The organism is Alteromonas lipotrueae, assembly GCF_019249255.1.
Lineage (GTDB): Bacteria > Pseudomonadota > Gammaproteobacteria > Enterobacterales > Alteromonadaceae > Alteromonas > Alteromonas lipotrueae.
Genome location: NZ_JAESDJ010000002.1, coordinates 230,686 through 288,356, shown reverse-complemented (window position 1 = coordinate 288,356; position 57,671 = coordinate 230,686). Strand labels below are relative to the sequence as shown.

Here is a 57,671-nt window from a genome sequence, read left to right as displayed (position 1 = left end):
TGCTGTGGTCACTATTCCGCCGAGTGCTAACAAGTGCGTTTGAAGGGCAACATTTACCCCAACAGCCTGTGCATCGGTGGCAAGTTCTACGAACAAAGGTACGGTTGCCGCCGCTGAAAGCACGGTAGTTTGCGTATTACTGGGGTAATGGTAATCGTAAAAACAGGCTTTGTCTTCATTCCACAAATAGGTATTTATTGCCTGCTTTCGGTTAACAGCGGCCTCACGGTATTTGCTGGCTTTGGTGCTAACCCGCGCCAATGTACTTTCAACAAAATACAGCAGTGCGTTCAAATCAATGGGGACTATTTCAGTTGTACGAATGCTACACAAGGCGCTTTCATCAGCAAGCCAACGGGAACTGAAATCCCACCCTGATTCACAAGCCGCCCTTATATGGCGGTAAAATTCTACTGACTTTGCGCCTACGAGTTCTGCCGTTTCAATATCTTCTCTGTACGATTCTGGTCGTGGTGAGGCTTCGCTGTCGTAATACCGGTTAAGTAATGCACCGTTTGGCATGCGAACGAGATGATCGCAGGCGTGGCTAACCGCTTGTGCGCTACTTAAGTTATTGGCGCCGTTCATCCAAAATGCATATTCTTTTTCAATACCGGCAATAGCGCGTTGGCGCTGGGTATTGGTTAATTTTTTTTCTACTAATGCGAACATTAACGCCAGCACGGGCGGCTGGCTTCGGGTGTAATAATAGGCTCGATTTCCGTTTGGAATACAGCCTACTTCATCCAGTATATCTAAGAAATTTTCCAACATGTTGACTGCCATGTTGGCCTTACCAGAATCGATTAAGCCTAAGGCGGTAAAGTAGCTATCCCAGTAATATATTTCTCTGAATCTGCCGCCTGGTACTATGTACGGGCGCGATAGACTAATAAGGCTATCTATATTTTCTGCATCTGGTGTACGGGTAAGTACATCCCACATATGTTGCACATAGTCTGGTACAGCACTGAATGTTAAATCTGTGCTGCTTGCCACCATGTCCGGTATGTTAAAATATGTTTCAACGAACGACGATAAACTAAAGCCTTCGTTATTTTTCTGCTGCTCGTATTGGCTTATTACGTTCTGCCAATCACTTAGTATAATGGCATCGGCAAAGGTCTTACTGTCTTCAAACAAGGCCGCGTTTTGCACATCTTTAAACAAATTGCTTTGAAAAAATGGTAAGCAGGTGCGCCAGCCACTTGTAGTTAATGCCATGTTACGCGGTATCCTTTAACACTATTGAAGAGGTTGCTCGTTTAAAAAAGAACAGAGTGACAAGTAGTGCACCTATGGGAATAAGCGATAAGTAAAAGGCTTGTTGCCCGCCCATTGCTTCAAATACATAGCCGGTAATAATAGAACCTGTAGTTCCGCCAAGCGCGGAGAACACCACTATTAGGCCTGTCATAGGGGCGTGTTGCACCTTGGGCAACGCACTTAACATCACAGAATTAATAACAGGGTAAATAGGTGCCATCATTAACCCAATAAGCGGGATTAAGTACGCCGCTATTGGCGCGTCTACCCAGCTAGCAACGAGGTTCTCGTCTACCTTTTCGGCTAAAGGCAAACTCAATAACATGACGGCGGCCATACCTACTAGGCAGGCATTCATGAAGGGATACCAACTCACTCTTGCTAGCACTACCCCAGCCAATAAGCGGCCAACGGCAAGCGCTACGGCGAAAATACTGGTAATTTGAATACTCACTTGGGTAGGTAAACCCAGTACTTCTCGGTTAAAAGTCGGCAACCAAGACCCTATCCCCTGCTCAATTAGAACGTAGAGGAACACCGAAAGAATAAAGATGAGCACTAAGGGTTTATAGGCTAGCTTAAGCATGTCGATAAACGCACTGCCTACCCCAGTTTCCCTGTTTACTTCTGGTTTTTGAATCGGCGCGGCTAGCACCAATAAAATCGTTACGGCAACTAGAGCGGCAATAAGGTAATACACGTTCAGCCATGAAAGAGACGCTTCGTTGGTGGGATCAATAAAGGCTGCAAATACCCAATAACCAGACAGTACACCCAACATGAAAATACCTTCAACGGTATTCATCAACGAGCTATGTGCTTTGGTGCTGGAAGAGAGTTGCCCAATAATGGCGTATACCGACACTTTCACTAACGCAAAGGCTGTGCCTATACCTGCGAACAAGAGTTTTATAACCCAGAAGCTGCCAATACTAGGCGTAATAGCACATAGCGTGGCCACCAGAATTAGGCCAAATAGCATAGAAATTTTATAGCCGATACGAGGAATAAAGCTAGCGACAAGAAAGGATACTAGCGCGATGGATAAGTCTTTAAACCCTTCTAGGGTGCTGGCTTCTGGTTTCGACACGTCGAAACTGTTTATCGATTGTAAAATAACCGTGCCCACACTGTTTAGCAGTATGGCAAACACATAATAGCTAACGGCTATTGCAGCGATAATCAACAATCTGGACATGTGTAAACACTCTGTTAACTAAATTAAGCCGGAGTGTAGACGGATAAAAACAAAAATGCAAACGTTTGCATTAACCTTTTATTTTCTCTTCCCTAATCATTTTTACGTACATTAATCGTGTTTACTGGAACGGCGAACCACCAGTTGGGTATCTACCACGTAACTAGCTGTTTCTTGGCCTTCAAACTGACGAAGCAATTGATCTACCATGGCTGACGCGGCTTGCTGGGTGTTTTGGCGAATGGTTGTTAAAGCCGGATGCATAAGTTCAGCTAGCGAAATATCGTCGTAACCAACAATACCTACATCGCTTGGAATACCCACGTAGCGCTCTTTCAACGCTTTAAGTGCACCAAGCGCCACCATGTCGCTTGAACACACAATGCCGTCGAAATCTAAGCCATTCGCTTTCACCCTCTGATTTATATACTCGTATGCCGCTTTTGAGGTTATATCGATAGTGCAGGTACAGTCGCTACTTACTGAAATATTGGCATTCTGATGCGCTTGTAAATAGCCCTTATAACGCTCTTGCATCTCGGCATGCTCTGCATCACCTAAGAACAATACGCGTTTAGCGCCTTTTTGCAGCAAGTGAGTAGTAGCATCGAACCCACCTTGGTAATTGTCTCCGCCAACAATAGGATAGTTAGCTTCGCTTTTTGGATCGCCCCATACTACAAGGGGTACACCAGCTTCTGCGGCGCGGTCAATTTTCTTAGTCGACTTTCCCTGCCCAATTACAATCATTCCATCGGCGCGCTGGCTGTGAATAAAGTAGTTAGCCCAATCGTCAGATGCCATGAAGGAATTCGATAGCAGCAACTCGTAGCCTTTAGCGTTAAGCGCTTGGTTTAACTCCCCCACCAACTTCAGCAAGAAAGGATCGGTGGTGCTTTGCTCGGTATGATCAATTAAGTTTAAAATTACCGCGATAACATGCGTTTTTTGCGTACGTAGCCTGCTAGCAGCCGCATTAACACTGTAATTGTGCTCCTTTGCCAAAGTCTGCACTTTACGTCGCGTTTCCTGCTTTATCAGCGGATTGTCTTTTAACGCTCTTGAAGCTGTAGAGGTAGAAACCCCTGCTAACTTTGCTAGCTTTGCTAACGTTAATTTTGTTTCTGAACTCAAATTATTTAGCTCTCTCTTTTTTTCAAACTATACCGAGAAATACCTGAAAAGCCTATGCTCAACGCAAGGCATCCTAAGTTCCTGTATCTCAAGTTAATTGTTTAGCCATACCAAACATCATCATCAAACTTGCATGCCAACAAATGTTAACACGCTTAAACAAATTTTTTGCAATCGATTGTACTTTACTCTTGCAATCGTTTGCAAAGAGATCTATTTTGTTGCTCATTCCCGAAGCGAGTGACATTTTTTTAACCTGTTTCACGCATTCGGTTAACAACGCCCAAAAATTATTTTCAGGAGCACACACCATGAAAACGTTGTTCACAAAAGGAATGCTAGCCACTGCAATTTCTTTAGCGTTAACCCAAACGGCCTTTGCACAAGAAGAAACAAAACAGGCTACCGCAGAAAATACTGAAGTTATTGTAGTGAGTGGAACGCCAGGCGGCGCAGGAATAAGAAAAATAGATGCAAGCTTTGCTGTCACCAATATTGATGCCAGCGACATTGAAAAATTTGCCCCTAAATCTACTGCTGACTTATTTAAGGCCATTCCAGGGGTTTGGGTAGAAAGCTCTGGCGGCGAGTCGGGTGCAAACGTATTTGTTCGAGGATTTCCAGGTGGCGGTGATGCACCTTTCCTTACCATTGCGTTAGAAGGTTCACCTATCTACCCCGCTTCAACATTGTCGTTCCTAGAAAACTCTCAGATGTTTAGAATAGACGACACTATTGAAATGGTAGAAGGCTTACGGGGTGGTCCTAACCCGGTAGTGAGTAACGGGCAGCCCGGTTTAACCACCAACTTTCGCTTAAAACGCGGCGGTGAAGATTCTGAAGCCAGCGTAAAATATACGGTATCTGATTATGGTTTGAATCGCGTTGATCTTGTACTTAGCGGTGCACTAGCCGACGACCTTTACTACATGGTAGGCGGTTACGTAAAAAGCTCTGATGGTATTCGCGATGCTGGGTTTAGCTCTGAAGAGGGCAACCAATTCACTGTTAACCTAACCAAAATTTTTGATAAAGGTGAGTTAAACCTTTATACCCGTCAAACTGACGATCATGGTACATGGTATTTACCTACGCCGTTGAATGTAGAAGGCATTGATGCAAACTACACCCAAATAGGCCCGTTGAATCGTCAAGCCACTATAAACTATGGCCCAGATAATACCGCTGAGTCTTTCGACTTTGGCGACGGTCGCGGCTGGGATGGTCATGTGAGCGGGGGTAGCTTAAAGCTTGAGCTAGGTGGCGGCTGGCATTTGGTTGACCGTTTTAACCTGACTAAAGGCGAAGCTAACACCTTTGGTTTAGTGCCAGATGGCTCTGCTGTTACTGTTGCCGATGTAGCTGATAACGGCGAAAGCGCGACGGGTGCAGTAACCGGAAACACCTACGATGCCGATACCCCTATTCAACAAATTGGCCGTTGGGTTGTACTGAAAGACGTTGAGTCATTCACTAACGACTTGGCCGTATCTAAATCGTGGGACAACTTCGATACCTCTTTTGGTATTTATAGCGCGACCACTAAAGCAGAAGACTGGTGGAGCATTGGAAACCAAGCCTACTATGTATTAGTGCCTGGTGGCGAAATGCTAGACGGCATAGCTTGCAATAGCAGCGAAGAAGGCTGTGGTTGGGGCTACGATATAAACTCGGTAGGCGATGCCAGCACATTCGCACTGTATGCCACAAGCACATGGTATGCCACTGAAGATTTAAGCATCGATTTAGGGCTACGTCGTGAAAACCATGAAGTAAGCTACTCAGTAGATGAGGGTCTAGATGGCGTAATAACCAAAGCATTAGAGTATGACGAAAACAAGACATCTTGGACATTAGGCGCTAACTACGCACTTAATGATTTTAGCGGTGTGTTCGTACGTATGAACCGTGGCTACAAAATGCCTTATTTTGATGACTTTCGTGATAACTGGGGCGCTTATACTGGCGGTAATGACTTAATTAAAGAAGTTACTCAGGGCGAGCTTGGCTATAAATTCATGAATGACGACATTCAATTTTTTGCCACTGCGTTTGCCAACGAAGTGCAAGGCGATACTTTTGTACGTCGTCCAGGTGCACCGGCTGAAATTTTAACGAATGAAGCTTACGGTATTGAGTTTGACGGAAAGTACAGCCACGATTCTGGTTTTTCACTTAGTTTAAATGCAACGTTTCAAGAAACCGAAATTACAGCAAGTGCTACCAATGAAGGTAATGAAGCGCAGCGTCAGCCTGGCTGGCAAGTACGTATGACCCCAAGCTATGGTTTCGATGTGGGTGACATGTATGCCACAGTTTACGGTACTTTTTCAGCCGTAGACGATCGCTTTGGTGACAACGAAAACACGGTAGTCTTAGAAGGGTATGAAAAAGTTGATGTGGGCATGACACTTGAGCCTACCGATGCCCTCCGTGTTCAATTGTCTATCGACAACCTAACAGACGAACAAGGTATAACCGAAGGCGATCCTAGAAACCCTGATTCACCTAACGGGCGCTATATCATGCCAAGAAGTATGAAACTGAGTGTGTCTTACCTGTTCTTTTAATTAACAGGATATAAGCTACTTAACCAAAGCCGATGATATTTATCATCGGCTTTTTTATTGTCCCCTCTTTGAAGCGCAATATTTCGCCACCATAATATAACTATTGTACTGGTTCTTTTACTGGGCTTTTTGCCATAGCTTTTATCGTAAATTTTACCTTAGCCTTTTACCTCAAGATAGAGACATTATATGAAACGGGTTTTCTTGTTCCTTGTTACCAACTTAGCCGTGGTGTTAGTGCTAGGTATTGTGCTGAATATTGTGTTTGCTACTTTTGGTATTGAAAACCGCAGTATGACTGGGCTATTAGTTTTCTCTGCGGTTTTTGGTTTTGGCGGTGCGCTTATTTCATTAGCCATGTCGAAATGGATTGCCAAACGAAGTACGGGAGCCCAAGTGATTGATAACCCCACCACCCCCACTGAACACTGGTTAATTAATATGGTATCTGCCCAAGCTAAAAAAGCGGGTATTGGCATGCCAGAGGTGGCTATTTACGACTCACCTGAAATAAACGCCTTTGCGACCGGCATGAATAAGAACAATGCCTTAGTTGCTGTAAGCAGTGGCTTATTAAATGGTATGAGCGAAGATGAAGCGGAAGCGGTGCTTGCTCATGAAATATCTCACATTGCCAATGGCGACATGGTTACCCTTACATTAATTCAAGGGGTTGTGAATACCTTCGTTATCTTTTTAGCGCGCGTAATTGCAGGCGCTATTTCTAATGCTGCTCGTGGCAGTAATAACGGAAGCAGTGCATTAGGCGGCTTTGCTTACTATGGCATTGTGTTTGTACTAGAAATGCTGTTTGGTATTTTGGCTAGCATTATTGTGATGTGGTTTTCCCGTCAACGTGAGTACCGGGCCGATGCAGGTTCAGCCAAATTAGTGGGCAGACAAAAAATGATAGCGGCGTTAACGCGCTTAAAATCAAACAGTGAAAGTCAGTTAGATGGCACCATGATGGCCTTTGGCATTTCGGGTAAGTCAGCATTTTCAGAATTATTTATGAGCCACCCGCCCTTAGATAAGCGTATAGATGTGCTTAGACGTCGCGCGAAAGCGCAATAATAAAGGGAGTTACTAGCATGACAGCACCTAAAGCGATTTTTTTCGACATTAACGAAACCTTGCTTGATATGGCAGAAATGAAGCATGGTTTAGCGCCATTACTCGGTGGCAATGAAGACTTAGTCGATTTGTGGTTTGCCAACCTTTTACATCACTCCCTTGTCGATATAGCTTCTAACCAGTTTCATGATTTTATCAACATTGGAGCAGCTGCTTTGGTGATGGTGGCGCATAGTAAAGGTTTTACGGTTTCTGAAGATGAAGCCCTTAACGCCATAAAAAGCCACATTACCAAGCTTCCTGCGCATGATGATGTAAAGCCAACACTTTCAAAGCTGCAATCGTTAAATGTACCCTTAGTGGCGCTATCCAACTCCTCTATTGAAGGGCTAAAAGCGCAGCTGGAATTTGCAGGTATTAGTGAATGCTTTTCGCATGTACTCAGCACGGAACAAATAAAAACGTATAAGCCTTACCCCGAAGTATACCGCTGGGCATGTAAAGAAGTTGGCGTTGAGCCCAAAGGAGCCATGATGGTAGCCGCACATGGGTGGGATGTCAGTGGTGCGAAGGCTATTGGTATGCAAACCACGTTTGTGAGCAGACCTGGCAAGATAATGTATCCGTTAGGACTTACACCCGACTTGATTGTGGAAAGTTTAACTGAGCTTGAGCAAGCAATGAAAAAGGGTGCATAGAACACCCTTGATATATAAAGTGTAGCAGGCTTTAGTTATCAGTTTTAGCAACTAATTGTCTGCCTTTAAACCCTTTTGATGAACAGTTTGAACGCTTAGTTTCTAGCGCGCCCAACTGTCGCTTTAACCAAGACTTTTGAATACCCGATTTAGCTGCATCCATTTCACCACTCACTCGTGAAATTTCTTTACCCACATTCACGCATGCTTTAGCGGTTGGTTGAAACCCGCCATTTGCCAAGGCTGCAGAAGAAAATGCTGCGGATGATAATACCATTGCGATAGATGCGATTAGCGCTTGCTGTTTCATACATGTCCCCAACGGCCTGATATCGTTCAAGCTCATTTGTTTTCGGTAGAGAAGGCTATGTGATGCCTTGATTTGTTTTGAAACTATAGCAATTATGATCTTATTTTTAGGTGTTAGGAATTATACCTAATGATAATAAATTCAGGTATACCGTAACGACCCATGCCTTTTATTTCCCCATCATGTATTCGTATTTCTCATGATTTTTTAGGGGCGTTGCTAATGTTTCTTATATTGTTATCGGCCTATTGTAAGCATTCACGATAACCATTCCGTAGTTGAGGTTACAGTAACAGCTTTCTGTAACAGCAATGTAATCGTGACAACAGATCCGCTTCATTAAAACATCAATTAAATCAGCTAACAAGCTAAGTGCAAACTTAGCGGCAACATAGATTAAACAAAAACCAATTAAAGCCGAGTACCCACGCCAATCGACTCTAATGTATCGAGTATAGCATCTGCTAGCGAAGCTAGCGGCGTAACATGGCTAGCCGCATTTAATTCTATCGCCACTTTGGGCATGCCAAATACAACACAGCTTTTTTCATCTTGGCAAAACGTAGTGGCTCCTTGCTGTCTCATTTGCCGTAATCCGTTTGCACCATCCCGTCCCATACCGGTTAGCAACACACCAACAGCATTTGCCCCTGCATTAACCGCTAATGAATTAAAAAGCACGTCTACTGAAGGCTTGTGCCCCGACTCTCTTGGGCCATCAGACAAGGCAATTCGATAATCTGCGCCGCTGCGCTCAACAACGAGGTGCTTATCACCCGGCGCTAAATAGGCATGTCCAGGTAATAAACGCTCTCCGCCTTTTGCTTCACTAACCTCCACTTCACATAAGCTATTTAATCTGCGGGCGTAGGTTGTCGTAAAACCCGGCGGCATGTGCTGGGTAATAACAGTGGCAGGCGCGTTTCTAGGGAAATGCATGAGTACATCTTTAATCGCTTCAGTGCCGCCAGTAGAAGCCCCAATTCCTATTACCTTTTCACTGCCAGTGTAACGCATGGCCGCATGTTGTGACGCCCGCGACTGTGTAGGCGCACTCAGTGTGGAATGCGCCGCCATTCTAATTTTTTCCGTTATTACTGCCCGATACTCTTCCATACCTTGCACCACACCTAACTTAGGTTTTGGAACAAAATCTACCGCCCCCAACTCTAACGAGCGAAGCGTAGCATCCGCCCCCTTTTCCGTTAACGTAGACACCATAACTACCGGTGTGGGGCATGCTTTCATCATGACCTCTAAAAAACGTAAGCCATCCACTTTAGGCATTTCAATATCTAGAGTGATCACATTAGGCTTAAACTCTTGTACCATTTTCTTTGCTACAAACGCATCGGGTGCCGCCCCAACCAAAAGCATGTCAGCTTCATTGTTAATAATTTCAGATAACAACTGCCTGATAAGTGCAGAGTCATCTACCACGAGAACTTTGATGGGCATTGTCAGGCTCCGTTAGCGAGAAATCATCGGGATTGGCTTGCTGAGATAGCAGCACTCGGTGGTTAGATTCACGCTCATACAAGCTGGTATTATTAAAGTTTCTAATTCGCTTCATATAAACATTACCTTCATCGGGTAAAAAGTATATTTTGCGGGCGTAGTCTGACATTAAGTCGCTATTTAATAGAGGTATGTTTTCCCTAGTTAAATAGTTAACAACAAACTCAGCGTTAATTCTTCCAATATCTTGTTGCACAAACCCAGCGAGCACTTTGCCACCGCCAAAGGCCTTGGCCACTAGCTTTTCTTTTCGTGCCCCTAGTGTAATGAGCTTATCAATAAGCATATCCATTGCATGCACACCGTATTTAGATGCAAGATTGCTGTCTAGCTCACTGGCTAAATTCAATTCAGGCAACATGAAATGATTCATGCCACCAATTTTCTTTTCTGGGTCGTAAATACACGCGGCAACACAGGAACCTAAAATTGTAACCAACACCTTATTTGAAGCGGTAGCAACGTATTGCCCGGGTAATAATTTAACGGCTTCTTTTCGAAATCGGTTATCGAAGTAACTGATAGGTTGTTCATCTTGGCTCATACTGCTAACCCCTTTTAATTTACTGGCCGATAAATAGTTTTACCCATAGGCCGCACCAACTCGGGGTACATAGTGAAATTTTCAGAATGACCGGCTACATACATTCCCTCAGGTGTCATTAACGTAACCATTCGGGATAGAATTTTGCGCTGAGTGTCTCGATCGAAGTAGATCATGACGTTTCGACAAAAAATAATATCTATTGGGCTTTCAATCTCCCATGTGGGCGACATCAGGTTTAGGGTTTCAAACTGCACCATACGCCTCAGTTCATCGGCCACACGCACTTTTCCTAGCTGCGTGCCCTTTCCCTTATAGAAAAACTGTTGTCGATAGTCAGCAGGTAATTGTTCAATGCCGCTAGCGCTGTAAACCCCTGACGCCGCCTTTTGCAACACTCTGCTATCAATATCAGTGGCAACAATAGACACTGGAGGGGTAAAGGTGCCAAAGACCGAGGCCACTGTCATTGCGATGGAATAAGGCTCTTCCCCCGTACTACTGGCCGAACACCAAATGCGTTTTGTGTTGGGATGCTGCTTTAAGTACGTTGAAAGCGCTTCAAAATGATGAGGCTCTCTGAAGAAGGAGGTTAAATTAGTCGTCAGCGCATTAACAAAATGCTCTTGTTCTTGGTGGTTGTGGGCCACCATTTCCAAGTAGTCATTGAAACGGGTTAATTTTAATATGCGCAAGCGCCGCGCTAAGCGGCTATACACCATGGCATCTTTAGAGTCGGCTAGCCGAATACCGGCACGCTCAAACAGTAAGCGCCTAACTCTATCGAAGTCTCGCCGACTGTAGGCAAATTCCCTTTGCGCCACTACTTCGTGTAACTCCGTCATACACTAAAAGGCCTCCCATTCTGCTTCATCCGGCGACATTGGGTTTAACGATACTCTTGGCTTAGAAGGCCCAGGCCCTGATATCGCTCTTGGAGAAGATGTAGGAAACGATGCCATGCTATTCGATGACGTAGAGGCAGAACTAAAGCTCTGTTGCCCCACTTTAAATACAGCTACCCGCTGTGCTAATTGCCCAGACTGCTGCCTCATACTGTCTGCGGCGGCTGCCGCTTCTTCTACAAGTGCTGCATTTTGTTGTGTCATTTCATCCATTTGCACAACAGCGTTGTTTACCTCTTGAATACCGGTGGCTTGCTCGGAGCTTGCCGCGGCAATTTCTGACATAATATCGTTCACCCGCTTAATTGCCGTCACAATATCCGCCATGGTTTCACCAGACTTATTCACCAACACATTGCCGTTAGTAATCTTCTCTACCGAGGTTGAAATAAGCCCTTTAATATCTTTAGCCGCTTCAGCCGAGCGTTGGGCTAATGTGCGTACTTCCGATGCTACTACTGCAAACCCACGGCCTTGCTCGCCAGCTCGCGCCGCTTCTACTGCGGCGTTTAGAGCTAATATGTTGGTTTGAAATGCAATGCCGTCAATAACACCAATAATGTCAGATATGCGCTGGGCCGAATCGTTGATTTCCCCCATGGTGTGAACCACTTTTTCAATTACCTTTCCGCCTTCTGATGCCACATCAGAAGCCTGACTGGCCAAGCCTTTCGCTTGGTCAGCATTTTCCGCATTCAGTTTTACCGTACCTGTGAGCTCTTCCATGGCCGATGCCGTTTCTTCTAGGCTAGACGCTTGCTGCTCGGTTCGACTTGATAGGTCGGCATTTCCTGTCGCAATTTCATTAGAAGCAGTATCAATAGTTTCCACCGCATCGTGAATTTTGATGATGGTGTCGCGTAGTTCATCCACGAATTGATTGATTGACTCGCCAAGTACTTTAAAGTCGCCATCTAGCGGCTCTTCAATGTTATGCAATAAATCGCCTTCGGTAAGCTTAGACATCACGGTTTTAATGCTGTCTACCGCAACCGTGCGCCCCGTAATATCGGTGGCGTACTTCACTACCCTAAACGGTTTGCCGTTTTGGTCTAATATGGGGTTATAAGAGGCCTGAATATAAACCGCATTGCCTAATTTGCTAATACGCTTGTATTCGCCACTGGCGTAAACCCCCTTGCGTAGTTGTTCCCAAAACGCCGCGTATTCTGGGCTATTTTTGTAAGCAGCCTCTACGAATATGCTGTGATGCTTTCCTTTCACTTCATCTAGGATGTAACCAAGTGCCGATAAGAAATTACTGTTGGCATCTAAAATCACGCCGTCTAAATCAAATTCGATAACCGCTTGAGATTTACTAATAGCGGTTAGTTGCCCTTCGAAGTAAGCGTTCTTAGCTTTTTCTGCGGTAATATCAGTGGCGAATTTCACAACCTTAAAAGGTTGCCCGTTGCTGTCTAAAATAGGGTTATAAGAAGCTTGGATCCAAATTTCACTGCCCCCTTTGCCTAACCTTTTAAATTCACCTGTTCGATAATTACCTGCTTGCAAATCTTTCCAGAATGCAGCGTATTCAGGGCTAAGTTTTACCTCTTTTTCCACGAACGTACTGTGATGCTTTCCTTTGATTTCCTCTAAGGAATACCCCATCACACTAAGAAAGTTATTATTCGCGGTTAGAATATTGCCTTGTAAGTCGAATTCAATAACGGCTTGAGACTTACTAATCGCGTTAATTTGCCCTTCATAATCGGCGTTTTGCTTTTTCTCAGCGGTAATATCAATAGCAAATTTTACAATAGCGATAACCTCGCCATTGTGATCAAAAATAGGGTTATAAGAAGCTTGGATCCAAACGTCTTCGCCCTTGTTATTTACTCGGCAAAACTCACCGCTGTGTGCTTCACCGCTTCGCAATACTGACCAAAAATCTTTATATTCTTGGCTACTGGCGTATTCACGAGTGACAAACAGGCTGTGATGCTTACCTTTAATTTCGCTTTCTGAATACCCCATGGCAGATAGAAAGTTTTCATTTGCTTTAACAATATTGCCGTCGGGAGAAAAAAGAATAACCGCTTGGCTTCGGTTAATGGCATTAACCATACCCTCGCGCTGATCTTCCTGTTCGTTATCGCTCCATTGCACAACATACTGCGCTGGATCTGAGCTTGACGCGTTAAGCGCGGTAATATTAAGAGTAAATGCGGTCTGGGCCAATTGTGCATATAGGCTTGCTTCACGGCACTGCAAAATGTCATTCAGAAGTTGGGTATTTCCCTTTACGGTCGTCGACAAATTCTGCCCCTTCAAAGCAGCATGGCCACCGTGAGAGGATACCGTAAAATCATCAGGGTATTGTTGCGCCAACGCTAAAAAAGCGGGGTTGTGATATACAATATTACCCGCGCCATCAATTACCATAATGCTTGCGGTGCTTGCATCGAGAATTTGCGTTTTTAGCTGCGCCTCGTGCTGTGCAGCTTTAAGCTCATCATTGTTGAGAAAGTTAAACACGCCCATAACCAGTTCATCCTAAATTTGCGAAATTTTTTACCGTTACCGTCTTAGTTGTTACGCGTCTTCGTTAACGCTTTGGGGAGCAACTAAGCCCATTTCTTCGCTGGTGATAAGGCTTTCAATATTCACCAGAATAACCATCTGACCATCTACATCTGCTAACCCATGCAAGTACCGGCTGTCAAAAGCCACACCAAATTCAGGCGGAGCTAGAATTTGGTCTTCCATTAACCGAATAACATCCGATACGCCATCTACCACAATGCCCACAATGCGATCTTGTATATTGAGCATAATCACGATGGTAAATTCGGTATAAGTGGCTTCGCCAACGTTGAATTTAAGGCGTAAATCTACAATAGGTACAATGTCCCCTCGCAAATTGATTACCCCTTTGATAAACGCTGGCGCATTTGCAATTTTAGTGACTTGCTCATAGCCACGAATTTCTTTCACGGTTTTGATATCTAAAGCGTAGTGCTCATCGGCAAGCACAAAGCTTAGATATTCCTTGTCATCGCCCCCGATAACAGCCTGATGTAATGCGGTATCACTCATGCGAGCATGTCCTCTATTTGACTTGAGGTATAAGTAGTTGCGATAGAGTCGGCATCAATAATGAGTGCAACTTTTCCGTCGCCCATGATGGTAGCGCCTGCAATTCCGGCTACTTTTCGGTAGTGATCTTCTAAACTTTTTATTACCACTTGTTGCTGACCAACTAAGGCATCTACAAGTACTCCGAAGCGCTTCTTACTGCTTTCAAGTAATACAACAATGGCTTCGGTGGGTTTACGGTTGGCGTTTTCTACATCCATATAGTCGTGAAGAGGGACGAGGGGCCAGTATTGGTCGCGTATATAAAGTACCGTATCGTTGCCCAAGGTTTTAAGTTGACTGGCTGTGGGTTGAAAAGACTCCACAATGTTGAGCAACGGTATTACAAAAATCTGACTTCCCACCGACACGCACATGCCATCAACAATAGCGAGGGTGAGCGGTAAATGTATGAAAAAGCCCGAGCCCTCTCCTAATGAAGACTCTATTTCAATACGCCCACCAATGGCTTCAATATTCCGCCGTACCACATCCATACCCACACCACGGCCAGACACATCGGTTACCGCTTCGGCAGTTGAAAAACCGGCTTGAAAGATAAGCTGCCATACTTCGCTGTCTGGTATGTCATCGTTAACGGCTAATCCATTTGTGCGTGCTTTATCTAAAATACGCGCACGGTTCAGCCCGCCGCCATCATCGATAATACTGATAATAATACTGCCGCCTTTTTGCTCAGCGCCTAATATCACGGTGCCCATTTCTGACTTACCGGCGGCACGTCGCTTTTCGGGCAACTCAATACCATGATCGATACTGTTTCTAACCAGATGCGTTAACGGGTCGACAAGCTTTTCAATCAGGCTTTTATCAATTTCTGTGTGAGCGCCCTGTAAGACTAAATCTACTTTTTTGTCTAGCTTGCCAGCCAAATCACGAACTAGCCTAGGAAAGCGATTGAATGTAGCTGTCAGCGGTAACATTCTGACCGACATTACCGACTCTTGAATTTCACGAGTGTTGCGCTGTAACTCGTCTATCGCTACTTGCAAACGCTCGCCTACCTGCCCATCCACTTCCTGCCCAATCAGGGACAACATAGACTGGGTAATAACAAGTTCACCAACGAGGTTGACCATGGCATCTATTTTACCGGTATCTACTCGAATAGAGGCACTGTCTCGTCCACCGGTTTTTCTAGCGGGTCTGGCTGGCGACTTTGAAATACTGGGCGGTGGCGAGGTGGATTTATTTGCAGCAGTATCTGGTGCGACAGAGCTCTGTATGGCATTAGTTGGAACCGGCGAGCTCTGCACAGGTGACGCAGCCGACTGTGTGCTCACGAACTCATTCGCTTTTACGTTTGGTGGGGGGATATCTGCAGTGTCGAAAAAACCAAAGCTATCGTCACTGGCTAGTGACTTAATTACGGGTACTTCTGGTTCATCGAAAAAGCCGAAGCCGTCGTCTTCCACGCTAGCCGTTGTTTCGCTGGGCGTATCATCAAAGAACCCAAAACCATCATCAGTTTGTGTCGACAATTCGCTGTCGGTGTTCGCGCTCTGCTGGCTGGTACCTATGTGCGTGTCTGGCTCATCATCAAAAAAGCCAAAGGCGTCGCCGTTGTCGCTATGTGTACTATCGTTGCCATTGTCGAAGCCGTTACCGCTATCGACATTCTGATGGTTGGAAGTCTCAATATTGGTATCGGGTGCTGTTGTTTCTTGGGTTTCTGTTAGCGCCTTTTCTAGTTTGGTAATACTAACTGCAATAGCCTGTTCTGGCACATCTACTTGATTGCGATAGGCCGCTAACGTCGCTTTCAATACATCTAGGGTTTCAAGCAATAGGTTAACGATATTGGTGGTAACAGATAGCTCTTGATTGCGGGCCTTATCTAACAAGTTTTCCATTACATGAGTAAGGTTCATTAAGGCGTTGAAGCCAAAAATGCCACTTCCCCCTTTAATAGAATGGGCTGCGCGGAAAATACTGTTGAGTTCTTCCGAGTCAGGCGAGTCTACATCAAGGCTAATTAGCAGTTGTTCCATGTCGTCGAGATGCTCATCGCTCTCGTCAAAGAACACGCCATGAAATTGCTCAATATCGATGCTCATTCTGAATCCTTCCAGACAGGTAAAATGTGAAAAGGATTAGCCCAAAACGCGCTTTGTCACATCTAATAACTTATTAGGATCGAAAGGTTTCACCATCCAACCCGTGGCACCCGCTGCTTTCCCCTTCGCTTTCATCTCTGGGCCCGCTTCAGTGGTCAGCATAACAATAGGCGTGCGATTGAAACCGTTTAAGCTACGCAAGTTTTTGATGAGTGTTAAACCGTCCATGCGGGGCATGTTTTGGTCGGTCAATACAAATCCAAATTGCTGAGATTTACATTTATCCAGTGCTTCTTGACCATCTTGTGCGGTGGTAACTGTATATCCAGCCCCTTTTAAGGTCATCTCGACCATTTGACGAATTGATATAGAATCGTCGACTACTAAAATATGCTTGCTCATACTTTCTATTCCCTAACAGCTTAAAAGTAATAACTTTTTGATGTAAAAATCCTTTGTACCCTAGAATAACTCTACCTCTCCCGACTGCATGGATGTTGCAGAAACTGGGTTGTGGTCGGTTTTTCCTCGTTGGGCAAGCGCTTGTTGGTAAGCCTTCAATTCAGACGCAAACGCTTCCAAATTATCAGGCTCTAGTTGTTGGAGTCGCTCGATAATAAATTTTACAATATCTTTCGTGTAATCAATGTGCTGGCCATTTATATCGCCAAACTGCATGCCTCTTATCGCGTTATTGATTGCATCATCTAGTTGTTGCCCAATACCCTCTAGTTGCTTGGTAGTAACCTGGTCTGATTCTGCTTTGCGAATAATATCTTTTAGTTCTTTACTGATATGATCTTTAGCTTCAACCACGTGGGAAATGTCTTGAGAAGCAACGAATTCGGCGGTTTCGGTGAGCTTATCAACCAAGCCTTTAATATTTTCTACCTGCTTCTTAATAACATCACTAAACTGGGTCGAGCGGGTAGACAGAGCCCTCACTTCATCGGCCACCACGGCAAAGCCTCTTCCCGCTTCACCGGCTCGCGCCGCTTCAATAGCTGCATTTAAAGCTAACAAATTGGTTTGGGCTGAAATATCGTCTATTCCACTAAGGGCATCGATAACCGTAGGCATCGCTTGTTGAATGGTTTGTACTTGGCCCATTAAATGCTGCGTTGAAGACGACATTTTTTCAGTGGAATCGATAAAACTCACAAGGGTGCTATCGGTATCTTGAGCAAAATTGCGCATTTTATCTGAGTAAGCGGTATTGTTTGAAGCATCGACGCTGAGCAAGGCATCAATACAATTAACCTGCGCTGCTACTAAGTCTTTTAAACTGGTAAATGCTTGACTAAGGGTAACAACCGCATCATCTTGGGTTGTTTTAATAGAGGCCAGATTTCCCTCACATATTGATAATGAATGGGCAATTTCTCCCCCTGCTAATGCAATATTATCTTCAACATAAGCCGTGCTGGAATGTGTTTCTTCGATAGAGGATTTGGTATCACCTGACGCTGTTTTACTTGATACATAAGCAACAAAGCCTATTAGTACTGCCGTTAGCAGAATAAAGCCAAAAAGCGCTAAGCCTAAAAAGAACAGAGCCCAAGACGCCAACAGCCCTGCCGCTACGCCAACTACATAGAGGTTAGCGCTACTTTGTGAGTGTGTAGATGAACTTTCCACGTTTGAATGCAAAAGGATCTCCTTATACCCTGCCACTACTCCTTCATCACTCAACGCTTAACCGAGTGAAATATGCATGACGTGTGTTCAATGTCATAAAGGTACTTACTCTTTATTTTGATGAAGAGTAAATAGGCAACGCGTTAGTCATTGTTGGTTACAATATGGACTAAGCGTAGTACTCAATTTGGAAAGTTGGCAAGTAACGAGATGCGAAAAACTGCTATATGTGCAAAAAAACCTATAAAAGGTGGTGAAGTGTAAATATAAACTCAAATGGCATAGTTCAATTACTTATTGCAGGAGTAAGATTGATTTTGAAGGCTAAGAACGGCTGAATTCCCTTTGTTCCAAAATTCTGTATTCATACCGATGTAACGTGCACCTGAGGCTGAACGGGCGCGCTGCAATATATGAATATTACCATTTTCAGATAGCTTTATTGTTTCTGGGCCCAAAAAGCGCACCTCGATGTTTCCAGCTGTCGCACAATTAAACTGATGCGTTCCTGTGGTAGCGGCGTCCATTTTTTCATTCTTCGCCGTTTCTTGTGCGGACATGCTAATTAACTTAAGTCTTTGCTTACCGTCGTTATCGTATATTACCAACCACGTGCCCTTTTGAATTTCATAACGGCTTGCCGTTTCTAACGCTTTCACGAAGCGCTTTTCTTGAGCTGACATGGCACCTACACAAGCGCGGCGAGTCGTTACCAATTTAGACGTTGAGAACTCACCTTCTGCTAATCCACCCGCTTTTACATTAAGTATGCCCGAAAATTGATTACAACCAGTAAAACCGGAAATTCTATTTTTTGTTACCAGCTCGACAGTCAGCATACTGCTATCGATAATGCCGCCCTTGTCGATGCTTTCCACCTGCCAGGTACCAGTTAGGGTAGTTGCAGATTCTTCTTTGCTCACTGAGGCCGCGTCTGAGGAGGTGTGACTAGCGTTATGACTACAACCAGTGATGATAAAAAGCAGACTCAATACGATAAAAAGTGAATTATAAAAATGAGAGGCCATTACTAATCCTTGCCGTTTTAAATTGAAGATAAAATAACGGGTGTACTATGTTGCGGAATGTGGGCTGAAAGTAGCAAAAATGCGCAAAGTTTGAAAGTGATACGTCAATCAACTTGCAAATAAGAACAATTATCAATAGCATATAGACTCACAACCTTGGTACATATTATGTCTGCCGCTCGCATTTTAATAATAGAAGATGATATAACCCTTAGTGATCAGGTGGCTAGGTTGCTAAAACAAAAAGGGTTTACCACCACGCAGTGCTTAGATGGCCAGAAAGGCTTGTTGGCAGCGCTGCAGGAAAGTTTCGATCTCATTTTACTCGATATCTTATTGCCTTCGCTCAATGGCTTGGCAGTTTTGAATCAAATTCGAAAAGTTAAGCATACTCCGGTAATGATGATTACCGCCAGCGGCGCTGAACAAGAGCGCATTGAAGGCTATAGAAAAGGCGCAGATGACTATTTACCCAAGCCCTTTAACTTCACAGAAATGATGCTTAGGATAGAGGCTTTGCTACGTCGGAGCCAGCGAGACACCACCCCACCGAAACAAACCTCACAGTTTATCATTGATGAGCTCAAACTTAACCGAATTAAGCAAGATGTTCGCTATTCTGAGAGCGCTGTAGAACTCACCCCAATTCAGTTTAAATTACTGTGGGTACTACTTGAAAACCACCATGAAGTCATGACCAAAGCCTTCTTATACCAAAGCGTACTTAACAGGCCATTCAGCCGTTATGATAGAAGTTTAGACATGCATATTAGTCGCGTACGTAAAAAATTAGTAGAAGCAGGTATGCCGCCAGAAAGGCTCTCTACCTTGCATGGCAAAGGCTATCGCTTCTCGTGAAATACACCCTTTTCTGGCGAATGTGTACCGTTATTGGCGTAGGGACGGTTCTACTTTTCTGGGCCATAGACTGGCTAACTAATCACACCGAATCTAGCATGAGCTTTATTGCTGATGAACATCAGCAGCAATTGTTGGATTACGGAAAAGAAGCCGATGAAATTTGGAATAATGAAGGCGAAGATGCCCTGTCGGTTTGGCTTAAGATGCTTCAAGAAAAAGAGCGTACTTGGGCAGGCGTGGTCAGTTCAGATATTACGCCACTGGCTGGCTCAACTATCTACAAACCCTTTTTCGACCGCTTTCAATATGGAAGAAGTGTGGAGTGGAAAATACATTTATATTTTCAGCAAAACCCCGTGATGGAGATCCCTTTTGCCGACGCCGACACCCACCTGTTAATTGAACTACCTCAGCGTATGCGCCCAGGTGCTATGTTGTTGTATGCCAATGCCCTCCTGCAAATTGCATTGCCGTTAATATTGCTGTGCGTATTGAGTTTGGTGTTATACCGCCACGTGATGTCACCTTTGCGTAAGCTAGAAAACGTCACCAAAGCCTTCAGTGACGGCCATCACGATGTAAGAACGAATGCCTCTTTGCTTGACCGTAACGACGAACTTACTCGCCTAGCGGTTACGTTCGATAAGATGGCCGATAGAACCAGCAAACTTATTTATAATCAACGCCAGTTGCTCGCCGACCTCTCTCATGAGTTACGTACGCCTTTAACACGTATAGATATGGCGGTTGATTTTGTAGAGCAGCAAATTAATCCACAACAAGCAATAGAGCGACTTCGCTACGAAGCCTCTACCATGCGCAGCTTGGTGGAAGATACGCTTACCCTCGCTTGGTTAAATACCGAGTCTCCACAGCTCAATGCTGAAGACTTCGATTTGGTTGAATTAATACACGTTATTTGCGAAGACGCCCGCTTTGAATACCCCGACAAAAACCTCATTAGTCGGCTACCTGAAAAAGCGCCGCTTACCCAAAGCAGCCAAATCGCGCTAGGCCAAGCGATAGAAAATATAATTCGAAACGCATTACGCCATACGCCTGAGACGTCGGAAGTAGAAGTGCTGCTCACAAGCTCCGATAAGGGCTACCAACTCTGTGTAAAAGACAATGGCCCCGGTGTGCCTGAACATATGCTTGGAGATATCTTTAAGCCGTTCTTTCGAGTAGATAAAGCCAGAGTATCCAAAGGCGAACGAATAGATACGTCGCAAAGCACTGGTTTTGGTTTAGGTTTGGCGTTAGCCCACCGGCAAATTGAAGCCGTGGGCGGCACCATTAAAGCTCAAAATTATACTGACGTCGCCAGCCAGCGCAGCGGGCTAAAAATTCAAATTGAATTACCAGCCTCATAACCGTTACAGCCCGCGAATGTTCACAAGTACCCGTATATCGGCCTATCCTTAAACTGTTAATTCAGCGTTTTGGCGCAACCGTTTGGGCTCGCTGACTAATCTGCGCCACGCCAACACAATGCCGGTATACACCAGCACACAAGCAAGCAATGACACCAGCCCTGCCACGGTTTGACCGATAACCCCAAAGTATTCACCGGTATGTAGAAAACGCGCCGTGCCCCAAGCTTGGCCACCAAGAGACCAATCTTGCTTTCTTAGCACCTTGGTTACTTTGCCTGTTCGGGTATCGAAAAACAGCGAATATGCGAGTTCTTGCCTATGCCCTATGCTTTTATCAATGAAGAAACGGGCTTCATGAATATCTTCACCTATTTCCATCCACATTGAATACCAATCTTCGTACTCATTGGCATTAGCATGTTGCTGGGCTGACTTAAACAAGGTTTCATAAGGCACTTCATCAGCCGATAAACTGGTAATTTCCTCATGCTGCTCGCGGGCAGGTACACTTTCACCGAACGCACCGTATATGGCTTTATTAGCCCAATCGAAATGAAAAATAGTGGCAGTTAACGCGATAACAAACAACGGTATTAAACACCAGATACCGAAGACGAAGTGCCACTGCCGATTTCGGTGATAAGAATTTCGGTAGGTTTTGGGTAATAAAAACTGCTGTTTTAAGGCCCTTAGGTTTAAACGCTTAGGCAACCATAAATATAGGCCACTTACGATTAGAAAGAGGAATATTAAGTTGGCATACGCTGTGATGTTTTTACCCACCGCACGATAGTCGCCCGCAAGGGATAAATAACGATGAAAGTCGGTGACCACATGGAAAAACTCCTCCACCATGCCCTCGCCTTCACGAAGAATTTCGCCGGTATAAGGGTGTAGTAAAAAGCTGTGCCGCCCAGCCCATGCCGGAATAGCCGCGCCTTCGCGGTTTACCCAGCGAACATAAATATGTGGATCATTAGGTTTAAGCGTTTGCAGTATCGACACCACTTCATCGGTGCTGATGCGACTACTGGTGCGAGGACTGGTGCCAGTGCTGACGTCAGTGCTAATGAGCGCGTTTTTTTGTTTGGTAGGTGTCGTATTTGTGTTTTCAGGATCTACATCGTGCAGCCTTTCACTGAACTCTACGATTTGCCGTTCATAAGTCAGTAATACACCCGTAAAGGACATACACAAAACAAATATGCCGGCAATTAAGCCGGCAATAAGATGGGCCCAAAAGACCCACTTTTTTATCGTTTTAGCTACCATTAAGTTAATGACCTAATACTAAAAGTCGTAGGTCACTGATAGTCTAATATCTCTACCTGCTTCATGAGGGCCTATAACAGTGCCAAATACTTCGCTGTAGTCACCCACGCTTGAATGGTCGATGTATTGCTCATCGAACAAGTTAGACACAGCTAAGTTTACAAGAATATTGCTTGTGGCCTGCCACTCACCATACAAGTCAACAAGGGTGTAGCTTGGTTTGTTTAGGCTATACAAACTGTCTGTCCAACCCAAATCAACCGCTTGATGCAAGGTATCAATATCAATAGACCTAACCTGCCTAATACTCGTACCAACGCTAATATCGGCGTTAACCGTGTAATCTACGCCAACCACTAAAGTATCGCCGCGGCTATTACCTAAACCCACAAACTCATATCCGTTCAGATCAATTGACGAGTAGTCTACGTTGTAAATACCATCTCTTGGGTCAAGTTCACTATCAGCAGTTGAGAAACCAAAGAAAAAGTCGAATGAATCTACGCGATAGGCAAGGTCGAATTCAATACCGCTGCTTTCCACGCTACCGATGTTATTGAAGACAGAGTTTCCTTCGTAACCTTCAAAAATCACATCATCTAGGGTTGAGTTATAAACGCTTAATTTCGCATTTAAGTTATTCGCACTGTATTCAATAGACGCTTCAATGTTTTGTACTGTTTCGGGTACAAGATCATCAGCCACTACAGGAATGTCTGAGCCATCGTAAAGATAACCGTCGATAGTAAAACCATCGCCAATTTCTTTTCCTCTGGCAGCTTCAGCATAACCTAACCCTAAGGTCCATGATTCATTAAGTTGGTAAGCAACACCCACATTGAAGCTTAGTTCAGAATCGTCTAACGACGCTTCGCTGTCAGTAACCGGTGTACCGTAATACTCTTCAAGCAATATGCGTTGCTGGAAATCATAATCGTCGTAGCGCACACCGTAGCTAAGCAATAGTTCAGGAGTAACGTCGCTGTAACCCTGTGCGTATATACCCATTACGCTGCTTTCTTCTGCGTTATCTGTTGTACCACCAGCTGAACCACTTGTAACTTCATCACTACGATAATCTACCCCGTATACAAACTTATGCTTTGCCGTTTCGCTGGTATTGCGAATATCGAAACCGTAAGTATCTATTTCAGCTAACCAATTAAAACGGCCACCTTGAAATGAAGAGTCGGTTTGATAGGCTGTCGCTTCTAAATACACCATATCGCTGTGCGCGAAACGGTAGTTTGCTACATAGGTATCACGCTGTGCTTCACTTGGATAAAGTGCTGCGCCTTCTAATACTACCCAGTTCGGGCGGGCAGAGAATTCACCTTCTTCGTCACGTTGCTCAACACTTAACGACAAATAGTGATTTTCAGCAATATCGCCACTGGCTTTAAGAAACAACATGTCTTGATCGGCCGCGGTACCGTAAATTTCGTTACCGTCGCCATCTTCCATATCGTCGCGATCTACCGTGCTGTAATAACCCAACACGCCCCATGTATCGCTTAGCTTGCCGTAAAGGCTGCCGCTATAGCGCGTACCGTCGTTTGAAAAGTAGCTTGCTTTAACACGGCCACCAAATTGCTCGCCTTCAACTAAAAGGTCGTCGGCATCTTTGGTTTTAAAGCGAATTGAACCACCAATTGCGCCTGGGCCACTGGTGGCTTCACCAGCCCCTGCTTGTACATCAATTTGCTGCAGTAAATCAGGGTCAATGGTGACACGGCCAATGTGATGGAACAGTGTGGAGGTTTGCTGCGCACCATCAACGGTAACATTTAAGTAAGCATCTTCTAGCCCACGGATATATATCTTTTGTGCAACCCCTACCGAACCACCAACACTAATTGAAGGCGAGTAGCGAAATATATCAGCGAGATCATTAGCTTGGTATTGCTCGATGTCTTCAGCAGTAATGCTTAGGTTTGTTGTAGCACCTACCACTGAAATTTTTTCGACAGTGTCTGTCGCGACAGAAGTGGTTTCGTCAGTCTCTTGCGTTTGCGCATAGGAAAACGCGCTGGACAGTGTGCAAACCGCACCAATGAACACTAGTTTTTTCAAGGAAAGCTCCAGTTAAATGTTTAGTCATTCTAAATAAGAAACATTCTCATTTACTTTCTCAGGAAAGGGTAGTGTTTTTACATTTGTTACATTTTCGTCGTTGTAAATCGACTATACTCATAGGTTGGAATGATACCGGAAGCAGCAATTAAAGTAATTAAGGAAGCTTACCTGCATGATTGCCGAGCTAAACGAAAATGCGTTTAGTCGCCGCTCGATTAAGGCGTTCGAAGTTGTGCAATGCCGCATGGGCATGTTCTTTCATCAATGCTTCGGCTCTTGCCCCTTGCCCAGACAAAAGCGCCTCTGCGACGGCGTAGTGTTGCATATGAGCGTAGTATAGGCGCTGAAATTCACGCTCTGTTTCCTCTGGATTGAACACCAATGAATTAACGGATGACATCGGTAAATGCTCATTAAGTTTTAGCGCTTCCTCAATCGATGCATTTTTACTGGCTTCAATTATAGAGGCATGAAACATGCTATTCATCTCTACGTATTTCTGAATATCCATTTCATCGATATAGCCTTTATCGAAAATGCTATCGCCAATCTGTAGGCATTCTTCAAGATTGGCAATGGTTGATTCACTAAGCCCTCGTTCAGCTGCCAATCTGGCAGCTAGCCCTTCAAGTACGCCCCTCACCTCAACCGACCCAATAATTTCTTCTTTCGTAATTTTCCTCACTTTGTAGCCTCTTCGAGGCAGCTTAATTAGTAAACCTTCATTCTCTAGTGCCCGAAAAGCAATTCTGATCGGAGTGCGGGAAACCCCTAATTCCTCAGCAGTTGAAATTTCGGTTATCCTCTGTCCGGCCTCAATGTTGCCCGACAAAATCTTGTCTCGAAGTATGCTTAATACCGCATGCCTTTCTTTATTCAACGACGCTCTCCGGTTATAGGTTAGATAGCAATGTAACGAATACTACAACGTAAAGTATTCAATTGGATCCAATATTAGCCTATTCGTGACGATAGACTACTTTTTTCAAAATAAGCAACATCGTCTAAATACCTATATTCCAAATACTTAAGTTTTTCATGTATTCCCACACAGACATTATTGGATCCAAAATTGAGATATTTGCTTGTATGATCCTGACCACCTGGCTATTATTGGATCCAATTTTGAAAAAACTAAAAAGTTGAGCGTGAAATATATGGCTACATTTATCTTAAATGCTTGGTATGTCGCAGCGGTTTCAGAAGACGTTAGTAACGACGAACCTTTAGGTCGAAAAGTCTGTAATTTCGACATTGCATTTTTTCGGAATGCCGACGGCAAGATCCAAGCGGTTGAAGATTTTTGTCCCCATAGAGGCGCACCACTCTCACTTGGGAAAGTTGTCAACGGGAACTTAGTTTGCGGCTACCACGGCTTACAAATGGCCGGGAGCGGAAACACGCATTCTATGCCCAAGCAGCGGGTGGACAAATTTCCCTGTATTCGCTCTTTCCCAGTAGTAGAAAAGTTTGGCTTTATTTGGATTTGGCCTGGTGATCCACAAAAAGCCGCTGAAGAAAAACTACCCAATCTACAATGGGCTGATAATCCTGATTGGGCCTACGGGGGAGGACTATTTCACATCCAGTGTGACTATCGATTGATGATAGATAATCTTATGGATCTCACCCACGAAACCTACGTACACGCATCCAGTATTGGCCAAAAAGAAATCGATGAAGTTCCTGTACAAACCACGGTTGAAAAAGGTCAAGTGGTCACCAGTAGGCACATGGAAAATATAAGCGCCCCGCCTTTCTGGCAAGCCGCCTTGCGCGCCAATAATTTACAGGATGATGGACCTATTGACCGCTGGCAAATTTGCCGCTTCGATTTACCCAGCCACGTCATGATTGAAGTGGGTGTTGCCTATGCAGGCAAAGGTGGCTACGACGCACCAGAGAATACCAAAGTGGGAAGTTGGGTGGTCGATTTTATTACACCAGAAACCGATAGTTCCATTTGGTACTTCTGGGGAATGGCACGAAATTTCAAGGTAGACGATCCAGAACTCACTAAAAGTATTCGTGATGGGCAGGGTAAAATTTTCACTGAAGATCAAGAGATTCTAGAACGTCAGCAGCTCAATCTAGACAAGTATAAAGACAAGCGGATCCTGAAACTAGATATTGATGCTGGTGGCGTTCAAGCACGCCGAATGATTGAACGGGCGATAAAAAAAGAAGCTGAACTACATCTTACTGGAGATTTAGCGCAATGATAACGGTGGTAGTTAAAGCTAAAACAATGGTAGCTGAAAATGTGTGTCATTTGGTATTAGAACCAATGGATGGCAATACGCTTCCACGGTGGGAGCCGGGTGCACATATCCAGCTGCAGTTAACGCCCGACATTAATCGGTCATATTCGTTATGCGGAGCGTTAAATGCGAGTCATTATGAAATTGCTGTATTAAGAGACCCTATGAGCCGAGGTGGTTCGTCATTTGTTCACGACAAACTGAACTTAAACAGCGAATTGCAGATAAGTGAGCCTAAAAACCTTTTTCCCTTAAATAGCCAGATAAACCCTTGTGTGTTTTTCGCTGCTGGAATTGGTATTACACCTATTATTCCTATGATTGAACGTTGTATGAATGAGGGACGCAGCACGGTCTTGTATTACTGTGCACGTACACCTTCTGAAGCTGCGTTTTTACACCAATTACAAGTCACAATGCCGACCGACGCACTGCACGTACACTTTACACAGGAACATGAAGGTAAGAGACTGGATATTCCAACCTGTTTTAAACACATCACTCATGAGAGCCATGTATACGTATGTGGGCCATCAAGATTCATCGACGATGTTATGGCTAACGGTAAGCGAATAGGTTTGCCAGAACCTCAGCTTCATACAGAGTATTTCGCCGCCATGCATCATGAAACATCAGCAGATCATGAATTTGAAGTTCAACTTGTCAGTAGCGGTGCAATATACACAGTATCACAAGATGAAAGTATACTATCGACGTTAGAAGACAATGATATCTTTATACCCGTTTCCTGCGAAGAAGGTATTTGTGGCACGTGTGTCATTGGTTTAGTCGAAGGTGAAGCAGACCACAGAGATGTGTATCTAAGTGATGAAGAGAAAGCCAGTATGAAACATATTACTCCCTGTTGCTCAAGAGCCAGAAGCAAGCGCCTCGTACTGGATATATGAAAATCTCCTTTTACGTTTCAAATTTCTTTAGGCGATAGGCGAGTTGGGCTCTACTTATCCCTAATCGTCTTGCCGCCGCAGAAAGATTTCCACTTTCCAATTCAACCGCTTCAAAAAGTAGCGTTCTCTCTAGTTCGTCCAGTGAAAAGTTTTTTTGCTTCATAGCATCAAGTTCTTCGAGCAAAAATGCTGGCGTTTGATTTTCACTGGAAAGCTCTCCTGATTCATTTACAGAATACAGCAAGGGCTCTGGTAATGACTCATTGTGAAACATGTGGTGAAGATCGATAGGTTCATTATCTTCTGTCCATATAACCCCACGCTCTACAATATTCTGAAGCTCTCGAATATTCCCAGGAAAGTCATAACTTAAAAGCGCTCGCGACGCTTTGGTAGTAATGCCAGGAATATGCTTTTCATGTAAATGGCAAAACTTATGAAAGAAATAATCGAGTAACAAAGGAATATCGTCTCTTCGGTCGCGCAATGGCGGTAAAGTGATAGGAAATACATTTAACCTAAAATATAAGTCTTCCCTGAACTCTCCATTTTTAACCGCATCGAGCAATTGCATGTTGGTGGCAGCCACAACACGCACATCGACGTTAATGGGGTGATTTCCGCCAACACGCTCAATTTCCTTTTCTTGTAACGCTCGTAATAACTTGCTCTGACCTGCCATACTCAGGGTACCAAGTTCGTCGAGGAACAAGGTACCACCATTGGCTCTTTCAAACCGTCCTGCTCTGCTATGGCTAGCGCCAGTATAAGCCCCTTTTTCAACGCCGAACAATTCAGACTCCAAAAGGTTATCGGGAATAGCTGCGCAGTTGAACGCAACAAAAGGCTTTTCTCTTCGCTTACTTTTTTGATGTAAGCTACTTGCAAAAAGCTCCTTCCCAACCCCAGATTCGCCGGTTAGCAATACGGTAGCATCGGTTTTGGCCACTTTATCTAATGCTTGAACCGCCGAAAGAAAAGCGGATGAAACACCGATTATTTTGCTTTCATTCTTTGGCTCTAGCGGCGGAATAACATCGACATCTGCATTTTTCGTTATTGCTTTATCAACATTAATCTCACTTAAGAAGTCGAGTTCTCGCTCGCCTTCGGGCCACTGATTTGCATTTTTGCCCACTAACTTACATTGTGAATGCCCCATACCTAGGCACTCAGATTCACGAAATATTACTAGCGTGCTAAGCAAGCAGCTCACATACCCAATGGCATAACCTACTTCCATCCAACAGACAGGTTGGGTGCTTACCCCATGGGACTTAATATGTTGCTCTGCTTCACAGCTATTGTGCCAATAAAACTCTCCGGTATAGGTACCTTTATCTTTATCAAATTCAAAATGAATAGGCTCAACTTGAACCGCGCCCTCTAACGAGTGAAGTTGGGTGCCTGCAGCAAAAATAGAGGCAGGCTCAGCATCGGGCCATTTCTGCCTTACCAAGTTTGCATCGCGTGCCCCGGACTTATAGCCAACACGCATGAACAAGCGCCTAGCACTATCATAACCAATCGAATCAATTATTTGCTGCCGCATTAACCCAAAAGACGAACCATGTAACAGCAACATACGTTGGTCGTTCATCCATATACGGCCATCGCCAGGAGAAAACGACAAACATTCGGTTAATTCTTTAAGTGTAGGACTACTTTGATCTTTAATTTGGCTAAAACTCCCCTTAGCCCCCTCGTCAGACTTCAAGTTGACAATATCGGCAAGGGTGACGCGAGGATTAGAAGGAGGAGTCTTTTTGCTCATACGCTATATTTGATTAAAGAAGAATGCTTACATTACGCTAACATCAATTAAATAAAACAGACACTTAAATGTGCCGGACTTATACCATTGGATACCTAGGGTCATACAGTCTTTGTTAGACAGGCTCGCGATACCAAAAAAGTACGGCGAGCCTTCATTGCTAGTAGCGCAATCCCAACGAAAGTGACCACATGCGAGGGGCGTTATAGACCACCTGCGTAGTACCAACATCAATGTTTTGGAAGCCTGTAACAATGACGCGCTTATCAGTTAAGTTTTCTCCCCTAAGCGCAACTTCCCAATCCCCATCGGCAGACAAGTATTTCACAGAGGCATTAAACATATGATACGCCGGCTGATTTGTACCAGGGGTGTTTTCAGATATATTCGCCGTTTCTGAACGGTAGGCCCAATCACCTAGTAAGACCCATTCAGATCCAGCATTTTGCGGTATATGATACCTAAACCCTGCACTTGCTGAATATTCGGGTGTATTAACAAATTTATCGTCTAAATCTAAAAGCGCCCCTTCCTTCAAATCTGTGTACTTAGCGTCAATATAGCCAGCGCTTGTATTTAAATATAGATTCTCAGAGAGTAAGAACTGCCCTTCCACTTCGGCCCCTGAAATTTCACCTTCCGCCGCATTCTCAAAAAAGGGCGATAAACCACGGTTTACCGTTACCTGAATGTTTTCATAAGTCGTATAGAACAAAGCGGCATTAACTTGGGCACTCCCACCCCAAAAACGCGACTTGATACCAAGCTCATAACTATCTGCTTCCTCAGGCTCGAAAGTAGGCGGCGTATTATTGGGTTCAGGTAATGTTAGTCGACTAGTCCAGCCACCAGATTTAAAGCCTTGCGAGTAAGATGCATAAGTCATGACATCGTCTGCAATATGGTATTGCGCCCCTAAATGTATGGAAGTATCAGAAAAAGAAAGTGTGTTTTTCCCCACTGGGTACACTCGGGTTAAATCAGACTGGTCGGGATACAGCGCAGACGGAAAACCGACTTTAATACCAAACATGTTTAGCTCTTTTTGTTGCCCTTCAAATTCTTTATCTTCTTTTGTATAGCGGATACCAAACGTTGCACCCCACTTACTGCTAATTTTGTAATTCATATGGGCGAAGGCTGCAATCGCGTCGTTTTTCAGGTCGTTTGGCCCATATACCTGTACTAAGCCTCCAGCAAAAATCGGCGTGTCGAGAAGCGAACCTTCTTCGGTGAAGTAATACAAACCGGTTACCCAATCTAAGCGTTCTTCAAGAGACGTTCCTGTTAATTGAAGCTCTTGGGAGAATTGCTCCTGCTCCATAAAAAAGGAGGTGTCTACCATGATAAATGGACCGCCAGAGTTATCCACACCAAAACTAGATTCAAGCTCACGATATGCAGAGATAGACTTTATTGCCATATCATTCTCTAATTCCCAATCTACAGTAAGCGAGCTCCCCCACGCCGATAGTTCTGAAAAATTGCTGCCGGCAGCATAGCTTAAGTCAGGGTCGCCGGTAATGTAGCGATCATCAATGGGAAGGCGATTGTTGTTAGGGTTATCGTCAGCATTTGCACCAGCAAATGAAGTGCCCACCGTTCCGCGGGCACCACAGGCAGCAGCAAGTCCAATGCTATCGAGTGTCGCTACATCTAAACTAATGCATGTATTATAAAGCGATGCCAAACTGGCTTCGGTATTAACCGCCACTAAACTTGATGGTGCAGCGGTCTCGTCAGTTTCGGTGAAGTCGGCGGAAAAGGTAATACTGACATCGTCACTTGGAGTATATAACGCCTTAAATCGACCATTTATACTATTTTCTTGCCCCGCTTTATCGCCGTTTGAAGTTTGGTTTTTAACCGTATTAAATTTACCAATATCGTTAACAAAATTCTCGCTGCCAGGAAAACGAACGCGTTGTTGGTAACCATCACGTCGCTTCGAAGAAAAAGAAACTTGTGTAAGCAAGTCATCAGATAATGGTAAATCTGCCGATATACGCACATCTTGTCGATTGAAACTCCCCGTGGTCGCTTCTGCTTTAAAACCAAACGTTTCACTTGGATTACTTGTCACAATACTTAATGCACCACCAATTGAATTTCGGCCAAACAAGGTCCCTTGAGGCCCTTTTAATACCTCAATGCGTTCCAAGTTTAATGTATCTGCCACCGCCCCCAATGTTCTAGCATAGTAAACGCCATCAATATAAAGCCCTACGCCAGGCTCAAGGTTGAAAGCGAAATCATTCTGACCAATTCCTCGGATGAATGCACTTAGTACTGAAGAAGACCCCGCAAATGGTGATGTGGCGTCCATCTCTACATTTGGAATATAGGCTGATACTTCAGTAATGTTACCAATGTCATTATCACGAATACCATTTGCCGAAATAGCTGAAATAGTAATTGGCACCTCTTGAACGTTTTCAACACGTTTTTGAGCAGTAACACTGATGGTTTCTAATTCGCTGACATCAGGCGGAGGGTTTGTTTCTGCACTCTGTTGAGCATAAACCCCTGTTGAAATACTGATCATACTAGCAAGCATACTGGGCACCAGTACTTGCGTTCTATTTATTTGCTTAAGTTCCACGCCAAACTCCTCAATAATTATTATTTTTACATCTAGTTAACATATAACCGATTGTTTTGGCTGGAATGCAAACAAAGTGCCATAAAAAATAATAAAGGTAAGCCTCTGAATATAAATAAGAATAAAACAAATCGCATTGATATCGCTAAAATCAACTTAACCAAATAAACAAAAACTTCACAAAACAATGACAAATAGAGAATTATGAATCTGTAATCACAGACAATTTTGATAATAAAGCCTTAAGCGACTGGACTTTGCTTCAAGTTTTGCTCATTTGAGCAACTCAAAAATTGAATTCTTTTCATTTGATCAACCATTTGCTCGCAAATTTCATATTCGTATTACGCATGGGCATTGGTTTAAGAAAAATATGCGTACGCAGGCCTTTATTGTTAAGCAATTGTGCTTTTTTCGTTAATTATTGGCATGAGGTTTGAAAAGAATAGTTCATTCTTTTCAAACTGAACAATCAGGTAACGAAAACATGAATATTTCGAATTGGCTGGAAAATAGCCCTTGGGACGGCACATTCTTTAATGGGGATTGGGTCAAAGGTGAACTCGGCACTATCGATGTGATTGAGCCAGCGACACAGACAGTACTCGCACGAGTAGGTTGCGCCTCTGCTCAAGATGTAGCCCATGCAGCACGCCAAGCCGCCAGTGCACAAGCCCAATGGGCAAAAATGTCTCCTCGCGAAAAATCTGACATATTATTAAATGCCGCGTCGTTTTTAAAAACTCACTTCGATGCCTTTAGTGAAATTGTCGCGAAGGAAACAGGCGGCGCTATATTTAAAGGCCAACACGAAATTAAGGAAACCATCACCATACTGCAGCTTGCGGCAGGAATGGCAATGCAACCAAATGGCGTTACATTACCCGATCCGCAAGGGAGAATGTCTATTGCTAAGCAGCTTCCCATTGGGGTTGTAGGGGTTATTTCTCCTTTTAACTTTCCTATGGTGCTAAGTACAAGAAGTGTCGCTCCGGCCTTAGCAACAGGCAATGCGGTGATATCAAAACCCGATCCCCAAACGCCATTATCGGGTGGGCTAATATTAGCGGCTGCATTAGAAGAAGCGGGGTTGCCCAAAGGGTTGTACCACGTAATGCCTGGCTTTGTAGAAGCGGGTAGTGCCGTTTGTGAAGCCCCTGAAATTGGGGTGGTTGCATTTACTGGCTCTACCGATGCAGGTCGTAAAATTGGTGAGGTTTGTGGCCGAAACCTCAAAAAAGTATCGCTTGAACTTGGCGGTAACAGCGCGCTAATTGTATTGGAAGATGCGGATTTAGATATTGCTGCCAGTAACATTGCCTGGGGTGCTTATCTTCATCAAGGCCAAATATGTATGGCGTCAGGTCGAATACTCGTTCACGAATCTATTGCTGAAAAATTATCACAAAAGATTGTTCAGCGTGCCAATCAGTTACCCATTGGTAATCCTACAAAGGGCGCATCAATCGGGCCTTTAATTAACCAGCGCCAGCTATCGCGGGTTGAAAGCATTGTGAATGATTCTATTGATGCCGGCGCTGTCCTCCTCACCGGAGGTGAAAGTGATGGGCTGTTTTACACCCCAACAGTTTTGTCTAACGTTAAGCCTGGAATGCGTTGCTTCGAGGAAGAAATTTTTGGCCCTGTAGTGAATATTGTCACCTTTTCTACCGATGAGCAGGCAGTTGCGCTTGCAAACATGGGCGACTACGGCTTGGCAGGTAGTGTGCTTTCACCCAATCTCTCTAGAGCAATGGCAATAGGAGAGCAGCTACATGTGGGGCTACTTCATATTAACGATCAGACGGTGAACGATGAATGCATCAACCCATTCGGCGGCACACGTGCGTCTGGAAACGGCTCTTCCGTGTGCGGCCCTGCAGATTGGGCGCTGTACACACATTGGCAATGGATGACGATGAAAAGTGAGGCTACGCCAAAGCTGTTTTAGTCGATATTTAGTGTAGGTGTACATCTAACACACCCAGTATAGGAGTTTGCATGAAAATTATAGCGGCTGTTGCTCGAGAACACTCAGCACCACTGAGTATTGAAGAGTTAGAAATTGATTCGCCCAGAGACAACGAAGTACTTGTAGAATTGGTCGCAACTGGCATTTGTCATACCGACTTAGTAGTTAGAGACGGCATGCTTCCTACGCCACTTCCGGTGGTGTTAGGCCATGAAGGTGCGGGGATCGTTAGAGCTGTCGGAAGTGCGGTAAAAAAAGTCGTACCTGGCGATCATATTGTCATCACATTTGACAGCTGCGGCCATTGTGAAAGTTGTAAAGATGAGGCGCGCAGCTACTGTTTCGAGTTCTTTCCAAAAAACTTTTTTGCAACCCGAGATGACGGCTCTGTTGCGCTAAGCGATGGGAAAAACCCCGTTCATAGTCACTTCTTTGGACAATCTTCGTTTGCTTCACATGCCATTTGCCATGAAGCGAATGCCGTAAAAGTGCCAAAAACGTTACCGCTCAAATTGTTAGGCCCCTTGGCATGTGGTGTGCAAACTGGCGCTGGCGCCATCGTTAACAGCTTGGATGTTCAAGCCGGTAAATCAATCGTTATTTTCGGGGCTGGATCGGTGGGACTCTCAGCAATTATGGCGGCAAAAATACGTGGAGCAAAAACCATCATTGCCGTAGATATGCACGTATCTCGATTAGAAAAAGCAGAAGAATTGGGCGCAACACACGTCCTGAATGCCAACAATGCAAATGTGGTCAGTAATATTATGAATATAACCACAACTGGTGTGAACTACGCCCTTGATACTACGGGAATTCCTGCGGTTATTCGACAAGCTATTGAGACTCTCGCGCCACGAGGCGTATGCGGTATTTTGGGCGCATCTGGGCCCGATGCTGAAATTACGTTAAACGAAACACATTTCATGAGTGGGGGTAGAAAACTTTTCGGCATTGTCGAGGGTGAAGCTAAATCTGACGCCTTTATCCCAGAAATGATTCAATGGTTTCAAAATGGAAAATTTCCATTCGACAAACTTATTCGCTTCTACCCATACACTGAAATCAATCAAGCCATTGAAGACACCAAAAGTGGAGCAGCCATTAAACCAGTCGTTGAATGGTTAGTTTGAAAAAACCAATTAGCAATATTTTTTAACCAACGAGCGAGTTCGATATGAGCTCGCTTAGGGAATGATTATGGGGACTAATATGACTGTGATTGAAGGTGTTTCAACACGTGATGCCTACGCCAATGTCGATAATATAGCTATTCGGTACTGGGATTCGGAGGGAAATGGACCTGTTCTATTTTGTTGTGGCGGCGTGGGCAGTAGCGTTGAAATTTGGCATGAACAGTTTAAGAAGCGACCCAATAACCTCAGAATTATTGCATGGGATTACCCTAGTCATGGCTTGTCTGGTCCGTGTTTACAACGTTTAACGCTTGACGAATATGCCGGTATTGCATGGAAGTTGATAGATAAGTTGGCTATTTCAGAAGTGCATTTAATCGGTAATTCCATGGGGGGCGCCGTGTCACTGCGAATGCTCGCCCAACGTAGAGACAAAGTGAAAAGTATCGGACTACTCAATTGCGCAACGCTGGGTAAAGATACCCCAATCCCTTTTCGATTAATGACACTTCCTGGAATAGGTCGAATCATCACCAAAGCCGGAGAGACGGCATATACAAATCAAATTAATACCATTTTTCACCAACCACAACATATTAGTGAAAGCATATTGTCAGCGATTAAGCGCAATAGCTTCAGCACAAGGGCCCAATTAGGATTTTTAAAGGGTGTTAGATGCATTAATTCAATCTTGGGGCAACGCAAGGATTTGGTTAACCAAAGTAAACACATTATAGAATTAATTACCTGCCCTATATGGGGAGTTCACGGCGAATATGACCGTGTATTACCTGTGCATCAAACAGAACAAATTTATAACTGGAATACTAACGCGAACATAAATATATTGAGAGAGTGCGGGCACACCCCTCAAGCAGAGAAACCTATTGAGATAAACGAAATGATTCTCGCCGCGGTTTTCTCATACAATAGCGGTTAATACTTTTATCGAGCGGTAGCGATTGAGTTAGCTCTCACCACTACCTCCTTGAACCGTTTTTAGGTAAGCCCCTAAACTTTTATCTTTCTCGTCTTTATACCTGCGATCGAGTACTGAAAATTCAGATATTCGGTCGAGCCGAAAACTTCTAAATGCGCCGCGAAGCTCACACCAACCAGCCAACAGCCAAATTGGGCTAAATGAAATAAGTGCTAAAGGACGTATTACGCGAACAGTCTTTTTGTCATTAAGGTCCAGATAGTGAAATTGCACAAATTGCTTACGTCTTATGCACTCCCTGACGTCAGTAAAATTCACCTGCCAAGGTATCTTGTAGCGGCTCGGCGCTGAAAAAGTACTAATTTGATGAAGTTCATTAATTAAAGCTGCGGGCAGTGTAGCCTGTATTTTTCGATACGCGCTTTGTGCTTTTTGAGCAAACTTTTCATCTGTCCAGTTACTCACCATGCCTATTCCCAAAGCAATTGCTTCTAGTTCGTCAGCGTCAAACATAATGGGGGGAAGGTGGTACTTTTTATCAATTACATACCCCACTCCGGCCTCACCGAAAATAGGAACACCGGAGTCAATCAAGTCTTGAATATCTCTGTAAACAGTACGAAGACTGACTTCAAACGTGTCTGCTAAGGTTTGCGCAGTTACAGCCTGATGCATTCTTCTTAAATGATGAACGATGTCGTTTAATCTGTCGGCTTTACGCATAAGACGCTATGTAACCTAATGAGTGAGTGGCGTTATTTTAGATAAACACTACTGACATTAACTGTCAGTAGTCAATGGCTACTATGTAGTTGCGACACTTAATCACTTAGGAGAAAGACATGATTGGATACGTAACAATTGGAACTGCCGACTTAGCGAAATCAGGTATGTACTACGACGCTTTACTAGGCACAATAGGTGCTGCACGGTTTATGGAAGAACCCAACTACTTTATTGCGTGGTCACGTTCACAAAACGACGCTTCACTTGCAGTCTCACTACCCTTTAACAAAGAACCAGCCACGGTGGGAAATGGCACTATGGTTGCCATCGCATTAGAAACCCCAGAACAGGTTAAGGCCTTCTATAACAAAGCCATTGAATTAGGAGGTACAGACGAAGGTACACCCGGTTTTCGCCCTCAAGAGGCAGATTCAGGCTTCTATGCAGGTTATTTTCGAGACCTAGATGGGAATAAACTGAACGCGTTTTGCATGGTAGAAGAATCTGTATCGGGTAAGCGTATTCTATAAATAGTATTTTAGATGTTGAAGAAGCTTGGTCACTATGGCGCAGTTTCTGCTGCGCTATTTTGATTAAGGGAAATTAAGAATGCCCAAAGTATCACTTAGCTTGCCGTAAAGGCTACCGCTATAACGTGGATCGTCATTAGATAAGTAGCTCGCTTCTACTCGACCACCAAAACGTCCATCTTTAGCTAAAAGTTCATTAGCATCTTTGGTTTTGAAGCGAACTGAACCACCAACACTAATTGAAGGCGAGTAGCCAAATATATCTGCGAGATCATTAACTTGGTATTGCCCAATGTCTTCAGCAGCAATGCTTATGTTTGTTGCAGCACCTATTACCGATATTTCTTCAACAGAGGCTGTTTCGGCAGAAGTAGTATCGTCAGCCACTTGCGCTTGGGCATAGGAAAACGTGCTGGATAGTGTGTAAACCGCACTAATGAACACTCGTTTTTTTCAAGGAAAGAACCGTTTAAATATTTAATTATTCAAAATACAAAAGGCGCTCGTTTGCTTCACACTGAAAAGGTTGTGTTTCAACAATTGTTACATTTTGAATTGAGAGGGAGTTTGGAAGGTTACTTTTGTTCGTCTTCAGGCTGAGTATTTTGATCTTCGCTATTTGCTTGCTCAGCTAGCTTTTCTCGCTCGGCTTTAGAAACATAAACCGGCTTATTACTCTTATGAATTTTAGCGTTCGCTTTTTTATCTTTTTTCTGGAGTTTTTTAATGATTTTTTTACGACGGTTCATACCCTTTTTCTCCTAAACAATCTTACTGACTCTTCATATTATACAGTGTTCACGACTCAAGCTGCCATACACACATTTACGAGCACGGTTTACTAAATAATAAGGACTATAGAGTTTCAGCAACAACAGCCCTTAACACAACCAAAATTGGTTTGGGCATACTTCTTGATTACTTATTAGACTGTTGCTACCAATTACTGAAACTAGGCTATCGCCAGCTGAAAAATAGGTGAGATTATTCCGCCCCTTAGGGAAAAGAGGTGGTTTGTTGCCGCTTTATAGTTTGATAACTTGTTACTCTGCCCTCGCAAAGCGGATTCCCATGTAGCTTCCTTAGATGTACTCATTTAGAACGGAGAGACTTATGCTTGATAGTATTACCCAATCCGATACAGGATTTAGTCAGTCCTCATTAAATAAACTTCAGGTTCGCTCTTTAACCGAAGACGAAATATCTGGCTTCGGCGACATTCTTCGCCAAGCAAATGAGCAAACGACTACGTCGAAAGAATTTTTGAAATCACTGTCATCCGACGAACTGCAATTAGTCAAAAAAGCCAATAGCCTTGCAGCAAATATTGATGTGGACTCTCTTAGTCAAGAAGGTGCCCAAAATCTATTAAGCCAGCCAGATGGCTCTGACTTAGTCGACTTAAACAATGATGGCATTGTTGAAATTGGTATAGGTAGAACTATTCATTTCCCCCCCGTAAATGCCCCCGCTCATGTAAAAGCCGCATGGGAAAAAGCAACAGAAGGAATGGATGGGGGAGAGAAAGCACAGTTAGAGCTAAGCATGTTTTCTATGGTATACGGGTTTGGGATAAACGGTGTTGATCCCGATGCGGCTTTGCCACCTGAACAGCAGTGGAATAGTACAAATATAAATGCGTTGTACGAGTATGCGCAATCAAATCTAGAATTCCGTGTAGGGATGGAAGGTTGGACTGATTACAATAGGCAGCTTGATAAGGTATACGACAGCTTCTTTTCTTCCATTCGCCAATCTAGCAGTAGTATGTTTCAACCTCTGCAAAGTGCTAGTGCTAGTGCTAGTGCTAGTGCTATAAAATCATCTTCATCATTAGACTCATCATCAGAGCAAAACACGACTACTTCTATGTCACCCAGTGATAGAATTAAAGAGGTTAATCAATTAGTGCTTGATGCTAAATCAGAACTTAATTCAGGGCCGTAACGCGCAGTGCAACTGCAGGGACACGCGGATTTTCAATGCAATCCAAGAGTTTAATTAATTGTTTTAATTAGTTTTTTATTTTTTTGCAAATTCTTTGCATAAGCTAGCGTTTCATGACCTACGATCAGCATGGCAAAGTAAACCAAAAATCTATTCGCAACTTTGATGCTGGGCGTTTTGAACCACTGCAACGTGTACCGGCTTCCAAATGCAGAACTCTGCACTTTAATTAATATTTATGTATCTTTACTTACTTTATTTCGCGGTTAAATCTCTAATGAGAACCCTATTAAAAAAGTACGCCCACTCAATGTAGTATTATAAGCTCGGTCGTTTGAATCGCTGTATAGCTCCTCTCTAACATCAGTTAAATTTAGACCTTCTATCGTCACTCTTAATGATTGACTAAGTTGCATGCTCGCCGATGCATCAATGTAAGTTGTTGCATGATAGCCTGATTCGTCTTGGTCTGTGTTTCCCGGCTGGACTGATAATATATATGGGCTGCGATAGACAGCTGACACGCGGGCCGACCAATGCGATTGCTCGTAATACACCGTAAAATTATAACTACGTCTAGACAGCCCCGCGAACGTTTTAACCTGATTTTCTCCCGTTCCTTGTACATCTCGGTAAAGGGTTTGTCCCTCGGCGTAAGTAAAGTTGGTATTAACCCCAAGAAGATCAAAAGGGGAAGGAAGAAATGCTAAATCACGGGAATAAGTAATTTCAAAACCTTTAAATGTGGTTGTATCGGTATTCTCGGGTGTACTGACATAAAAAACATCATCGACACTATCCCCATCTTGTAGCAAGCTAGCGGGGAGTCCCAGTTCGCGATACGGTATAGCTTCAACATCTTCCACTACGAAATTATTTATCTGCTTGAAGAAGCTAGAGAGAGCCATAATACCGCCGTCTTCGAAATACCACTCAACACCGGTTTCTACATTCAATGACTTTAGGGGCTTTAAATGAGGATTTCCTAAAAATACTTGCCCAATGTCGCCCTCATTCCGGGATGCTTGCGACACCTCGGCGGTAATAGCCAAATCTTGAATAGACGGGCGCGTGATATTCTCATCTACGCTGGCACGCCATAACCAATTGTCGTTGAGTTCAAGTACTGTATTAACGCTAAAAAGCACATCGTCATAAGTTTTGGTGACGGCTGACGGCAATCCCTTTTGAATACCTGAAGACGTAAACTGCGTATTGAAATACCGAATTCCCCCTTGCGTATAAAGTGGCTTACCCAGCCAATGTCCTACGCTATCGTACATCGCGTAGAGCGCGAGAGTGTTTTCTTTAACCTTAAAGTTGGAACTATCTACTGTATCTTCGGCGGTAAGTTGTACGTTACCCAAGTCAAAATGCGTTTGAATAGCATTAAGGTTGCCCTGCATCCATGTTTTATCTGGGTGCTGACTGAACAGAGATAAGTGCGCTTTAGACAGAGTATTATCATCAAGAGCTGGGTACACACTTCTAGCGCGATCCATCCCTGTGTTTTCAAAGGATTTATAATGTGCACCCGCCGACACGGCATCACCGTTACTAAATAAATAGCGAAGTGATGCCTTCACATTGTTGTACGAAGTACGTATTTCATTTTCCTGAAAGTAAAGATCTTTCACGGTTAGTCCGGTTAGAGATGCCGTATCCATATTAGTAGAATAGCTCTCGCCGTAAAAACGGTCTTCACGAAAGTCCGTAACAATATCCACCCCAGTTTTACGAATGTTGACTTTATTTACTTTAGGCTGCGAGTAATCACTGGCACTGCTGCCAAGGCTAACGTTAAGGCTTAGTGCAGAAGTGGGCTGCCACTGACTTTCCATACTCAATTGATAAAACGTTGACGTATTTTCATCTTCCCGAGTTTCGATACGCCATGTTGCATCGGTATATTTCGCAAACAATATTTCTTTGTCATTTTTATTTTGTTCCCATGCGAGTAGCGTAACATTGTCATTGTCTTTCACTGCAATATGATGCTCATCAAGACTATTATGTAAACGGCTGGCAATGCTGTTAAATGCAACTTGCCACTTATCGTTTGGCGCGTATTGCAGTGAGGCTGTTACCCCTAATCGACGTTGATTATTATTCCAAAGAGAATATCGATGGCCTCTGGGAAACCAGAATACGCCTTGTGCTAATTCGTGCTGCAACACACTATCTTCTTCTCCGCTGTAACGCTTTTTCTCCTGTCGCCACCGCGTGGTATTAGTACCAAACTCAGTAGTGTGTCGCTGACTGTATACGGCGGAAACAAGACCTCCGAGTTTATCATTTCGTCGGCTGACCAACCCAATAATACTTGGGTCGAGCTGTTTACTGTTTTCGTTGTAACTTTGTTTCACGGTAAAGGTATTTATGTCATCCACAAAATCGAAGGGTTTTGGCGTATACAACATAACTGTGCCACCAATACCGCCTTCATCTTGTTCCACCGAATACGATTTACTTACATCAATACGATTAAAAATCTCTGATGCAAATAGTGTGAAATCGAAGGCTCGGGTACGACTCACACTTCCTCTGGCGTCCATCGCCGATGATGTCATTGCCATCGCTTCCATACCATTTACCTTTACGCGGGTAAAGTCAGGACCTAGTCCCCGAAGTGAAATCTGTCGCCCTTCGCCTCCTTCACGGGTGATAGTAATGCCCGGTATACGTTGTAATGAATCAGCCAAATTCAAATCGGGGAAATCAGTAATGTCTTCTGACAAAATCGATTCTTGAGTGACCATGGCAAGGCGCTTTATCTCTCTGGCACGAATAAGAGATTGGCGAAATCCTGTGACTTCTATTTCAACAGTTGGGTGAGTACGAGTAATAGCATTGCTTTCTGTTTGGGTTGTTTTGCTAGTGTTTTCGTTTTGTTGTGTGTCGCACCGATGAATAACCCAGCCATTTTGAACAGGCGCTAAACAAAGTGAAAAAGGTTGCAGTAGTGAAGATAAATCACTGGCGTTAGTCGTGCGCCATTGTGCAGGCGTTATGGTTAACCCCTTAAGCAAGATGGGGTCAAATGCAATGGTTTCGCCGGCGTCACGACTAAATTCAGTGACAAGCTGTGATAAGGGAATAGTATTGATCGTTTTGTCTGCTAACCCTTCTTGAGCAGCAAAACAAGCAGGCGATAAACCGACCGATATTAACCAAAAAACGTGACCCGCAATGACCACTGACTTTTTGCTTCTTCGGTTTATCATGCCAATTTAGTTTACTTGTCGACGTATTTCGAAACCTGAACGAGTATCAGCAACCTCCAGTTGATAGAGAGAACTAAGTACCGCTAACGTTTGCGTAGTATCTTCTAGTTTAAAGCGACCAGCCACCCGGTGTTTCCCAATAGTGCTATCTATAATCAAAATAGGCTTATCTGAATAACGGTTCAATCGTTCCAACAAATAAGTTAGAGATTCATCATCTACTTCTATCCAGCCTGTGCGCCAATCTACCACTTGTGACAAATTAACACGCTGCACCGGTTCTGCAACTCCCCTATTAATTGTTATTTTCTCGCCTGCCTTGAGCAATACAGGCGCGCTATCGACCTTACCTCGAACTTCTACAATGCCCTCGTGTACTACCACGTCAACACGCTGCCCTTGCCTATCGATGTTGAACGCCGTGCCAACAGCCGTCACTGAAGACAGCCCGGCCTTTACTACAAACGGGCGAGCCCGGTCTTTCGCCACATCAAAATACACCTGCCCCTTTTTCAAGTTCAAAGCGCGGGTATCGTCAGAAAATAGAACGATTAGCTCACTTTTGGGTTGTAGTTGCACCTCACTACCATCACTTAGTGCCTCGTGCGCGGAAGTAATTAATTGGGATGAGGTTGAGGGTGTTATGACGTGATAGCGTGAAAATACTAGCGCAATCACAAGTAATGACGCAGCAATGGCACTTCCCCATGTCACAAGTGAACGCCTTCGGTTTGCGATTTTCGACGACTTTTGGGCGTTTAAATAAGCAGCATGAACTGCTGGGTCTTCCCAAGTTGCTATCATCCTTTCTAACACTTCTTGATGTCGCTCTCTTTCATCTAACCAACGGATAAATCGGCGTTTATTTAACGCATCTAAATCTCCGTCTGCGAGCCGGTCTATCCACTCACCTGCCTCTAAGTATGTCTTTTCTTGTTGGCTTGTCATTATCTACCTGCTTTTATCCAGATGCAGTTGAATATCTGCCATTGCACGCGAAATATGCTTTGTTACTGCTTCTGCCGAAATATTCAAGCTAGACGCTATGGCTTGACGGCTTTGGCCTTCAATACGGCGCATTTCAAAAACACGCCGGCGTTGGACTGGCATCGCATTAATCACTTGCGCAATGAGCTCGATTCGTTGTTGTGTTTCAAGGTGTAGCTCTGGATTTTGTCGGTAGCATTGTTGTTCATCAACATTGTCAGTGTCTAGAAGCTGGCGTTTCGAAAGCAGATTTCTCGCTACGCGAAACGCGTATGCGAGAGGGTTATCAATAACGGTTGCTTTAGATTGCTCTAAAACGCGAGCGATGGACTCTTGATAAAGATCTGCCGCCTCTTCACTGTTAACGGAATGCCTATGCAAGTATTGCTTGAGGACTTTTGAATTTATCAGCGTTTGAAGTGAAGAGCTGGGGGTTTCTTCTGGCATGTCTAACGACGATACTGCTGTATTAATATGATGGTCACTTATCATCGCACTCGCCTGTGACAAATTCATTGCAGTAACGAGAAGTGTGATGATTGGGGTGGTGTAGATATACGGGATTGCTGTAAAACCAGAGATCATCCCACGGATTTTCGCCTTTGGGATCAACCTCTGGCTCCAATTCTTCTTTTAAGTTGGTCCCGCGTACTCGTACGTAGGCATTGTTGTTAGGTGCGGGCAAAGAAAATTGCACAACATTATAGGCTCCCTGTCTTTCCCAATCTTGCTGAAAAAAACGGTGGATCACCTTCACAGGCGCTTTTTCTGTTTGGGGGTATTTGCCAACCACATCTCCATAGATTATATCTAATCGCTCAACCGCCGGATATTGACGATTGAAGTTAGCACCTTGCGGGTCGTGAAACGCGACAGTAACGGTTATAGGCGCCTTATTATTGACGTCTAAAGCTAACGTACCTCCGATGTTAACGCGCTTGGCTCCGTGTTCAACACTCACATACAGCTCGTCAATCAAATCACCGGTAACAATAAATACATTTCCTTCGCGCAGACCATCTAGTACGCTGTCGTAGTCTCGTGCCGCTCGTACATACGTTTTGGCGTATTCTCCTGGCCAAAAATCTGTACGTCCTTCGGTATAATGTGCATGGCTATCAGAAACAGCGGTGACCGTCCATTTTCTGCCTTCAGCCAGTAATTTATCCCAAACTCCTCCAACAATGGCCGACATTTGGTCAGTGCCGCCATGGGTTGGATAGCCAAAATACTCTGCGCGAGGCGCTCTCGGATTATTCGTGCCGTCTGGGTTTATTGATGCAGCTTGATGCCCGGGAATCGCGGTCATACCGGTGACCACGTCTGGCGCAATATCCTGCCACTCCCGCATTTTTTGCGGTGTAACCTTTTGGTACACATTCAAGTCAGTAGCCTTTCGCGCGGGGTGATTCACTGACAATAGCGGTTGTGGTGACATATTCTGCATAGCTTCTAACGCGGTAAGCATAGAAGCCTGCGTGTCTCTGGGAGATTCGTCAGGGTAAATTTCTCTGCGGTTGTACTGACTTTCCAACTCAAAAAGTTGGTCGGCTTCTTTCTCACTTTTTGGAATAATCAGCGTACTGTGTCGCGCGCCTGGGGTGTCGAACTCCATACCATAAAACTGCATAATTTCTGGAATGGCGGCTCTGGAGGCAACCAGTTCCGGGTACGCTGAATTTCGGTTTACTGCACTGTGATTTGGACCACCATGGTCGGTTGTTACCATCCAATCTAATTGATGAAATGCTGCCATTTTGGCGTTCAATGCAGTGAAATAATGGGCGTCACCAAATAAGAGCGGCGAAGGGGGTTGAGTCTTCCAGTTCCATCGTGCGCTATATTTACCGTGAATATGGTGGTCACCGGCTAGCCAGGTTTTTCCATCTTCAGGAACAAAAGCACGGCTTTCATTGTGTTGCTGGTTTACCGATACACACGCTGATAAGACAAGCAATCCGCTCGTAAACGTTATCATTAAAACTTTTTTCATTACTGTTTAAACGTCCATTGGAAAAAGCATACCAGGCAAGCCTGGTATGCTACTTAGTTTAAAATTGCATGGTTGCACCAAGCATATAAGTACGCCCACTGGTCGTGGTATTGTATGCACGATCGTGAGAATCGCTATATAACTCCTGACGCTCATCGGTGAGGTTAATGCCTTCAAAGCTCAGTTTAATAGTGTCGGTTAGTTGGTAGAATGAAGAGAAATCGATGAATGTTGTACCGTGATAACCTGATTCATCCTGATCGCCACTGGAAGACGCGCCAGTAAGGTATGCACTACGGTATGCCGCTGACACTCTAGCGCCCCAGCCTTCCTGCTCGTAGTACAGCGTAAAGTTATAACTATTTTTCGATAATCCCGTGAACGCTTTTTCTTGGTCATTACCCTCTTCGCCATAGATATTGCGATACAGAGCATCACCATCTGCATAGGTATAGTTTGCAATAACACCTAAATGATTAAATGGTGCAGGAAGGAAATCTAAATCGCGAGAGAAAGTTAACTCCACCCCTTTAATTTTCGATGCGTCCATATTCTCTGGACGCTGTAAATAAAAAATACTGTCGACGGTTTTATCTACAGGTAGCAACTCTGCCGGTAAGCCCAATGATGAATACACAACTTCACTGGTAGTATCGACAATGAAATTATCGATATCTTTATAAAAAATGGCAGCTGCGGCATAACCAACGTCATCGAAATACCACTCAAACGCGGTATCCAAATTGTTCGATTCAAAGGGTTCCAACATTGGATTTCCCATCGTCACGCTGGTAATCGCATCCCCCGATGTTTGCGAGACTGACGCGTTATAGCTTAGCGCCCCCAAGGACGGACGGGTTATATTTTTGCTTGCCGATGCACGCCATAACACGTTTTCTTGCAACTCATAAACGAGGTTGATAGTAGGCAAAACATCTGAGTACGAACGGGTGGTCTCTATGGCGGCACCCGATGATTTACCGGCCGCCGTAATATCTGTTTCAAAATATCGCAACCCAGCACTTACTAGCAGCGGCTTACCTGCAAACTCGTTCTCCCAGCCGTATTGCACGTACATCGCCAACGTTTCTTCTGTTACTGGCGATTTGTCATTTCGTGTAAGCTCACTGTCATCAATGTTATAGCCACTAAGCCCATAAAAGTTTAGCAATGCGTCTAAATCACCTTGAAGCCAGCTGGTGTTGGGATGTTCACTATACACTTCAACCAGAGCATCATTTAGTGTGGTGACGCCGGTATTTTCAGGTGCAATATTTTGCGCATTGCTTTGGGTTAATTGGTAAGCAGAATTCTCGAATTTTTTATAGTTCACTCCAAATTGGAGTTCTCCTGTATCGCCCACGAGGTAGGTGAAATCGACTTTTGCTGTGTCAAAATCATTAGTAATGTAGTTTTCCTGCAGGTAGATATCTTTCATCTCGTAGCCATCGAGTTGCGTAGTATCGAAGTCAGACGAAGTGCTAATACCGTAGAAGCGATCTTGTCTGAAGTCTGTAGCGATATCCACGATGCCTTTGGCATGAATATTCGATTTTATAACTTCAGGCTGATCAAAGTCAGATGAACTTGTTCCAATAACGGCACTGGCATAGAACTCAGGGTTTATTGTCCAGTCCATACTAAGCGTATATTGGTTAAATTCCGACTCATTGTAACGACGAGAGTTCTCGTTACGCCACGTTGCATTCTCATACAAGGCGTAAACGACTTCTTTTTGCCCGTCGTTTTCTTCCCATATAAGATCAGATACAACCTTGTTGTCTTTCACTGCAGAGTGATGTTCATCGGTATTGTTTTCTAACTCTGCATGCATGATGTCTAACGTTAGTGAAAAAGAATCAGACAGTTTGTATTGGAATGCGGCAGTGACTCCTAAGCGATCTTGAGTATTGTTCCAGCGAGAAAAGCGATGACCACGAGGAAACCAAAGTTCACCTGAATCTAACTCAGCTTGCAGGTCGGTATCTGCTGGATCCGCAGCAGTTTTTCCACCTTCTCGGCGCCAGCGTGTAGTATTGGTTCCATACTCGGCAGTTTCACGTTCACTGTAAGCTACGGAAACCAAGGCGCCAAATTTGTTCCAGACATTCGAAATAAGCCCAGCCATACGAGGGTTAGTTTCTTCGCTATTCGTGTTGTAGCCGCCTCGTACCGACAACGCACTTTTGAACCCGTCATAATCGAATGGTTTTGCGGTAAATAGCCCGACCGTTCCGCCAATGCCGCCCTCTTCCTGATCGGCTGAGTAGGTTTTGCTAATGTCAATTCGATTGAACAACTCAGATGCGAAAACATTAAAGTCAAAGCCACGAGTGCGACTTACACCGCCGCGGGCATCCATGGGTGATGAAGACGTGCCCATGGCTTCCATACCGTTTACTTGAACACGTGTAAAATCGGGACCTAGGCCGCGTAATGAAATTTGGCGGCCTTCGCCACCTTCCCGGGTAATGGTAATCCCTGGTACTCGCTGCAGAGAGTCGGCCAAATTAAGGTCTGGAAAGTCTGCGATATCTTCTGCCAAGATTGTATCGCGGGAGATAATGGCATCTTTTTTCAAATCTTTCGCTCTAATTAGTGAGCTACGAAAAGAAGTGACTTCAATTACTTCAACGTTTTCATCGGCAACTGATGACTGCTGTGCTGTTACAGGCGTAACACCCGTTAATCCAGCCAACACACTCAATGAGAGTGTGGTTTTGGCAAATTGATTTTTCATGTGTGATCCTAGTTGTGCAAAGTTAGAGTGAGATGTTCCGGTGCGCACGGTTAACACATGTAATGAGTCAGTAGCTGAAAAAAGTAGACAGACTTTTTGATGAAACTTTTGTGACGAAACTAATAGGAAAGGCTTTTACACAAAAGTATGTGTATGCATTGTTATTGCAATAATAAATTTCGATAGCGGGATTGGTTATGTATAAGGAGACAGCTTTGTCTCGAAAATGGAGACGATTGAATAATGGTGCCTCGACCCGGGATTGTAACGCGCGGCGCAGCCGCAGGGGTACGTTAGCGTGTGCCGTTGACTTCGTAAGCCCTGGATCAAAAAAACCCTCGCATTTCTGCAAGGGCTTCTAATAATGGTGCCTCGACCCGGGATCGAACCAGGGACACGCGGATTTTCAATGCAAATCTCACTCTTAAAATACTGAAAATAAATGACTTTTAATTTCTTTGCAAATTCTTTGCAAAGACAACTCTTTTCTGTTTTATTGGCGCTATGGCAAAACAGACTGAAAGACACGACATAAACGACGAGCTGTATATCTTTAAACAAGATAACAGTGAGCGCTGGTATGCGCGATTTATACTAACCAATCACAAAAAATGGCTCTGTAAATCAACTAAGAAGAAAGATAAAGACGAAGCTATCGCCATGGCACATCGAATCTTCTTAGACCACCAAATTAGACACGAAAATAACACACTAGTCCAAAGTAAGCGATTCACAGACGTAGCTGACCGCGTCATCGAAAAGCTTGAAGAGCAACTAGAACACGGGGGCGGTAAACGCACCTATAAAGACTATATTCGAGCGTTAGAAAACTACCACATCCCCTACTTTTCGCGTACGTTTATCACCTCAATTGACCAAGAAGAAATATCTAAGTTTGATGAGTGGCGTAAGGGACGAATGAAGAAGTCTCCAGCCTCCTCTACATTATTAACTCACAATGCTGCTCTTCAGCTCGTTTTTAAAGAAGCTATTGAGCAAAGATGGATGATCGCCGCTCAAGTACCTGTTCTTTCCTCGAAAGGTGGAACAGGCACACGTCGTGCGGCATTTTCTGAAGAAGAGTATGATGTTATCCTCAACGAAATATATGAAGGTGAGCAAAACGCTCATAGTGAAAAGACCCGTCAAATTCGTGAGTTACTATACGATTACTGTGAAATAGCAGTTAATACCGGAATTAGGCCCGGCACGGAGATGGAACACCTAACTTGGAAAGATATCGAGATTAAAACTCAAGGTTCAAAGGCTCAGTTTTTCATCAATGTCTCCAAGGGTAAAACAACAAAATATACGGGACCGCGTAAAGTAGTTTGCAAACGTGATGTGATAGGAGCCCTAACGAACCTACGAGAACGCTTTCCATTGCGCACACCCAATCAAAAGCTATTTTTGCTAGCAAGTGGCGAGCCCACAAGGCAATTAGGTAAGGCATTTGAGAAAGCTCTCCAAAGTTCGGGATTAAAAGAGTCACCCAGAGGACCGCGAACGCTATACTCTCTTCGACATACCTACATTACGTGGCAGCTTCTCAACGGAACCAGCATGGACGTAATTACGAACCAATGTGGAACCAGTACAGAAATGATCGAGCAGCACTATAGTCACGTAAAGCCTGAAATGTTTGCCGACGCTTTATCTGGAGTTACTTTTGATAAAAAAGAGCCCAAAGCATTATCTCGTAAGACATTAAATAGACGCGCAAGGACCGCAGAGCGCGACGAAAAACGCTTTAAAGAATGGGCTGAAGAGTATAAAAGGCGCGGGTGTATTTGACTAACATTGAAATCCCGATGTCTAATAAACGTAACCCCTATTAAAAATATCTCATCATATAGGGGTGGAGTACTTAATTGTATTGAGTACTGCTTCTCCCTTTGTCCAGTTCCTCTTCGGTGAGTTATTCGACAAAAAAATTCTCACTACCTATGAAAACACTTACAAGAATTGATCGTTTTTTAGCCTATTTTTCTTGAAATTTTTAGAAAATGCTTTAGTTTATTTTTTGTACAACAACGTTTTCATTGTTTTAGGGAGAGCCACAATGAGTGCACTTACAAACTTCGTCGAAAAACTAAACGCAACAGCTACCGATTTTTCTACTTTGACCGTTACTACAGTATCGGGCGATTTAAATGTAGCAATACAAGCTAACGATGATAATAAAGGTCAACTCGACTGGGACAAAATAATGCAAACGGCAATGGAAAGTGGTGTCGACGGTGATTTAATTGTAGCCGCAGTCGATAGCTATAAAATTGACGGTGACGCCTTGATTTATCGAACTAACAGCAAAAAGCTCACTCAAGAGATGCGCAAAGAGCTTAATGAAGTGCATCAAGCTGCTATTGAATCGGGTAGGACTCTTCGTTCTGGAATCATTGATCTCTTTACTGATGGTTTAAAAAACTTGGTGGGAAAGTAGCAATTCCGACTTCTGAACAAAGAGAAAATTCGATTTTTCTAAACTCATTACCAGAGTTACAGGGACGTCTCGTAGAGCGATGGAAGAACAAGATTTCATTGAAAAAATGCGTAACTTGGATGAAGAGGTTTCAAGCTCAGTAGCAAAAAGAGTCGTACCCAGATTACCCGATAGTGCGCTTAAACCTAATCAGCAATTGGATCCGAATATCAGACGTATCATCGTCGATCGATTGGTGCATCTGCAGTACCTCACTAAGCGCAGCAACGTAAATAACAAAGCTTTGACTAATGCTGTGAGAGATCTACAAGCTGAAGCCGGTTTGATTACAGACAAATGGTTAGGTTTCCAGACTTGGCAAGCGATACAACAGGTTTTCTCTTTCGAAGAACCAACACATCTAGAACGCTGGATTATTGATCATAAACCTAGCGACTTTATTGTTCGCGCAGCTTATGTTCGATTGAGAGCTTTAGGTATCATTGAAGGCTCGGCTGTGAATTTCAGTGATAAATACAATGCTACCGACGCACCGATTGAACGAAAATATGCTGTGGATAATGGCTTGGCAAAGTTTCGAGATATTCTTCTGTTACTGGGTTATGACAAAGACAAGTTATTAATCGGTGAAGGATATCACCTCGGCTTATTTGAAGTACTTTTCAATCACGACCAACTCATTGAATTAATGTTTCATAAGCGTATCTCAATACAAAATTTGCTAAAGGCTATTCCGCTTTATTCAAAGAAAAAAGATACAAATTATCAATTGAAATGTCATGCATTGAGGTTCCTTTGTTATTTGTGCAAAGTCGAACTATGGCTTCACGACTATGGCAACTCTAAAACCGAAATCGACGCTGATGGTTCTATTATTAACCCTAACGCAACGAAGATTTCATTCAGTCGATATTTAGAGACGCGAAGACGGATTAAAGACTGGCGAGATATTAATATCGCTGGGTTTTTGAGTGCTGCCATTCGATTTTGCAGCGATTCAGGTACAAATAAAAAGCAATTATTCTGTATGGGGAAAACTATAAGTCAAATAAAACGAGGAATAGCCGAATATCGCATTCGCCACATTGATATAGCATTAGACGTGTTGACGTGTGCCGTACCTTCTATAACTGTTGAAATACCAAAACAGATTCAAGCGGAACGTTTGCTCAAGGCCTTACGGAATGAGCGTTATGACCAAAAGCTAGATGATACCAACACTTGGGAAAATATTGGATTTGGTAACGCTATATTAGATGGTGTGAAAAGGGTCTGGCGATTTGCTAAAGAAGTCATCTCGTGGATTATCAATTCTGTGAATAAAATGCTGAAATCTATTAAAAGGCGTATGTCTCAGGTTATTCGTATCGCTAAGAAGTTTGCATTTGAGGGACTTGCGATTTTGCAAAGGGCGTATATTGCAATTGATATGGGAACAAAGTTACTTTTAAATGCAGAAGTTCCTTGCAATGACGAATTCGTCAAAATGCGAAAAGACATTGATATGGACTTTACACTGGCTATTAGCCAAAATGCAACGGCATCTAACACAACTTTATTTGTAACCCGCCTCACTAAGTATTTGCAAGCATTTGAGTTCTCTATCGTACTTGTAAAAGCAGTTCTTAAAGCTATTTTCTTGGTCGTCAAAGTCTACGCAGCATTTATCACTGGCCCCCTAGCAGTTATTAGTAAGCTGTTAACCATAGAAAGGTTTTTAGAAGAGCATGAATGTAAAATTCTACATCGCACCCTTTTTGTATCTGAGCATAAACACTTTAGTTAAATAAGGATTTCAGTTTTTGAAAGAGAGCAAGGCGCGGAATAAATCGGTTATTTCATTACGTCCCAGCAACCGATCAGGACTTGAAAACCTAAAACTGCTACTCGAAGTATTAGCTTTATCAAGTGCACTCTTTGGAGCGTTAATATGGACGGTGACTTGGAGTGGTAAATCACCTGAAATGACAATATTGCTAGAGGCTTTAAGCCTGAAAGATGATGTAATCTTAAAAGCAGATATAGAAGTCAAACGAGTCGACTTTAAGGTCGAAACAGTAGCAATACGAGTAGGTGAAAAGTTTCGAATTTGGCAACGAAAACTCTGTAAAGATTGTTCGCTAGAACAACGGTTAACATCACCAGAAGGTTTAGTTGAATCACATGGAAACTTGAAAATAGGCAGTTGTGAACTGACTGTTTCACAACTTTTTAACAGAAGCGCCAACTTTACTGCTGGTGATAGACGTAGTTTGGAATGCCACATCCCAGTGGCAGAGAAGTCTGAGGGGTGTACCCCAGTAGTTTTGAGAATTGCCGGTCAAAGAGCATTACCAAATGATTGGACTTGGTTCAAAGGGGAGTTTTTCGCAACAGCTGTTGCTTGTGAAAAACAAATGTAAAAAGGTATTTATCATGCAAAAATTATTTATTTGTGCCATTTTCACTAATGCTTTTTTGATGGTTGGGTGTGCCAATAAAATCGAGCCTCCCGAGTTTTCACCAATAGATGCTGAATACACTGAGCCAAATAATTCACGTATGACAGCGGTGACTAGCAAACTTATTGACCCCTATAATAATGTTTGTCACCTAAAAACACTTCGAGAATACCCTCTTGGATTTGGGTCGACTTTCACCGGTAGCGCAGCTCTACTATCAAATGGCGTTCTACTGACAGCTGCACATAATTTTTATAAGCCTTGGTACCCATCAACTGTAACTCAATACGCAGTAAACTGTGGGTTCGGTGTGGTGGCTGATAATGAAGGTTTTAGTTTCTATGCTAAAAAGGAAGAAGATGTTAGGACAACAATTCCTGCTAGTTTTAGATTTCACGACTATGACAATGACCTCGCTCTTGTAGCAACTTGTCAAAGAGAACAAGAAACCAAATTTAGGCTTCCAAAGAATTATCAGGAAGTCATTAAGCTCATCGAAAGACCAGTCACTCTCGCTGGATTTCCAGCTGAGAGCGATAAATCTTCAGGTGGAGTTCAACTTTCTGGTTCTCAAATGTTTCACGGCATGATTAAGCTTGATAAGACAAATCAATTCTGCACCGACCAATACGGCGACACGTTACGGTATGCAAGGACTAATCCCCCATCCTGCCTTGACACTTACGGCGGACAAAGTGGTTCACCTCTTTGGGTAAAGTCTAGCGACGACTATGTTATCGTCGGAGTTCACGTTGCAGAAGCTACAGCGGTCATGCTAACCCAGGAGAAGATAGACTGGCTTAATAACAAGATCGGAGAAATGACAAAGCATTGCAATAAATAGTAGCAGGTAACCTTTATATAATGGTTAATCGGAGAAATTGAGATGAAGTAAAGAAATTGCTTCACGATAGGTAAAAAAGAGTATAGAAAAAGAAAGTCAAAGAACACTTATCTTTTTTATTTAGTGACATTCTTAAGACGGTTTTTAAAATATAAATACACTTCGAAAAAGGACAATAATGAAAGGTTTCATAAAGTATTTTTTAAGGAGTTCTTATAATTCTCTTTGTAATAAAAAAATACAAATTACTTTTTTCAAAGTAGGTTTATTTTCCATTACATTTTGCATGGTATTAATTAGAGAAATTAATATCGTACAATTACCCTACGAGATTAAGGCTCTTGAGTTGCAAGCAGAGCTTGTACATATCAACAACAAGCCTAAAGTAACCAGGGATTGCAGTGAATATAATGAACTAATACACAAAGTGACCTGTGAAAAAATGCTCGTTAACGAAAATTATACTGAGCACGCTTCGGAAGCTTTGGACTTATTTTTAAATCCCGCTCTTTATTTTGGCCTTACATTTTTCAGTTTGAGTGCTTTAGGTTTCCTTGCTAGTTTTCTTCAAAGTTACTCTAGTAGCGAGTAAGCTATTGCCTTATAGATATTTTTTAGATATTCGAGCACCTTTGTTATAGACAGGGTTATAAATTCATATCACGATGTATAGCAAAAGCAGCTCGCTATAGATACACCTTAAATGAGCAAAAGAAAAACTTGCACAATAGAAGTTTCCACACCGGATTCTTGATTAACGTACTCTTACCATCCGATTTAAAATCCGCACAAAACAGCTTGTCTTTCTGAAAAAATATGGTTCAATAAAAATAGCACGGAAGTATGCTCGTAGTGCCTAAATTTAGTTAAATAAGGGCAAAATTATGGATAAAAAAAGTTACTTCAAAAATCTACTGTTGATTATTAATATATCAACAATAAGTCTAACTCTATCTTTTAACGCACATGCCGACTGCTCAGACATACTTAGGTTTGGTATATTTGATAATTTTGAAGGGGTCTCAGACAGAGATCTTATAAGTGAAACTCAGAGCAATTACTGTAGGTCAGTTTCATCTTCTAATTCATCAAACTCTTCTCAAGGGCTAAATTTAGGCTTTCTCGTTGAGGACGTAAAATTAAACCTAGGTTTGACAACTGGCTCTAACAATACACAGATATCCAATCAGCAGGCATGTCAATATGATTGGACTTCCCTCCAACTGAGCGATAACACATTAACTAAAGTTCGTGCGGTTAATAAAAACATAGTCTCAGAATGGGGGTCCTGTATGGCGAATCAAACATTTTCTTTCTCGATAAAGAGAAGCCCTGATAGAAAAATATTACAACTCACAACGAAGCTCAATACTCCAACTCTACACAGAAACGAGCCTATACTGCTTGAATTGACAAAAGGTGGTATCAACGTATCGCCACCTGATTCAATTGACTGCGATCAAAGCAATCTAGACAGCCTAGCTACTGGTAATGGAGCGACAATCAGCTGTCAGATTTCAGATGCTAGTGTGGATAAAGACATCAGTGTTGATCTAAATACAAACTATGGAAACAAGAGTATATTCGTTATCGGTAAGGCACAAAGAGTACAAGCCCCAGTATTTTCCAGACCAAACGAAAAGACAATAGAAGTTTCCAATACTACTATCAACCCAACCGCACCATGGCACGAAAAACGTTGTCCGGCCGGTTACTACATATCTTCTGTACAGATGAAAGCGGAACGCAAACAGGGACGTAATGATGATACGGCTGCCAACGGCTTTAGATTTTATTGTCGAAGCAAGCAAGGTGAACATACCAATGTCTTGACACCTCAAGATGGTCCTTTCGGAAGTTGGGGAACTAAACTAGCTGAATGTCCAGTTGGAAGTTTCATGAGCTCTTATAGTTTAAATGTTGAAGCTCACCGGGGTGATGGTAATCGCTTTGATGACACTGCAGTAAATTGGTTAAAGATCGGTTGTCGAAGCTTTAAAAGCGTTGCAACAGCAAAAGCCAATGTTCCACCTGATATCGAAATTCCGGAAGAACAAGACTGGCCAAAATTCGGAACCTGGGGGGAGGCAGCTTTCTGTCCCGCTTTTACTGCTGCATGCGGGATTAAACAACGATTTGAAGGCAAGCAAGGAAAAGGTGACGACATCTCTCTTTATGATATGGCTGTCATTTGCTGTGACGCTACAGAGTTACTGAAATAATTGAATACGGTGGGAAAGTGATACTAAACCATGATGAGAGTTAGAACTTTCCCCTTCAATTAACTAAATCTACAGAAGTAAATGTACAAATTAGTAGTTGGCATAGTTGCTAGCCCATTTTCAACCATCTTCAACTCTATCAGACAGATGCTGGCCTATGCTTGTGCAAGATTAATAAAGGTATAGTCCTTGTCAAACGCAGCTAGTTCCTTTAACGCATGAGATGTAGATGCTTATCTCAAAATCTAGTCTCCACTATAGGGAGGCCTAACTAGGTTAGAAGGGCAATATTTTTATTACGTTAACCTGCGTCCGCATCAATGCGATAGTAATGTCACACGCAAATGTGCGTAACAATTTACTCAAAAATTACACATTAAACGTAATTCACATTTTTGTATTTTAATGAGCTAAGCTGCCTAATAGACACTCATTTCAACTATGGAAAGACAAAATGGATTACAACCCTCACAAGCAGTTTCAGTCTATAGCGACAACTAAGCTCTGTATTGAGCACGCACTATCTCACTGTAAATCGCAAAAGGAATTAGCCTTGGAGCTCAATGAAGAGCAGAGTCGAATATCAGAAATGAAAAAAGGTGCTACTCGCTTAAGGACGGTGAAAGCCGAAGCAATTTTTGAGAAATATGGATATCCTAAAGGTTCCAAAGGTCGATACTTCCCTTGGTCCAAAGCTGTCAAGTCAGCGTCGGAGCTAACGCAGTTGATACAAGCACGTGGAAAATATCTAAAAAGCGTAATTCTTCAAGACATTTTGATTATCTATAAAAAGTACTTCTGCACTGCTCAAGATGTTAAAGAGACTAACTCCGAAATTGACCACATTTTTAATGAGTTAATATTTGATCCAGCCTTTTGTGATGCTTCAAATACACTCATTAACGAATACTTCGGCGGCTATAGTGACTTTTGGCACCCGAATACTTTCGAAATTGACGCCTCCAAACTAAGTGAATTAAGTTTATCAAAAGACAGCGTTTACAGAACTCTAGTAGAGAGAATTAAGTCATTTCAGTTGATGGACGCGTTTGCCTCTCTTGGTCAAGAACACGTAAATAAAGATGATGTATACAAACTTTCTATATTCGTCTTGGCTTCAGCAGCCGTCAATCTCACGATGGCAGACAAGAGTTATTTTTTGGCGACCTGGGATTGCACACCTAACAGATTTGGACATGTAGACTATGTATCTGAAGTTTCTGTAAGTGGCATTACGTTGGCTGAGGCAGACTTCTACGATAGCGGGGCTGGAAGGCCAATCTATTACGGAAAAAAGAAATCTCTTGAGAAAGGAAGTTGCTTGGAGGCGCTTATACTTCAGCTAAGTGAAAAGCTT

45 protein-coding genes and 1 pseudogene (2 of these 46 only partly in view) are annotated in these 57,671 nt (G+C 43.4%); 20 read left to right on the top strand and 26 right to left on the bottom strand.

The annotated features are described in order from the left end of the window. From treF to KYS23_RS04670, 3 genes are all read right to left on the bottom strand, one after another. Positions 1–1,224, bottom strand: partial view of an alpha,alpha-trehalase TreF gene (gene treF, locus KYS23_RS04680; protein ID WP_218418152.1) — the 5' portion only. It extends 285 nt beyond the left edge of the window; the window shows 1,224 of its 1,509 coding nt (coding positions 1–1,224); the start codon lies at positions 1,222–1,224; the stop codon falls past the left edge of the window. A 1-nt stretch (position 1,225) separates the two neighbouring features. Continuing rightward, entirely contained in the window at positions 1,226–2,464 is a 1,239-nt protein-coding gene (locus KYS23_RS04675) for an MFS transporter (RefSeq protein ID WP_201299234.1), read from the bottom strand. 111 nt (positions 2,465–2,575) lie between these two features. Next, the gene (locus KYS23_RS04670; protein ID WP_218418151.1) at positions 2,576–3,598 is read right to left on the bottom strand and encodes a LacI family DNA-binding transcriptional regulator; all 1,023 of its coding nucleotides are present in this window, start codon (positions 3,596–3,598) and stop codon (positions 2,576–2,578) included. Positions 3,599–3,909: 311 nt separating this feature from the next. On the opposite strand from KYS23_RS04670, the gene KYS23_RS04665 reads away from it, so the two are divergent. From KYS23_RS04665 to KYS23_RS04655, 3 genes are all read left to right on the top strand, one after another. Next, a complete protein-coding gene (locus KYS23_RS04665; RefSeq protein WP_159528143.1) occupies positions 3,910–6,168 on the top strand; it encodes a TonB-dependent receptor in 2,259 nt (752 codons plus the stop codon). Positions 6,169–6,357: 189 nt separating this feature from the next. Next, a complete protein-coding gene (gene htpX / locus KYS23_RS04660) occupies positions 6,358–7,242 on the top strand; it encodes a protease HtpX (RefSeq protein WP_218418150.1) in 885 nt (294 codons plus the stop codon). 17 nt (positions 7,243–7,259) lie between these two features. Beyond that, the gene (locus KYS23_RS04655) at positions 7,260–7,940 is read left to right on the top strand and encodes a haloacid dehalogenase type II (protein WP_218418149.1); all 681 of its coding nucleotides are present in this window, start codon (positions 7,260–7,262) and stop codon (positions 7,938–7,940) included. 31 nt (positions 7,941–7,971) lie between these two features. Here KYS23_RS04655 and KYS23_RS04650 read toward each other — a convergent pair whose 3' ends face one another. The 10 genes from KYS23_RS04650 to KYS23_RS04605 form a co-directional block, all read right to left on the bottom strand. Next, entirely contained in the window at positions 7,972–8,250 is a 279-nt protein-coding gene (locus KYS23_RS04650; RefSeq protein ID WP_159528137.1) for a hypothetical protein, read from the bottom strand. Between the two features lie 411 nt (positions 8,251–8,661). Further along, positions 8,662–9,708 (bottom strand): protein-glutamate methylesterase/protein-glutamine glutaminase, encoded by a 1,047-nt coding sequence (locus KYS23_RS04645; RefSeq protein WP_159528135.1) that lies wholly within the window; start codon positions 9,706–9,708, stop codon positions 8,662–8,664. After that, positions 9,680–10,312 carry a chemoreceptor glutamine deamidase CheD gene (cheD, locus tag KYS23_RS04640; protein WP_159528133.1) on the bottom strand — a complete coding sequence of 211 codons (633 nt, stop codon included), beginning with the start codon at positions 10,310–10,312 and terminating at the stop codon, positions 9,680–9,682. Before cheD ends, KYS23_RS04645 begins: the two co-directional genes overlap by 29 nt. Before the next feature lie 14 nt (positions 10,313–10,326). Beyond that, on the bottom strand, positions 10,327–11,157 hold the full coding sequence (locus KYS23_RS04635) for a CheR family methyltransferase (protein WP_218395721.1): 831 nt from the start codon (positions 11,155–11,157) through the stop codon (positions 10,327–10,329). A gap of 3 nt (positions 11,158–11,160) precedes the next feature. Then, a complete protein-coding gene (locus KYS23_RS04630) occupies positions 11,161–13,701 on the bottom strand; it encodes a methyl-accepting chemotaxis protein (protein WP_218418148.1) in 2,541 nt (846 codons plus the stop codon). A gap of 51 nt (positions 13,702–13,752) precedes the next feature. Further along, on the bottom strand, positions 13,753–14,256 hold the full coding sequence (locus KYS23_RS04625) for a chemotaxis protein CheW (RefSeq protein ID WP_126872400.1): 504 nt from the start codon (positions 14,254–14,256) through the stop codon (positions 13,753–13,755). Next, positions 14,253–16,373 (bottom strand): chemotaxis protein CheW, encoded by a 2,121-nt coding sequence (locus tag KYS23_RS04620; RefSeq protein ID WP_218418147.1) that lies wholly within the window; start codon positions 16,371–16,373, stop codon positions 14,253–14,255. Before KYS23_RS04620 ends, KYS23_RS04625 begins: the two co-directional genes overlap by 4 nt. Positions 16,374–16,409: 36 nt before the next feature. Further along, positions 16,410–16,775, bottom strand: a complete 366-nt coding sequence (locus KYS23_RS04615) for a response regulator (RefSeq protein ID WP_159528124.1) — start codon at positions 16,773–16,775, stop codon at positions 16,410–16,412. 60 nt (positions 16,776–16,835) lie between these two features. Further along, on the bottom strand, positions 16,836–18,023 hold the full coding sequence (locus KYS23_RS20800) for a methyl-accepting chemotaxis protein (RefSeq protein ID WP_220100254.1): 1,188 nt from the start codon (positions 18,021–18,023) through the stop codon (positions 16,836–16,838). 278 nt (positions 18,024–18,301) lie between these two features. Next, positions 18,302–19,039 (bottom strand): META domain-containing protein, encoded by a 738-nt coding sequence (locus KYS23_RS04605; protein ID WP_159528122.1) that lies wholly within the window; start codon positions 19,037–19,039, stop codon positions 18,302–18,304. 168 nt (positions 19,040–19,207) lie between these two features. Here KYS23_RS04605 and KYS23_RS04600 point away from each other — a divergent pair, with 168 nt between their 5' ends. Both KYS23_RS04600 and KYS23_RS04595 read left to right on the top strand, forming a co-directional pair. Further along, entirely contained in the window at positions 19,208–19,897 is a 690-nt protein-coding gene (locus KYS23_RS04600; protein ID WP_218395730.1) for a response regulator transcription factor, read from the top strand. Beyond that, positions 19,894–21,273 (top strand): sensor histidine kinase, encoded by a 1,380-nt coding sequence (locus tag KYS23_RS04595; protein WP_159528118.1) that lies wholly within the window; start codon positions 19,894–19,896, stop codon positions 21,271–21,273. The genes KYS23_RS04600 and KYS23_RS04595 overlap by 4 nt, the downstream gene beginning before the upstream one ends. A gap of 48 nt (positions 21,274–21,321) precedes the next feature. Here KYS23_RS04595 and KYS23_RS04590 read toward each other — a convergent pair whose 3' ends face one another. From KYS23_RS04590 to KYS23_RS04580, 3 genes are all read right to left on the bottom strand, one after another. Beyond that, on the bottom strand, positions 21,322–22,548 hold the full coding sequence (locus tag KYS23_RS04590) for a PepSY-associated TM helix domain-containing protein (protein WP_218418146.1): 1,227 nt from the start codon (positions 22,546–22,548) through the stop codon (positions 21,322–21,324). 18 nt (positions 22,549–22,566) lie between these two features. Then, entirely contained in the window at positions 22,567–24,621 is a 2,055-nt protein-coding gene (locus KYS23_RS04585; protein WP_218395732.1) for a TonB-dependent receptor, read from the bottom strand. A 187-nt stretch (positions 24,622–24,808) separates the two neighbouring features. Then, a complete protein-coding gene (locus KYS23_RS04580) occupies positions 24,809–25,504 on the bottom strand; it encodes a GntR family transcriptional regulator (RefSeq protein WP_159528112.1) in 696 nt (231 codons plus the stop codon). 277 nt (positions 25,505–25,781) lie between these two features. Here KYS23_RS04580 and KYS23_RS04575 point away from each other — a divergent pair, with 277 nt between their 5' ends. Next, positions 25,782–26,846, top strand: a complete 1,065-nt coding sequence (locus KYS23_RS04575) for an aromatic ring-hydroxylating dioxygenase subunit alpha (protein WP_246604291.1) — start codon at positions 25,782–25,784, stop codon at positions 26,844–26,846. After that, positions 26,843–27,793 carry a PDR/VanB family oxidoreductase gene (locus KYS23_RS04570; RefSeq protein ID WP_218418145.1) on the top strand — a complete coding sequence of 317 codons (951 nt, stop codon included), beginning with the start codon at positions 26,843–26,845 and terminating at the stop codon, positions 27,791–27,793. Before KYS23_RS04575 ends, KYS23_RS04570 begins: the two co-directional genes overlap by 4 nt. A 10-nt stretch (positions 27,794–27,803) precedes the next feature. Here the strand turns inward: KYS23_RS04570 and KYS23_RS04565 are convergent, their stop codons facing one another. Both KYS23_RS04565 and KYS23_RS04560 read right to left on the bottom strand, forming a co-directional pair. Continuing rightward, entirely contained in the window at positions 27,804–29,567 is a 1,764-nt protein-coding gene (locus tag KYS23_RS04565; RefSeq protein ID WP_159528106.1) for a sigma-54-dependent Fis family transcriptional regulator, read from the bottom strand. A 160-nt stretch (positions 29,568–29,727) separates the two neighbouring features. Then, positions 29,728–32,169 (bottom strand): TonB-dependent receptor, encoded by a 2,442-nt coding sequence (locus KYS23_RS04560; protein WP_218418144.1) that lies wholly within the window; start codon positions 32,167–32,169, stop codon positions 29,728–29,730. Positions 32,170–32,656: 487 nt separating this feature from the next. Between KYS23_RS04560 and KYS23_RS04555 the strand changes: the two genes are divergently transcribed. The 3 genes from KYS23_RS04555 (at position 32,657) to KYS23_RS04545 (ending at position 36,217) form a co-directional block, all read left to right on the top strand. Then, positions 32,657–34,120, top strand: a complete 1,464-nt coding sequence (locus KYS23_RS04555; RefSeq protein ID WP_159528102.1) for a benzaldehyde dehydrogenase — start codon at positions 32,657–32,659, stop codon at positions 34,118–34,120. Between the two features lie 50 nt (positions 34,121–34,170). After that, on the top strand, positions 34,171–35,274 hold the full coding sequence (locus tag KYS23_RS04550; protein WP_159528100.1) for an NAD(P)-dependent alcohol dehydrogenase: 1,104 nt from the start codon (positions 34,171–34,173) through the stop codon (positions 35,272–35,274). Between the two features lie 67 nt (positions 35,275–35,341). Further along, positions 35,342–36,217 carry an alpha/beta fold hydrolase gene (locus KYS23_RS04545; protein WP_218418143.1) on the top strand — a complete coding sequence of 292 codons (876 nt, stop codon included), beginning with the start codon at positions 35,342–35,344 and terminating at the stop codon, positions 36,215–36,217. Positions 36,218–36,244: 27 nt separating this feature from the next. On the opposite strand, the gene KYS23_RS04540 is transcribed toward KYS23_RS04545, so the two are convergent. Then, on the bottom strand, positions 36,245–36,940 hold the full coding sequence (locus KYS23_RS04540; RefSeq protein WP_159528096.1) for a helix-turn-helix transcriptional regulator: 696 nt from the start codon (positions 36,938–36,940) through the stop codon (positions 36,245–36,247). 119 nt (positions 36,941–37,059) lie between these two features. On the opposite strand from KYS23_RS04540, the gene KYS23_RS04535 reads away from it, so the two are divergent. Next, on the top strand, positions 37,060–37,473 hold the full coding sequence (locus KYS23_RS04535) for a VOC family protein (RefSeq protein ID WP_218418142.1): 414 nt from the start codon (positions 37,060–37,062) through the stop codon (positions 37,471–37,473). 69 nt (positions 37,474–37,542) lie between these two features. On the opposite strand, the pseudogene KYS23_RS04530 reads toward KYS23_RS04535, so the two are convergent. Further along, positions 37,543–37,917 (bottom strand): annotated as a pseudogene (locus KYS23_RS04530) (TonB-dependent receptor); the annotation flags it as partial. Between the two features lie 131 nt (positions 37,918–38,048). Then, on the bottom strand, positions 38,049–38,222 hold the full coding sequence (locus KYS23_RS04525) for a DUF2986 domain-containing protein (protein WP_218395740.1): 174 nt from the start codon (positions 38,220–38,222) through the stop codon (positions 38,049–38,051). Between the two features lie 364 nt (positions 38,223–38,586). On the opposite strand from KYS23_RS04525, the gene KYS23_RS04520 reads away from it, so the two are divergent. Further along, positions 38,587–39,420: a hypothetical protein gene (locus tag KYS23_RS04520; protein ID WP_218418140.1), complete on the top strand. Its 834-nt coding sequence runs from the start codon at positions 38,587–38,589 to the stop codon at positions 39,418–39,420. Between the two features lie 266 nt (positions 39,421–39,686). Here the strand turns inward: KYS23_RS04520 and KYS23_RS04515 are convergent, their stop codons facing one another. The 5 genes from KYS23_RS04515 to KYS23_RS04495 all read right to left on the bottom strand — a co-directional run bounded on the left by KYS23_RS04515 (position 39,687) and on the right by KYS23_RS04495 (position 48,364). Then, entirely contained in the window at positions 39,687–42,644 is a 2,958-nt protein-coding gene (locus tag KYS23_RS04515) for a TonB-dependent receptor (protein ID WP_218418139.1), read from the bottom strand. Between the two features lie 6 nt (positions 42,645–42,650). Further along, positions 42,651–43,592, bottom strand: coding sequence for a FecR family protein (locus KYS23_RS04510; protein WP_159528072.1), 942 nt, complete (start codon positions 43,590–43,592; stop codon positions 42,651–42,653). A gap of 3 nt (positions 43,593–43,595) precedes the next feature. Then, complete coding sequence (locus KYS23_RS04505) at positions 43,596–44,123, bottom strand: sigma-70 family RNA polymerase sigma factor (protein ID WP_159528071.1); 528 nt, start codon at positions 44,121–44,123, stop codon at positions 43,596–43,598. Next, on the bottom strand, positions 44,113–45,609 hold the full coding sequence (locus KYS23_RS04500) for a CehA/McbA family metallohydrolase domain-containing protein (RefSeq protein ID WP_218418138.1): 1,497 nt from the start codon (positions 45,607–45,609) through the stop codon (positions 44,113–44,115). Before KYS23_RS04500 ends, KYS23_RS04505 begins: the two co-directional genes overlap by 11 nt. Positions 45,610–45,682: 73 nt before the next feature. After that, entirely contained in the window at positions 45,683–48,364 is a 2,682-nt protein-coding gene (locus KYS23_RS04495) for a TonB-dependent receptor (protein WP_218418137.1), read from the bottom strand. A gap of 504 nt (positions 48,365–48,868) precedes the next feature. On the opposite strand from KYS23_RS04495, the gene KYS23_RS04490 reads away from it, so the two are divergent. From KYS23_RS04490 to KYS23_RS04455, 8 genes are all read left to right on the top strand, one after another. Further along, entirely contained in the window at positions 48,869–50,158 is a 1,290-nt protein-coding gene (locus KYS23_RS04490; RefSeq protein ID WP_218418136.1) for a tyrosine-type recombinase/integrase, read from the top strand. A gap of 268 nt (positions 50,159–50,426) precedes the next feature. After that, on the top strand, positions 50,427–50,807 hold the full coding sequence (locus KYS23_RS04485) for a hypothetical protein (protein ID WP_218418135.1): 381 nt from the start codon (positions 50,427–50,429) through the stop codon (positions 50,805–50,807). 79 nt (positions 50,808–50,886) lie between these two features. Next, a complete protein-coding gene (locus KYS23_RS04480; RefSeq protein ID WP_218418134.1) occupies positions 50,887–52,593 on the top strand; it encodes a hypothetical protein in 1,707 nt (568 codons plus the stop codon). Positions 52,594–52,609: 16 nt separating this feature from the next. Next, positions 52,610–53,209, top strand: coding sequence for a hypothetical protein (locus KYS23_RS04475; RefSeq protein ID WP_218418133.1), 600 nt, complete (start codon positions 52,610–52,612; stop codon positions 53,207–53,209). After that, positions 53,145–54,092, top strand: a complete 948-nt coding sequence (locus tag KYS23_RS04470; protein ID WP_218418132.1) for a trypsin-like serine peptidase — start codon at positions 53,145–53,147, stop codon at positions 54,090–54,092. The genes KYS23_RS04475 and KYS23_RS04470 overlap by 65 nt, the downstream gene beginning before the upstream one ends. 178 nt (positions 54,093–54,270) lie before the next feature. Beyond that, on the top strand, positions 54,271–54,684 hold the full coding sequence (locus tag KYS23_RS04465) for a hypothetical protein (RefSeq protein WP_218418131.1): 414 nt from the start codon (positions 54,271–54,273) through the stop codon (positions 54,682–54,684). A gap of 292 nt (positions 54,685–54,976) precedes the next feature. Next, a complete protein-coding gene (locus KYS23_RS04460; protein ID WP_218418130.1) occupies positions 54,977–56,314 on the top strand; it encodes a hypothetical protein in 1,338 nt (445 codons plus the stop codon). A gap of 454 nt (positions 56,315–56,768) precedes the next feature. After that, positions 56,769–57,671, top strand: the 5' portion of a protein-coding gene (locus KYS23_RS04455; protein ID WP_218418129.1) for a hypothetical protein. Its footprint extends 351 nt past the window's final position; only the first 903 of its 1,254 coding nucleotides appear in the window; it begins with the start codon at positions 56,769–56,771; the stop codon falls past the right edge of the window.

Bases quoted from the DNA above. Each gene is read 5' to 3' on its own strand.
- KYS23_RS04545 (WP_218418143.1), top strand. From the start codon at position 35,342: ATGGGGACTAATATGACTGTGATTGAAGGTGTTTCAACACGTGATGCC.
- KYS23_RS04570 (WP_218418145.1), top strand. From the start codon at position 26,843: ATGATAACGGTGGTAGTTAAAGCTAAAACAATGGTAGCTGAAAATGTG.
- cheD (WP_159528133.1), bottom strand. From the start codon at position 10,312: ATGAGCCAAGATGAACAACCTATCAGTTACTTCGATAACCGATTTCGA.
- KYS23_RS04650 (WP_159528137.1), bottom strand. From the start codon at position 8,250: ATGAAACAGCAAGCGCTAATCGCATCTATCGCAATGGTATTATCATCC.
- KYS23_RS04480 (WP_218418134.1), top strand. From the start codon at position 50,887: ATGGAAGAACAAGATTTCATTGAAAAAATGCGTAACTTGGATGAAGAG.
- KYS23_RS04635 (WP_218395721.1), bottom strand. From the start codon at position 11,157: ATGACGGAGTTACACGAAGTAGTGGCGCAAAGGGAATTTGCCTACAGT.
- KYS23_RS04495 (WP_218418137.1), bottom strand. From the start codon at position 48,364: ATGAAAAATCAATTTGCCAAAACCACACTCTCATTGAGTGTGTTGGCT.
- KYS23_RS04590 (WP_218418146.1), bottom strand. From the start codon at position 22,548: ATGGTAGCTAAAACGATAAAAAAGTGGGTCTTTTGGGCCCATCTTATT.
- KYS23_RS04520 (WP_218418140.1), top strand. From the start codon at position 38,587: ATGCTTGATAGTATTACCCAATCCGATACAGGATTTAGTCAGTCCTCA.
- KYS23_RS04575 (WP_246604291.1), top strand. From the start codon at position 25,782: ATGGCTACATTTATCTTAAATGCTTGGTATGTCGCAGCGGTTTCAGAA.
- KYS23_RS04465 (WP_218418131.1), top strand. From the start codon at position 54,271: ATGAAAGGTTTCATAAAGTATTTTTTAAGGAGTTCTTATAATTCTCTT.
- KYS23_RS04615 (WP_159528124.1), bottom strand. From the start codon at position 16,775: ATGAGCAAGCATATTTTAGTAGTCGACGATTCTATATCAATTCGTCAA.
- KYS23_RS04515 (WP_218418139.1), bottom strand. From the start codon at position 42,644: ATGATAAACCGAAGAAGCAAAAAGTCAGTGGTCATTGCGGGTCACGTT.
- KYS23_RS04655 (WP_218418149.1), top strand. From the start codon at position 7,260: ATGACAGCACCTAAAGCGATTTTTTTCGACATTAACGAAACCTTGCTT.
- KYS23_RS04550 (WP_159528100.1), top strand. From the start codon at position 34,171: ATGAAAATTATAGCGGCTGTTGCTCGAGAACACTCAGCACCACTGAGT.
- htpX (WP_218418150.1), top strand. From the start codon at position 6,358: ATGAAACGGGTTTTCTTGTTCCTTGTTACCAACTTAGCCGTGGTGTTA.
- KYS23_RS04540 (WP_159528096.1), bottom strand. From the start codon at position 36,940: ATGCGTAAAGCCGACAGATTAAACGACATCGTTCATCATTTAAGAAGA.
- KYS23_RS04600 (WP_218395730.1), top strand. From the start codon at position 19,208: ATGTCTGCCGCTCGCATTTTAATAATAGAAGATGATATAACCCTTAGT.
- KYS23_RS04555 (WP_159528102.1), top strand. From the start codon at position 32,657: ATGAATATTTCGAATTGGCTGGAAAATAGCCCTTGGGACGGCACATTC.
- KYS23_RS04500 (WP_218418138.1), bottom strand. From the start codon at position 45,609: ATGATAACGTTTACGAGCGGATTGCTTGTCTTATCAGCGTGTGTATCG.
- KYS23_RS04605 (WP_159528122.1), bottom strand. From the start codon at position 19,039: ATGGCCTCTCATTTTTATAATTCACTTTTTATCGTATTGAGTCTGCTT.
- KYS23_RS04505 (WP_159528071.1), bottom strand. From the start codon at position 44,123: ATGATAAGTGACCATCATATTAATACAGCAGTATCGTCGTTAGACATG.
- KYS23_RS04645 (WP_159528135.1), bottom strand. From the start codon at position 9,708: ATGCCCATCAAAGTTCTCGTGGTAGATGACTCTGCACTTATCAGGCAG.
- KYS23_RS04625 (WP_126872400.1), bottom strand. From the start codon at position 14,256: ATGAGTGATACCGCATTACATCAGGCTGTTATCGGGGGCGATGACAAG.
- KYS23_RS04485 (WP_218418135.1), top strand. From the start codon at position 50,427: ATGAGTGCACTTACAAACTTCGTCGAAAAACTAAACGCAACAGCTACC.
- KYS23_RS04630 (WP_218418148.1), bottom strand. From the start codon at position 13,701: ATGGGCGTGTTTAACTTTCTCAACAATGATGAGCTTAAAGCTGCACAG.
- KYS23_RS04620 (WP_218418147.1), bottom strand. From the start codon at position 16,373: ATGAGCATCGATATTGAGCAATTTCATGGCGTGTTCTTTGACGAGAGC.
- KYS23_RS04565 (WP_159528106.1), bottom strand. From the start codon at position 29,567: ATGAGCAAAAAGACTCCTCCTTCTAATCCTCGCGTCACCCTTGCCGAT.
- KYS23_RS04490 (WP_218418136.1), top strand. From the start codon at position 48,869: ATGGCAAAACAGACTGAAAGACACGACATAAACGACGAGCTGTATATC.
- KYS23_RS04665 (WP_159528143.1), top strand. From the start codon at position 3,910: ATGAAAACGTTGTTCACAAAAGGAATGCTAGCCACTGCAATTTCTTTA.
- KYS23_RS04535 (WP_218418142.1), top strand. From the start codon at position 37,060: ATGATTGGATACGTAACAATTGGAACTGCCGACTTAGCGAAATCAGGT.
- KYS23_RS04525 (WP_218395740.1), bottom strand. From the start codon at position 38,222: ATGAACCGTCGTAAAAAAATCATTAAAAAACTCCAGAAAAAAGATAAA.
- KYS23_RS04460 (WP_218418130.1), top strand. From the start codon at position 54,977: ATGGATAAAAAAAGTTACTTCAAAAATCTACTGTTGATTATTAATATA.
- KYS23_RS04675 (WP_201299234.1), bottom strand. From the start codon at position 2,464: ATGTCCAGATTGTTGATTATCGCTGCAATAGCCGTTAGCTATTATGTG.
- KYS23_RS04470 (WP_218418132.1), top strand. From the start codon at position 53,145: ATGATTGGACTTGGTTCAAAGGGGAGTTTTTCGCAACAGCTGTTGCTT.
- KYS23_RS04510 (WP_159528072.1), bottom strand. From the start codon at position 43,592: ATGACAAGCCAACAAGAAAAGACATACTTAGAGGCAGGTGAGTGGATA.